The following is a 57,671-nucleotide window of genomic DNA, read 5'->3' as shown; positions in this document are numbered from 1 at the left end:
CGGCTTATGATGTCGCTAAACAGGCTGCTCTTGAAAATGTTATCTATATTGAAGTGCGTTTTGCTCCCGAATTGTCAATGGATAAGGGGTTGACTGTCGCTGAAACCATTGATGCCGTTTGTCAAGGCTTACGTCAAGCTCAAGAAGAATTTGGAATTGTAGCTAAGGCCCTAGTTTGTGGCATGCGTCAATCAAATCAAGATTTAACGGCTCATATTCTTAATGAAGCAAATAAGGTTGAAGATAGTGACTTTGTTGGTTTTGATTTTGCTGGAGATGAGCATCATTATGGACCTAAAGCGATTAAACCTCTAATTGAACAAGTCCAAAGTTACAACCGTCCCATGACTTTTCATGCTGGTGAGTGTGGTTGCCCAGCCTTTTTGGCTGAGTCGATTGCCATGGGAATTAAGCGTAATGGCCATGCAACGATCTTGGCTCAAGAGCCTGAGCTTTTGGAAGAGTTTGTCAAAAATGGTGTCACAGGAGAGTTATGTTTAACAAGTAATCTGCAGACTAAAGCAGCCGTTACAGTTGCTGATTTTCCTTATCTAAAAATGAAAGCAGCAGGTGCGAATATTACCATTAATACGGACAATCGTACCGTTTCTGATACAAACTTAACCAAGGAATACGAACTCTATCACAAGCATTTTGATAGCTCAGTGCAAGACTTTTATGCTCATAATAAGACGGCAATCGAAGCTTCATTTGCTAGTGACGAGGAGAAAGAAGAACTTCTTGAAAAATTGGCTAAAGCCTATTCATAAGAAGCTATTAGACTGGTGAAACGTTATCAGGGTGATAAGATTGAACCATTTGAAACACAAGTCAAACCTATTATAAAAATAAGGGAGTGAGGCGAACTTTTTTCAAAAATTGTTCAGTCTCCCTCCCTTTTACGCTTAGAATTATGATAAAATAAGTACAATACATATTTTAGAGGAGACTGGTTTGGCACAACTTTATTTTCGCTATGGCACTATGAATTCTGGGAAATCCATTGAAATTCTTAAGGTTGCCTATAATTACGAAGAACAAGGAAAACCAGTAGTATTGTTGACCAGTCGTTTGGATAATCGAGATGGGGTCGGCTATATCTCTAGTCGTATTGGCATGAAACGGAAGGCATATCCTATTGGTGATGATACGGATATTTTTGGTTACATTGCTAATATGGATCCACGACCTTACTGTGTTTTAGTTGATGAGGCTCAGTTTTTGACCCGTGCGAATGTCTATGATTTGGCACGAATTGTTGATGAGTTAGATATCCCAGTGATGGCTTTTGGTCTCAAAAATGATTTTCAGAACAATCTCTTTGAAGGTTCTAAATACCTTTTGCTTTTGTCTGATAAGATTGATGAGATTAAGACCATTTGTCATTATTGCTCGAGAAAGGCAACCATGGTTCTTCGTATGGAAGATGGTAAGCCAGTTTATGAGGGAGCACAAGTTCAAATTGGAGGACACGAGAGTTATATCTCTGTTTGCCGAAAGCACTGGTTTAATCCACCTCACGAAAACATAATCCCTTTGAATAAGGCCTAAAAATGACTATTAGTTATATAAGGAGTAAAGATAACAAATGAATATTTATGATCAGTTACAAGCGGTTGAAGACCGCTATGAGGAATTGGGTGAATTGCTTAGTGACCCTGAAGTCGTTTCAGACACTAAACGCTTCATGGAGTTGTCACGTGAAGAAGCAAATACTCGTGAAACTGTGACAGCTTACCGTGAGTACAAGCAAGTCATCCAAAGTATCTCAGATGCTGAAGAGATGATTAAGGAAGCAAGCGGTGATCCTGACTTGGAAGAAATGGCTAAGGAAGAACTCAAAGAATCCAAAGCCGCTAAGGAAGAGTACGAAGAACGTTTGAAAATTCTTCTTTTGCCAAAAGACCCTAATGATGACAAGAATATTATCCTTGAAATCCGTGGGGCTGCAGGTGGTGATGAAGCTGCCTTGTTTGCGGGTGACCTTCTAGCTATGTACCAAAAATACGCAGAAACACAAGGTTGGCGCTTTGAGGTTATGGAAGCCTCTTATAATGGTGTCGGTGGTATCAAAGAAGTGGTTGCCATGGTTTCAGGGCAATCCGTGTATTCTAAACTCAAATATGAATCAGGAGCACACCGTGTGCAACGTGTGCCTGTGACTGAAAGTCAAGGTCGTGTTCATACCTCTACAGCAACTGTTTTGGTTATGCCAGAAGTTGAAGAAGTAGAGTACGAAATTGACCCTAAGGACCTTCGTGTCGATATCTATCACGCTTCTGGTGCCGGTGGTCAGAACGTCAATAAGGTTGCGACTGCGGTTCGTATGGTTCACATTCCTACTGGAATCAAAGTAGAGATGCAAGAAGAACGTACACAACAGAAGAACCGTGATAAAGCTATGAAGATTATCCGTGCGCGTGTTGCGGACCACTTTGCACAAATCGCTCAAGATGAACAAGATGCTGAGCGTAAATCGACTGTTGGTACAGGGGATCGTTCAGAGCGTATCCGTACTTACAACTTCCCGCAAAACCGTGTAACTGATCACCGTATTGGTTTGACCCTTCAAAAGCTTGATACAATTCTAGCTGGTAAATTAGATGAAGTTGTGGATGCCTTGGTTCTTTATGATCAAACTCAAAAATTGGAAGAGCTTAACAAATGATTTTAGCGGATGTCCTGGATGACTATGAGAAGCAGCTTGATGCTGTTGGTGAAGAGCCAGAGGCCCTTTCCTTCGTTTATCGTGGTTTGAAGCAATGGGACTTGACTCATTTTGTTCTTCAATTGCGTCAAGAAGTTTCAGAGGAAGATGCAGAGTTGTTAGCTTATGTATTCAGCCAACTAAAGAATCACAAGCCTGCTCAGTATATTTTGGGTTATGAAGATTTTCATGGCTTGCGTTTTCAGGTTGATGAGCGTGTCTTGATTCCACGTCCTGAAACTGAGGAACTAGTGGATTTGATTTTAGCGGAAAACCCTAGCTCCGAGCTCAAGATTCTTGATATCGGAACTGGGAGTGGTGCTATTTCGGTATCTCTGAAAAAGAGTTGCCCCTCTTGGAAAGTAACAGCTAGTGACTTGTCAGCTGACGCCTTAGTACTTGCTAAAGAGAATGCTAAGCTAAATCAGGCAGACATTAACTTTGTGCAATCGGATGTTTTCGAAAATATTTCTGGTAGTTTTGATATCATTGTGTCAAATCCTCCCTATATTTCTGAAAATGATAAGAACGAAGTTGGTACCAATGTCTTGGCTAGCGAGCCAAAGATGGCCTTGTTTGCTGATGAAGATGGCCTTGCCATTTATAGAAAGATTATTGAGGACGCAGATAAGTATTTAACTCCAAAAGGAAAGCTCTACTTTGAAATTGGCTATAAGCAGGGCTGTGATTTGAAGAAACTCTTGTCTCTACATTTTCCAGATAAGCGTGTGCGTGTTCTTAAGGACCAATTTGGGCAAGATAGAATGGTCGTGGTGGATGATGAAAAGTAATAAAGTGTTAAGAGAAATCTTGGCTGACGGTGGAGCAGTTGTCCTTCCTACAGAGACTGTTTATGGTCTATTTGCTAAGGCTTTAGATGAGCAAGCTGTTGACCATGTTTATGAGCTAAAAAATCGTCCCAGAGATAAAGCCATGAATTTGAATGTCGCTTCTTATGAAGATATCCTGTCCTACTCAAAAGAGCAACCCAAGTATTTGAAACAATTGTATGATGCTTTTTTGCCTGGACCTTTGACTATCGTTCTAAAAGCTAATAGTCAAGTACCTAAGTGGATTAATTCGGGTTTGGCGACAGTTGGATTCCGTTTGCCAGACCATCCTGTTACTAGAGAGCTGATTCAAGCGGAAGGGCCTTTGATTGGTCCATCTGCTAATAAGTCTGGGAAGGCTAGTGGTCGGTATTTTGACCAAATAAGAGCCCAATTTGATTTTCAAGTGACTGGCTATCAAGATGATGATGCCTTGTTAGGTGTAGATTCGACGATTTTGGATTTGTCTGGCAACAAGGTGAAAATTTTACGGCAAGGTTCTATCACTCAAGAAGACATTCTTGCCGAGCTACCAAAAATCCCTTTCGAGGAGGTATAACATGCTACGTGATTTGATAGCGACAGATGTTAAAGCAATTTGTGAGATTAACAAAGAGGCTTTAGGTTATGCTTTTAGTTCAGAGGAAACGGCTAGTCAATTAGCTAGATTATCCAAAGACCCACATCATTTTCTACTAGGTTATGAGGATGATGCTAGTCATGAACTCCTTGGCTACGTTCATGCAGAGGTTTATGAATGTCTCTATTCCAATGCAGGATTTAATATCTTGGCCTTAGCAGTTTTACCTCAAAGACAAGGGATGGGGATCGGTAAAATTTTACTTGAAGGGTTGGAGCAAGAAACAAAAAGACGCGGTTATGAGTTTATTCGCTTAAATTCTGCAGACCATCGTCTGGGTGCGCATGCATTTTATGAAAAAGTAGGTTATACTTGTGATAAGATGCAGAAACGGTTTATTAAATTGACAAAAGGAGAAGACCTATTGGCGGCTCTACCAGAGTTGACCATAGAATAAATGACTAACAGAGACATATGGAAGTGTGAGATAATTTCCGACTGTATGTGGGTGAGTTGATTGAACCCCATTAGACCTCAAAGGAGACCTCTATGATTTTTGATAAAGAAGATTACAAAGCATTTGACCCTGAACTATGGAACGCCATCGATGCTGAGGCAGAACGTCAGCAAAACAATATTGAGTTGATTGCCTCTGAGAACGTGGTATCTAAAGCTGTAATGGCTGCTCAAGGAACACTCTTGACTAACAAGTACGCAGAAGGCTATCCAGGTAAACGTTACTATGGTGGTACAGACGTGATTGATGTGGTTGAGTCACTTGCTATTGAGCGTGCCAAAGAACTTTTTGGAGCAAAATTTGCCAACGTGCAACCTCACTCAGGTAGCCAAGCTAATGCAGCAGTTTACATGTCTTTGATTCAACCAGGTGATACGGTTATGGGAATGGATTTGTCAGCGGGTGGTCACTTGACACATGGTGCACCAGTTAGCTTCTCTGGTAAGACCTATAACTTTGTGGCTTACAACGTTGATAAGGAAACTGAACTTCTTGATTACGATGCGATTCTCGCTCAAGCTAAAGAAGTACAACCAAAACTCATCGTTGCTGGGGCTTCAGCTTACTCACGTATCATTGATTTTGCTAAATTCCGTGAAATTGCTGATGCTGTAGGTGCCTACCTCATGGTAGATATGGCTCACATTGCTGGTCTTGTAGCCTCTGGTCATCATCCAAGTCCAGTTCCTCATGCACATGTGACAACTACAACAACTCACAAGACGCTTCGTGGTCCTCGCGGTGGTTTGATTTTGACTGATGATGAAGATATCGCTAAGAAATTGAATTCTGCGGTCTTCCCTGGTTTGCAAGGTGGTCCATTGGAACACGTTATTGCTGCTAAAGCTGTTGCTCTTAAAGAAGCACTTGATCCTGCCTTTAAGGAATATGGGGAAAATGTTATCAAGAATGCTGCTGCCATGGCTGACGTTTTCAATCAACATCCAGATTTCCGTGTTATCTCAGGTGGAACTAACAATCACCTCTTCTTGGTTGATGTGACTAAAGTTGTTGAAAATGGTAAAGTTGCACAAAACGTTCTTGAAGAAGTTAATATTACTTTGAACAAGAATGGTATTCCTTACGAGCAATTGTCTCCATTCAAGACATCAGGTATCCGTGTTGGTAGTCCAGCCATCACAAGTCGTGGTATGGGTGAAGCTGAGAGCCGTAAAATTGCTGAATTAATGGTTGAAGCTTTGGAAAATCACGATAAACCTGAAGTTTTGGAACGCATTCGTGGAGAAGTTAAAGCTCTTACAGATGCCTTCCCACTCTATTAAAAACTATGTTAGATTTATATATTAAACGCATTATCATTCACCAGTTTTCGCCAAATGATACGGAGCTGGTTTTAGCAGAAGGGCCTCTTGAAATAACGCCACGCTTAGATGAGTATTTTCGAAAGAAACTCTCTAAAGTTTTCTCTGATGAGGCTAAACGTGGCTATTTCGATGCAGAGAATGTTTTCATCAGTCATTTAGGAGATGATTTGATGGAAAGCTCAGTCAAGATTGCCCAACTTTGGAAGGAAGAATTTGTCATTTCTGAAGATCAAAAGACCAATGATTTGGTCTTTATTCAGTTTGACAAAGAAGGGCAAGAGTATTTTGCTTTCTTGCGTATTGCTCTCAAGGATAGTTTGATTCATTCTTTGGGAGATAGCCAACATCCTATTCAATTGTCACAAAATAATTTGCCTTCTGCGGCCCAAACACCCGATGAAGCTTTGGTAATCAATCGTAGTAGTAAGCAGTATTATTTGATTGAAAAGCGAATCAAGCATAATGGAAGCTTTGCTAATTATTTCTCTGAAAATCTGTTGCAGGTCCAGCCTGAACAATCTGTCAAAAAATCGATTAAGATGGTTGAAGATACTGCTCAGAAGATTGCCGAGAATTTTAATCAGGATGATTTTAACTTCCAAGGAAAAATGAAATCTGCTATTTTCAATAATTTGGAAGAAGATCAAGAGTTATCACCTGAAAAATTGGCAGACCAGCTCTTTGATAATAATTTGACAGCTCGTTTGACCTTCGTTGATGAGCTCAAAGAGGCCATACCTGAGCCTATCTCGGTATCAGATATTGACCATTCGCGTCAAATTAAGAAATTGGAGAATCAAAAATTATCGTTATCGAACGGAATTGAGTTAATCGTGCCTAATAATGTGTATCAGGATGCTGATAGTGTTGAGTTTTTTCAAAATCCTGATGGTACCTACTCTATTCTCATCAAAAATATCGAGGATATCATCAATAAATAATATGTTTAAATGGATAAGACGTCTGGCGGTTTTTGTCGTAGTCCTTATCATAGTTATCCAATGCTATCGAATCCATGCCAATATTCAACATGTCTTAACCTATGAATCCATGGTTAAGGAGGTTTTGGCAGAGGACGACATTGATAATACAACCAATGTCGATTTGGTTCTGGCTATGATCTACACAGAAACCAAGGGGAAGACAGATGACGTGATGCAGTCCAGTGAAAGTTCTACAGGGGTGACCAACTCCATAACAGATCGAAAAGAAAGTATTCGTCAAGGGGTGACGGTGCTGTCGGAAAATCTGGAAGAAGCTGCCCACCATAAGGTGGATCCTTGGACAGCAGTACAAGCCTATAATTTTGGTAAGGCCTATATCGATTATGTGGCTGATAATGGTGGAGTTAACACCGTCGAACTCGCAAAGGCTTACTCTAAAAATGTCGTTGCTCCGAGTCTAGGAAACACTAGCGGGCAAACATACACCTATTACCAACCAGTTGCCATGTACTATGGTGGCGGAAAACTTTATACAAATGGCGGAAATATTTACTACGCTAAGGAAGTACAGTTTAATCTCTTTTTGATGCGTATGTTCTCGCGCCTCTAAGAGTAAGGACGTTAAACTTAGGAAAGACAAATGAAAGCATTATTAGTGTATTTTAGAGGATACATCAAAGACAGTATCCTGGGACCCGTTTTTAAATTAATCGAAGCCAGTTTCGAACTCTTGGTCCCTCTAGTGATTGCTGGAATTGTCGACACAACTATTCCAAATAAAGACCAAAATCATCTGTTTATGATGATTTTTCTCTTGTTCGGACTTGCCGTTATTGGGGTTGTAGTTGCTATTTCAGCACAGTATTTTTCATCCAGAGCAGCAGTTGGCTATGCCAGAGGTTTGACCAATGATTTGTATGCGAAAATCATGCGTTTATCAAAGGAGAAGCGGGATGAGATTGGAACGTCAAGTTTGGTGACACGTTTGACTGGTGATACCTTTCAAATCCAAACGGGTATCAATCAATTTTTGAGGCTCTTTTTGAGAGCACCAATTATCGTGACGGGAGCCATTATTATGGCATTCCGAATCAGTCCACGCTTGACTCTATGGTTTCTAGGCATGGTCTTGGTATTGACCCTTATTATTGTTCTAGCCAGTCGCATCGTCAATCCTTTATATGCCAAGATTCGAGTGATTAATGAATCGATTGTTACCAATACGCGTCAACAACTTGAAGGTATGAGGGTTATTCGGGCTTTTGATCAAAGTGAGCGTGAATTAGATAACTTTACTGCCGTCAACAAAGACTTGAAGAAGTGGCAGCTCAAAACAGGAGTGATAGCAAGTCTCATTAGTCCTTTGACTTTCTTGGTTGTTAATATGACCTTGATTGCTATCCTTTGGCAAGGAAATCTGCAAATTCAAGCTGGCCTTTTGTCTCAAGGTATGCTGATTGCTCTGGTCAATTATCTCTTGCAAATTTTGACGGAGCTCCTTAAATTGGCCATGATGTTGACTAATCTGAATCAAAGCTTTATTTCAGCGAAGCGTGTACAAGCTATTTTTGAACTTCAAGATGAGGATATTGAGGCACCTTTAGAAGTCCGAACTTCTAGTCAGGCTTCAACTGTGCTAGCTATCGAACACATGACCTTCACCTATCCTACGGCTAGTTCGCCATCACTCCAAGAGATTGAAGTAAGTCTTACTCAAGGTCAGTCACTCGGTATTATTGGTGGTACAGGTTCGGGTAAATCGACATTGGTAAACTTAATCATGAATTTATATCAGCCTCAGCTTGGTTCATTAGCTATTTTCAAAGATCAAAAATCATCAAAAAACCTTAAAGAGTGGCGTTCTTGGGTTGCCTATGTCCCACAAAAAGCCGAGTTATTTAGGGGAACCATTCGTTCAAACTTGTCATTAGGGCTTGACCACGAACCAAGTGAGCAAGAACTGTGGCATGCGCTTGACATGGCTCAGGCTACTGATTTTGTAAGGGATAAGGACCTTGGTTTAGATGAGCCAGTTGAGTCATTTGGCCGTAATTTTTCGGGGGGTCAACGTCAACGTTTGACTATTGCGCGTGCGCTGATGAGACCAGCACCATTCTTGATTTTGGATGACTCCACCTCAGCCCTAGATTACTTGACTGAAAGTCGCCTACTAGCGGCTATCAGAGACAATCTTAAATCAACGAGTTTGATTATTATTTCGCAAAGAACGAATAGTCTAAAAGCTGTTGATCAAATTTTGGTGCTTGATAAGGGACATCAAGTTGGCTTGGGTAATCATGAAGAATTGCTTGCCACAAATAAACTCTATCAAGACATTCATTATTCTCAACATCAAAAGGAGGTCGCTGATGAAGGCTAGAAATAATAAATCAACGCTTAAACGTTTAAGTAGAGATATCTTAAGTCAGCGTTACCTCTTTGCCTTAGCAACTGTTGGGACCATTATTCAAGTTGCCTTAACGGTTTACTTACCTATCTTAATTGGTGATGCAGTGGACGCTGTTCTTAAGATGAACGCCGTTCTATTGATGTCACGTTTAATTTGGCAGATGCTTGTAGTTATCTTAGCTAATAGTGCAATCCAGTGGCTTAACCCTTTGATTTATAATCGTTTGATTTATTCATATAGCGAAAGTTTACGTGAACGAGTCATGATGAAAATTCATGCTATGCCTCTTAGTTACCTTGATCGTCAAGGAACTGGAGACATGGTTAGCCGTGTGACTACAGATAGCGATCAGTTAAACAACGGACTTCTCATGGTCTTTAACCAATTTTTCGTTGGGCTTTTGACTATCTTTGTCATAATCATTACCATGGCTCGCTTAGACTGGTTCATGATGCTCTTAGTCCTAGTCATGACGCCTCTGTCAATGCTTGTGGCACGTTTTATCGCAAAGAAGAGCTATCAACTCTATCGCAATCAAACTAAATGGCGAGGCATGCAGACTCAATTGATTGAGGAAAGTCTGACTCAAGAAGCTTTAGTACAGAGTCTAAATGCTCAAGAACAGATGGTTAGGAGTTTTAAAGACGTCAATGGTAAGTATGCTGATTATTCACAGGGGGCTATCTTTTATTCGTCAGCGGTTAACCCAGCTACACGTTTTGTCAATAGTCTGATCTATGCTCTTATTGCAGGTGTTGGTGCCTATCGAATCATGTCGGGTGGTGCTTTCACAGTGGGACAATTGACTACCTTCCTAAATTATGTGACTCAGTATACGAAACCTTTTAATGACATTTCGTCCGTACTTTCAGAACTTCAAAGTGCTTTGGCCTGTGCTGATCGCCTTTATATGATTTTGGATGAAGAGGAAATAACAGAAACAGGTAAGGCGGTCTTGGAAGAAGCAGATGTGCAGGGACGTTTTCAATTTGATCATGTCCAATTTGGCTATTTGCCTAATAAACCTCTTATCAAGGATTTGAGCATTGAGATCCCTGCCGCAAGTACTGTTGCCATTGTTGGTCCTACAGGAGCGGGAAAATCTACCTTGATTAACCTGCTTATGCGTTTCTATGATTTGGACAAGGGGAACATTCTACTGGACGGTAGACCTATTACAGATTATACTCGTGAGAGTCTTCGGAAACAGATTGGGATGGTCTTGCAGGAAACTTGGCTTGAGGTTGGCACTATTCATGATAATATTGCCTATGGTAATCCCGAAGCCAGTCGAGAAGAAGTTATAGCAGCAGCCAAGGCTGCCAATGCAGATTTCTTTATTAAGCAGTTGCCTCAAGGCTATGACACCTACTTGAATGACGCGGGGCAATCCCTTTCTCAGGGACAACGTCAGCTTTTGACCATTGCTCGCATATTTGTCAATGTGCCTAAAATCTTAATCTTGGATGAAGCCACTTCTAGTATCGATACTCGTACAGAGCTTCTCATTCAAGAGGCCTTCGCTAAATTAATGAAAGGTCGAACAAGTTTCATCATTGCCCATCGATTGTCTACCATCGAAAATGCGGACCTTATTTTGGTCATGAATAATGGAGATATCGTTGAACACGGAACCCATGAACAACTGATGCAGGCTAAGGGAATGTACTATCGTATGCAGACGGCCCAAAAGACACAAAATAGTTAAATCCGACAGAGCTTTTAAGCTCTGTTTTTTTTGATTTTAGCCAATCATTTATCACGGAAACCTATTAATGGAAAAGAAATGAAATTTAGTTATTTTTTCTTTTTTATTGGAAAAAATGGCGATAAGATGGTAAACTAGAGAGGATATTATATAAAAAAGGTATCGAAAATTAGAATGTTAAAACATAAAAACGTCCTGGTATTTTTAGGACAAACCTTGCTTTATTTCGCCATTTTTATGGCCCTAATTTATCTCTACAATTACCTAGGACAAGGTCAAGGTAATTTTATCTATAACGAATTTTAGGAAGAATAATGACGAATACAAAAATTAAAGATATGATTGAAACGATTGAGCAGTTTGCCCAATCACAACCTGACTTTCCTGTTTACAATATTTTAGGGGAAGTTCACACTTACGGTGACTTAAAAGCTGACTCGGATAGCCTAGCTGCCAAGATTGATAGTCTTGATATTCCAGAAAAATCACCTGTCGTGGTTTATGGTGGTCAAGAGTATGAAATGTTGGCAACTTTTGTCGCTTTGACTAAATCTGGTCACGCTTATATTCCAATTGATAGTCACTCAGCTCTTGAGCGTGTGACGGCAATTGTTGAAGTAGCAGAGCCTAGTCTGATTATTGCTATCAATGACTTCCCACTTGAGGATGTCCAAGCTCCAATCTTAACATTGGACCAAGTGACAACAGCTTTTGAAAGCAAGACTAGCTACGAAGTGACTCATCCTGTTAAGGGGGATGATACTTATTACATCATCTTTACATCAGGAACTACAGGTAAGCCTAAAGGGGTACAAATTTCACACAATAATCTCCTCAGTTTCACTAACTGGATGATTACGGACAAGGAATTTGCAACGCCAAAACGTCCTCAAATGCTGGCTCAACCGCCTTATTCATTTGACCTATCGGTAATGTACTGGGCACCAACATTGGCACTTGGAGGAACACTCTATGCGCTTCCTTCAGCCATTACACAGGACTTCAAGAAGCTCTTTGAAACGATCTTCTCACTTCCAATTGCTATTTGGACATCAACACCATCTTTTGCAGATATGGCAATGTTGTCTGAAGACTTCAATTCAGAGAAGATGCCAGAAATTACGCATTTCTATTTTGACGGAGAAGAGTTGACTGTCAAGACTGCTCAAAAGCTTCGCCAACGTTTCCCAGAAGCACGTATTATCAATGCTTACGGACCAACTGAAGCAACTGTCGCCTTATCAGCAGTAGCAGTAACTGATGAGATGCTGGCTAACCTTAAGCGTTTGCCGATTGGTTATACCAAGGAAGATTCACCGACTTATATTATCGATGAGGATGGCAATATCCTTCCAAATGGTCAACAGGGTGAAATCATCGTATCAGGACCAGCAGTTTCAAAAGGATATATGAACAATCCTGAAAAGACTGCGGAAGCCTTCTTCGAGTTTAATGGCCTTCCTGCTTACCATACTGGTGATGTAGGAACGATGACTGATGAAGGTCTCCTTCTTTACGGTGGTCGTATGGACTTCCAGATTAAATTTAATGGTTTCCGTATTGAGCTAGAGGATGTTTCACAAAACCTTAATAAGTCTAAGTATATTGATTCAGCAGTAGCTGTGCCACGTTACAATAAAGACCATAAGGTTCAGAACCTCTTGGCTTATGTGATTCTTAAGGATGGTGTTCGTGAGCAGTTTGAACGTGAAATTGATATCACCAAGGCGATTAAGGCAGACTTAGAAGATATCATGATGTCTTACATGATGCCTACTAAGTTCCTCTATCGTGAGAGCTTGCCTTTAACACCAAATGGGAAAATCGATATCAAGGGTCTTATCAGTGAGGTTAACAACCGATGATTGACTTCTTGAAACAGCTCCCCCATTTAGAAGCCTACGGTAATCCCTTCTATTTTATCTATCTTGGATTAGCTCTATTGCCAATCTTTGTGGGTCTCTTCTTTAAAAAGCGTTTTGCAATTTATGAGTGTTTGGTCAGTCTAGCCTTTATTGTTCTTGCTCTGACAGGAACACATGCTAGCCAATTACTAGCCTTACTCTTCTATATCGTTTGGCAAATCATCTGGGTTTATTCCTACAAACATTACCGCAGTAAAAAGGACAATAAATGGGTTTTCTATTTACACTCATTTCTTGTAGTCCTTCCCTTGATTTTTGTTAAGGTAGAGCCTGCGATAAATGGTACTCAGTCCCTTTTAAACTTTCTTGGTATTTCTTACTTGACCTTCCGATCAGTTGGTATGATTATCGAGATGCGGGATGGTGTCCTTAAAGAGTTTACACTTGGAGAATTCCTCCGATTCATGCTCTTTATGCCAACCTTTACGAGTGGTCCTATTGATCGCTTCAAACGCTTTAACGAAGATTACCAAGCGATTCCTGAGAGAGATGAGTTGATGAATATGTTGGAGCAAGCTGTCAAGTATATTATGCTCGGTTTTCTCTATAAATTTGTCTTGGCTCAAATTTTTGGAAGTATGCTTTTACCTTCACTGAAAACACAAGCTTTAGCTCAAGGTGGTATCTTTAATTTACCAACACTTGGTGTTATGTATGTTTTCGGTTTTGATCTTTTCTTTGACTTTGCAGGCTACTCGATGTTTGCCCTAGCAGCATCTAACCTTATGGGGATTAAGAGCCCAATCAACTTTGACAAACCTTTCATCTCACGAGACTTGAAAGAATTTTGGAATCGTTGGCATATGAGCTTGTCTTTCTGGTTCCGTGACTTTGTCTTTATGCGTTTGGTTATGGTTTTGATGCGTAACAAGGTTTTCAAAAACCGTAACACGACATCAAATGTTGCCTATGTCATTAATATGATGGTTATGGGATTCTGGCATGGAGTTACCTGGTACTACATTGCTTATGGTATTTTCCATGGTATTGGTCTAGGAATTAATGATGCCTGGTTACGTAAGAAGAAGACCATTAATAAAGAACGTAAGAAAGCTGGTCTTGAGCCACTTCCTGAAAATAAATGGACGAAGGCTTTGGGAATCTTTATTACATTTAACACTGTTATGTTGTCATTCTTGATTTTCTCTGGATTCTTGAATGACCTTTGGTTCACTAAAAAATAAGTAAAGGAATTATAAAAATGGATGTAAAATCAGAAGTTATTGAAATTATTGATGAACTCTTCATGGAAGATGTTTCAGACATGATGGATGAAGACCTTTTCGATGCTGGTGTTCTCGACTCTATGGGAACAGTTGAGCTTATCGTTGAATTGGAATCACGTTTCGATATTCGTGTGCCAGTTTCAGAATTTGGTCGTGATGACTGGAACACAGCTAATAAGATTGTTGAAGGGGTAACGGAGCTTCGCAATGCTTAAGCGTTTATGGCAAATTTTTGGCCCTATAATCTGTGCCTTAGTCTTGGTAGTAGTAGTTATTTTTTCCTACCCTCAAGGCAGAAAACATAATTATGAGGTTGAAAAACGTAACGCAGTAACCTTGACAACTGAGAACTTTAAGAGCCGTATTAATAAGACGACAGCTCTTTCTGATAAGAATCATCGATTTGTCCCTTTCTTTGGGTCTAGTGAGTGGTTGCGTTTTGATGCCCTTCATCCAGCTGTTTTAGCTGAAAAATACGACCGTAACTATCGCCCATATTTTATTGGACAACGTGGGGCTGCCTCTCTAAACCAATATTTGGGAATGCAACAAATGCTTCCCGAATTGAAAAATGGGACAGCAGTCTATGTCTTGTCACCACAGTGGTTTACTAAAAAAGGTTACAATTCTGCGGCTTTCCAGCAGTTCTACAATAACGACCAACTTAGTAGTTTCTTAAGTCAAAATCAGACGGATGCAAATTCTCAGTATGCAGCTCAGCGCATCTTAGAGATGAAACCTGAGATTACTATGAAATCTCAACTTTCTAAAGTGGCTAATGGGCAAGATTTAAATTCTCTTGATAAGACTTATATTCAATTTATGGCAGAGCTTAATAAGCGAGAAGATGCCTTGTTCAGTCCTTTTGCAGCATCAAATAATGCAAATTACGACAAGAAGGTTCTTCCTTATCTTAAAGAGTTGCCAGACAAGTTCTCTTACGAGGCACTTGACCAGGTTGCCGTAAGAGATGCAGAAGCTCATACCAAGTCAAACGACTTTGGTATCGATGACCGTTTCTATAAGAAACGTTTGGCTAAAAAGATTGGTAAACTTAAAGGTTTCCAAAAGAATCTTTCGTATGAAGTTTCACAAGAATATGGTGACCTACAGTTGGTGTTAAATCAATTTGCTAAGTCAAATACTAATGTTATCTTTGTTATCCCACCTGTTAATAGCAAGTGGATGGCTTATACGGGACTAAGTCAGGAAATGTATGATGCTACGGTTTCTAAAATCCGTTATCAATTGGAAAGTCAAGGCTTCACCAATATTGCTGACTTCTCAAAAGATGGAGATCAACCTTACTTTATGCAAGACACCATTCATATGGGATGGAAAGGGTGGGTAGCCTTTGACAAGGCTGTTGATCCATTTGTAAGTAATCCAACACCTGCACCTAGCTATAACTTGAACGACCGCTTTTATAGTAAGGACTGGGCAGGTTATACAGGTACTCCTAGTCAGTTTAAGTAACACACAGAAAAAGGCTTTAGCAAGCCTTTTTTGTTATAGAGCAATAAGAGAATAATATTGCTCTTATAATTTTTTCATAGGTTACCTTTAGAAAATTTGAAAAAGGATTGGGAGTAAAACCCAATCCTTTTTATCATTTTGAAGATTTGCAATACCTTAAACAGATCTTATTTGTTTTTAGTTAGAGCTTTTCGTATTAAATCTGCAGGGATAATCAAAACCGCGATAAGAAGAGCAAAGATATAGTGTTGAACATCCATTGGAACAGTGCTAAATACTTTTCCACCAAATTGGATAATCAAGGTTTGAACGACAGCAATAGAAATCATTACAATTGAGAATTTCTTGTTTTCGCTGATATGTTCAAAAACATTGAATCCATTACTACGTGTGTTAAGTGAGTTGAAGATGACAGCATAGATAAATACTGTAAATGTGAATGTTGTTACCATTTCAAAGTTGCCAGTTCCATTTGTGATAAAGTCTTGGATACCACCAACGTTTTTAAGAATGGCTAAACATACAAGAGTAATGAAGACGCTGGCTACACCAATAGCAGATTTCATATATCCAGTAAGAATGTTTGCCTTCTTAGGAACTGGTTTTTCATTCATATAACGGTCTAGCGTAGGCTCTTCACCAAATGCAAGGGCAGCAAGTGTGTCCATGATAAGGTTAATCCAGAGAATTTGGATAATTGTAAATGGCTCTTTGAGGCCCAAAAGTGGTGAGAGAAGTGACATGGCAATAGTCGTCACGTTTACGGTTAACTGGAAGATAATGAATTTACTTACTGACTTACTCATAGTACGTCCATAGAGGACGGCTTTTTCAATCGAAGTCAATGAGTTATTCAAGATAACGATATCCGAAGCTTCACGTGCGACTTCAGTACCATCACCCATTGAGAATCCGACATCAGCTGATTTTAGGGCAGGTGAGTCATTGACCCCATCACCTGTCATACCAGCGACCATATCAAGGTCTTGAGCTGCCTCAATAAGACGTTTTTTATCCATTGGCAGGGCACGACTTACTACTTTTAAGTGAGGCAATTGTTGTTTAAGTTCTTGATCTGAGAGGGCAGAGAGTTCATCGTGAGTAAGGACAAGGTCATTTTCTCCAGTGACGATACCGGCTTCTTTAGCGATAGCAACAGCGGTTTCTTTACGGTCACCAGTTACCATAACTACTTGAACACCCGCACGGTTCATTGTTTCAACAGTTTGTTTAATTGAAGAACGAACGTTATCACGGATACATACGATACCAATCAAGACTTTATCATTGCCATCTGTATTGAGGATAGCAAGCAAACGCATTGAACGGTTAGCTTGTTCCAATGACAATTCTTGGAAACGAGCTTTAATATCATCTGTAAAGTTTTGTTTATGACCATCTTTATCAAGATAGTAGTAGCAGTCATTTAGGATGAATTCTGGAGCACCTTTGATGTAAGTTTTTCCGTCCTTAGTTGTTACACTTGCGAATTTTGTTGCTGAGTTGAATTGTTGCTTCTCAGTAATTGTGTTCGTATCGAAATCAAGTTGAGAACGGCCAATAAGGAAATCAAGAAGTGCACGGTCAGTGGCATTACTACCAACAGCACTGCCATCAGCTACCATGGCATCGTTGTTAAGACCGATACCATTAATCATTTCAGCTTTAAGGCTATCTGACATTGTGTCAAAATCAGGCGCATCAGTTTCACCAGTAGCCGCATAAAGTGTACCATCAGCAAGGAAAAAGTCAACTACAGATAGTTTACCTTCTGTGATGGTACCAGTCTTATCACTGAAGAGGATATTCATGTATCCCGCTGTTTCAATAGTATCAGGATGGCGAACCAAGATATTTTGTGCTAAAAGTCGACCTGAGTTCATTGAAGAAACGAGTGCCAACATCATTGGGAGACCTTCTGGAACAGCCATGATGATGATTGTAACTGCAAAGAGAATCGTTTCAATGATAAGAAGGAAGATTGAACCACCATTGAGGTTATTAGCCTTATTAAGGGCAATAAAGCCTAATACAAGGTTGATTACTGAGTATGCAGCACCTGCACTATAACCGAGGACACCGATATTACCAGCAAGCTTGTTAAGTTTCTCTTTAGATGGTGAATCTTTACTATCTTCTTGAAGAGAAGTATTGATGCTTCCAAGAACGGTGTTATCACCAATTTGTGTAGCTTCCATAACAGCTTCACCCGAAGTAACAACTGTACCACGGAAGACTTTGAGCTCTGTAAAGAGGTCTGAAGAGTCCGGCTCTGCTTCATCGCCAAGAGGAAGTTTTTTAGCATCTTCACTTTCACCATTAAGGACAGCTTGATTTACTTTTAACTCCCCTTCCAAGATGATACCATCAACTGGAATCTTGTCTCCTGATTGAAGGAGAATCTGATCACCTTTTACAATATCATCAACGAGAACCTCTTTAAGTTTACCATCACGATAAACTTTAGCATTAGTTTTCGAAGCCTCTTCTTGAAGAGTGTTGAACTTTTGCTCATTGCGGTATTGTGAGACTGCTGAGAATCCTGTAGACATCAAAATGGCGAAAATTAGTGAGATAGCCTCATACCAATTAGCTTCACCAATAGCAGGGAAAATCATTCCAACAAAGTTGAAAATGATTTTTAATCCTAAGGCAGCCAAGAGGATAAGAATCCATTGATCTTGGAAGGCTTCGATAAAGATTGAGAGGAGCGAGTTAGCCTCTTTACTAGAAAGCCTATTATCGCCATGGGTGTTTTTACTTGCTTGAACTTCAGCGGAAGTCAAGCCTTTAAATTTTTTCATTTAAGGTTTGTATCCTTTCTAAATTGTTACTCAGTTTTAAGGCTAATAAATTTAAAGCCAAATAGTTCGTCATTTCAGTCAAGATAACTGGAATAACTATCAGTAAGTATTATACTTTATTTTACTACTAAATGGTTGATTTTTTTTCCAATAGAAAATTGAAGTTTCTTTTGTCTTTAGTAGGTGTAGGAGAGTACAAAGAACTCGCTTTTTTTGTTTAGATATAATTATCTCCCTCCACCTTCAATTCATACAACCCTCTCACCGCATTACATCCGTAGATGGCCTGAGCCTGTTTCAGATCTTTTACAGTCAGGACTTTTTCTTTTAGCTTATTTTCAGCTATAAGACTTTGTCTGTAGATGCCATTTAAGAGGCCGAGGTGAACTGGTGGTGTGTAGAGTTGGTCTTCGATTTTAAGAACGATGTTACCGATAGAGGTTTCTAGGAGTTGTCCCTCGTGATTATAATAGATTTGTTCGTGAGGTTCGATACTAAGGTGAGGACGGTAACTTGTTTTAAAGAAGGTATAGGGGCTATCCAACGGATGTCTTTGCTCAACTAACCTTGCTTGGCAAAAGTCATCAGATAAGTTTGTTAATTGGCTATGTTCAAACTTCAGTTCACCATCTTTTGCAAGGGACATTTTAAGACGGTAGTCTGTGTTAAGGTCTAGTGATTGACACAGAGCTTCGACTTGATAGTGCGCTTTTTCTGCATTGAAAGGATAGTCAAAGTATCGGCTACTCTCTTGTAAACGTTTTATATGCTCCTCCAGAAAGAGAAGTTTTCCTTGATGAGTACGACCGGTAGAAATGAGATCGAATTTTGGGTTCTGACGGTATAGAACAGCAGCTTTTTGCTTGGTTTCTTCGTATTCGGATTCCCAGTTACTGTCCCAAGTAATCCCCCCTCCGACACCATAGATAGCCTTGGTTTCTTCCATTTGTAGTGTCCGAATGGCTACGTTGAAAATACTAGGTCCCTGTGGCACCAAGATTCCAATAGCCCCACAATAAACACCTCGAGGCTGTTTTTCAACCTTCTTAATAATCTCCATGGTTGCTATTTTGGGGGCACCTGTAATCGATCCGCATGGAAAAAGGGCTTGGAAGATATCGCATAAACTTCTATTTGTCAGGAGTTGCGTTTCAATTGTCGAAGTCATTTGCCAAACTGTAGAGTATTGTTCAACTTGGCAAAGGCTCTTAACATCTTCACTTCCTATTTTAGAAATACGATTCATGTCATTTCTAAGAAGATCAACAATCATCATATTTTCAGAGCGATTTTTCTGGTCCTGAGCTAACCATCTTGCTTGTCCAAGGTCAGTTTCACTTGTTAAACCTCGATTGGTAGTACCTTTCATAGGACGAGTAGTCAACTTATCGCCATCTTTTTTAAAGAAGAGTTCTGGACTTATAGAAATGATAGAAACATCATCGTGCTGAATAAAGGCATTGTAATGAGCATTTTGTTCAACAACCAATCGATTGTAGATGGCAAAGGGATCAGCTGTCAGGTTCTGTTGAAGTTGAACAGTATAATTGACCTGATAAGTATCACCTTGTCGAATATGGTGGTGTATATGCTCAATAGCAGCCTTGTATTCCTCAGCAGAAGTTAGCTCTTGCCAAGATTTTGGTAAGGTAATAGGGTCATAAGTAAGTGGAATAGGCTCTGTTTGAACAGTTTCATGAACAGTAAAGTAGAGGAGATACTCAGACATTAATGGACCATCAATAACCTGAAATTTTGTCTCGAAGGCAGGGGCTGCTTCATAGGAAACATAACCTACTGCATAATAACCTTCATTTTGATAGGCTTCGAGTTCATCTAAAAGGGGATTGACTTCCTTAATGTCCTTTGTTTTTAGTTCTTTAATGGCGTCTGTAAAGATTTGTCTGACACCAAGTTCTTTAAAATCAATAACAGTTTTCTTATGCATACTTAGAGTATAACATAAGAAGTTTCCCTCTGGTTCTTTTTCATGTTTTAATTATCTTTCTCAAAATTTTAACCAAAAATGAACTTTTCAGATAGTTTTACATATGTTATAATGATAGGGACCAAAAGAAGATTTTAGAGGGAAATATGACTGGAAAAAATAACTTTGAGAAAGGGAACAGCAACCTTTCAAACAATAAAATGAAAAAAGGCACTTCTAAGAATTCATGGAAGCACCAGATGTACGAGCTAGAAATAGCTATTGCTAAAGAGTCAAGTAACAAAAAAAGAAATGAACTCATTAAACTTCATAATGGCTATATGAGTGAGTATGATAGCTTAAAGAAACAAATCATATGGTTAGCCGTCTTGGGAATTTGTTTCTTATTAGTATTGGCGGTTTTTGGTTATTTTATTTGGAATAGTTACAATAGTGAGAATATGTCTTATACATCATCTTGGCTTCAAGAGAGGGTACTGAGCACTTATAGAGCTTAGTGTTCTGATCCTAGTAAATAATAGAGTCTCTAGACAAAAGTCTAGGGATTTTTTGATATAAAAAGGGATTTAGTAAGTTAATATATAGTTATTAGCTATAACGATATCTAAGTAAAAGGAGATAACAGAAGTCGGAAACCCTTTATTTTATAGGATATAGTCTAAAACTATATATAGAGAAAACTAATAGCAATTATACAGCTACTCATTTCTTTGGTAAGATAAGTTCAACAACAAAGAGGAGGACACAAGATGTCAACTACTATCATTGGTTTCCCACGTTTGGGTGAATTCCGCGAATTAAAATTTACAACAGAAAAATACTTTAGAAATGAAATTACTGCAGATGAACTTTTAGCAGCAGCCAAAGACTTGCGTGCAAAACACTGGAATATTGTTAAAGAGAAGGGGATCACTGAAATTCCTTCAAATGATTTTTCACATTACGATAACTTCCTTGATGCAGCTTTCCTTTTCAACGTCGTACCTGAATCTGTTCAAAACTTGGATTTGACAGATCTTGAACGTTACTTTGCTTTGGCGCGTGGTTACCAAGGTGAAAAAGGGGATGTACGTGCCCTTCCTATGAAAAAATGGTTTAATACTAACTACCATTACATCGTTCCTAAATTTGAAAAAACAACAGAAGTTAAACTTGCTGGTCACAAAATTTTTGATGAGTACCAAGAAGCAAAAGAATTGGGTCTTAATACACGTCCAGTTGTGGTTGGACCATTCACTTTCCTTCAATTGTCTGACTTTGAAGATGGTGTAAAAGCTGAAGACTTCGTAGATAGCTTTGTTTCTGCATACCAAGATGTTTTTGCAAAATTGGCAGAGCTTGGTGCTACTCGTATTCAACTCGATGAGCCAGCTCTTGTTAAAGATTTGACATCTGAAGAAAAAGCTCTCTTCTTGAACCTCTACAACAAGCTCTTGGCTGATAAGAAAGGCCTTGAAGTTTTGATTCAAACTTACTTTGGAGATGTTCGTGATGTCTACAATGACCTTGTGAACTTGCCAGTTGATGGTATTGGTCTTGACTTTGTTGAAGGTAAGAAAACACTTGAATTGGTTAAAGGTGGTTTCCCAGCTGATAAGATTCTCTATGCCGGTATCGTCAATGGTAAAAACATCTGGCGTAACAACTACGAGAAGAGCCTTGCAATTCTTGAACAAGTTCCAGCTGAAAATGTTGTTTTGACAACCTCTTGCTCACTTCTCCACGTACCATTTACAACTGCCAATGAAGATTTTGAACCAGCTATTTTGGACCACTTCGCCTTTGCGGTTGAAAAATTGGGTGAATTACGTGACTTGGATGCCATCCGCAATGGTCAAGGTGCAGAAGCCCTTGCTGCTAACAAAGAACTCTTTGCGACTGAGCGTGTTGGTGAAAATGCTGAGCTTCGTGCTCGTATTGCAGGTTTGACTGAAGCTGATTACACTCGTTTGCCAGCGTTTGCAGAACGTGAAGAGATTCAAAAGGATGCTTTCAAACTTCCATTGCTTCCAACAACAACTATCGGTTCATTCCCTCAAACTAAGGATGTTCGTGCTAAACGTTTGGCTTTCCGTAAGAATGAATTATCACAAGAAGAATACGATGCTTTCCTTGCTGAGATCACTGATGAATGGATTAAATGGCAAGAAGAAGTTGGATTTGACGTTCTTGTTCATGGTGAGTTTGAACGTAATGACATGGTGGAGTACTTCGGTCAGAACTTGTCAGGTTACCTCTTCTCTAAAAATGGTTGGGTTCAATCATACGGTATGCGTGGGGTTAAACCACCAATCATTTGGGGTGATGTCACTCGTCTTAACCCAATCACTGTTAAATGGTCTAGCTACGCACAAAGCCGTACAGACAAACCTGTTAAAGGTATGTTGACTGGACCTGTAACTATCCTTAACTGGTCATTCCCACGTGAGGACATCTCTATTAAGGATTCAACTCTTCAAATTGCTCTTGCAATCAAAGACGAAGTGCTTGACCTTGAAGCTGCAGGCGTGAAAATTATCCAAATTGACGAAGCTGCTCTTCGTGAAAAATTGCCACTCCGTCGTAGTGACTGGTATGAGGATTACCTCGACTGGGCAATTCCAGCTTTCCGTTTGGTACACTCAACTGTAGCACCAGACACACAAATCCACACTCACATGTGTTACTCAGAATTTACAGATATCATTCCAGCCATCGACAACTTGGATGCTGACGTTATCTCATTTGAAGCTAGTCGTTCAAATCTTGAAATCTTGGATGAACTTAAAGCTCAAAACTTCCAAACAGAAGTTGGACCTGGGGTTTACGATATCCACTCACCACGTGTCCCACAAGACGGTGAAATTGACCACACTATCGAAGCAATCTTGGCTAAAGTACCAAGCGGTAAAGTATGGATCAACCCTGACTGTGGTTTGAAGACTCGCGGAATCAAAGAAACTAAAGAAAGCTTGATCAAGCTTGTAGAAGCTGCAAAAGCAGCTCGCGAAAACTTGTAAGCGGAAGTTATCATATGTTGAAGACCTTCTTCCTTAAGTGTAGAAGGTTTTCAATAGCGAATAAATTTCTAAAGATTTTTGCAAGCAGGCTATGATTGACAAGTGTTTCACTATTTTTATGAAGTCAATAGGCACTTAAAACAGCTTTTGTCTTAACAAAAATCTAAAAAGAAGAAGGTATAAAATATGACAAGCCAAACACCATCACTCTCTTTTGAAGTCTTTCCACCTAACCCTGCAGTAGGTAACGAAAAAATTCTACGTGCCCTTGAGGATATGCAAGGATTGGCTCCACACTTTATCAGTGTGACAGCTAGTAATAACAAATATAATATCAAAGAGACGACGGTTCCTTTGGCAGATCATATTCAAAATGACCTAGCCATCCCAACGATTGCCCACCTTCCGGCTATCTATTTGAGTAAAGAAAAGGTTGCTGATACCTTACGTGACTTGGATGCTGTTGGTGTACACCGTATCTTAGCCCTACGTGGTGATATCATTCCTGGTGTGGAACCTCTTAAAGACTTTAGATATGCCACTGATTTGATTGAGTTTATTAAGGAAGAAGCTCCTCAATTTGATATCATCGGTGCCTGCTATCCTGAAGGGCATCCAGATTCGCCAAATCAAATCTCTGATATCCAAAACCTTAAGAAAAAGGTTGATGCAGGTTGTTCTAGCCTTGTAACTCAACTCTTCTTTGACAATGAACGTTTCTATGATTTTCAAGATAAATGTACCTTGGCTGGAATTGATGTACCGATTCATGCGGGTATTATGCCTATTTTGAATCGTAACCAAGCCCTACGTTTGCTTAAGACTTGTGAAAATATCCATTTGCCACGTAAGTTCCGTGCCATTTTGGATAAGTATGAACATGATCCTGAGTCACTTAGAGCGGCAGGTCTTGCCTATGCTATTGACCAGATTGTCGACCTTGTTACGCAAGATGTTGCAGGTGTTCACCTCTATACCATGAATAATGCAGAAACTGCTCGTCAGATTCATGAAGCTACTCATTCTTTGTTTAAGCATCATTCACAAGTTGGTGCTCTATAATTGAATCATAAAAATACCACCTATAGATCAATCTATAGGTGGTTTCGTGGTTTTAGTATGAAAAAGGTGACTTGCTTACCTAATCCTAGTATTGTCATGTATAAAAAAGACTTAGAGCTTAGCTCTAAGTCTTAAGTATTATTCGCCTACGAAAGCATTGATTTCTGCTTCGATGTTAGCAATTTTTTCTTTAGCATCTGCGTCAGATTCACCAACTGTAGCAATGTAGAATTTGATTTTTGGTTCTGTACCTGAAGGACGAACGGCAAACCATGAATCATCAGCCAAGATGTATTTAAGTACGTTACTTGGAGGAGTTGTTAATTTTTCAACGCCGTCAGCAGTAGTAGCTGTTTGTTCCAAGAAGTCTTCTGTCTTAGCAATGTCTGTGTTATTGAATTGTTTAGGAGCATTTCCACGGAATTTATCCATGATTTTCTTAATTTCAGCAGCTCCGTCAACACCTGAAAGTGTAACAGAGATTGTTTTTTCTGCGAAGTAGCCGTATTGTTTGTAGATTTCTTCGATACCATCTGCCAAAGTCATACCACGTGAACGGTAGTAAGCAGCAATTTCAGCTACGATAAGAACGGCTTGGATAGCATCTTTGTCACGTACGAATGGTTTGATTAGATAACCGAAGCTTTCTTCGAAACCAAGCATGTAAGTGTGGTTGTGTTGTGTTTCAAATTCATGAATTTTTTCACCGATAAATTTGAAACCAGTCAAGACGTTAAACATAGTCGCACCGTAGCTTTCTGCAATCTTAGTTACCAACTCAGTTGATACGATTGATTTACAGAGGGCAGCATTTTCAGGAAGCGTACCAGCTGTTTTGTGAGCTTCAAGAATATATTTAGCAATGATAGCTCCGATTTGGTTACCAGAAAGGTTGAGGTAAGCACCGTCTGGTTGGCGGATTTCAACACCAAGACGGTCGGCATCTGGGTCAGTTGCAACCAATACATCAGCGTCTACTCTGCGGCCAAGTTCTTCAGCAAGAGCAAAAGCAGCTTGGTTTTCAGGGTTTGGAGATTTAACAGTTGAGAAGTCAGCATCTGGAACAGCTTGAGCTTCAACAACTTGAACTGCTTCAAATCCAGCTTGCGCAAGAGCACGACGAGCCAACATTTCACCAGTACCATGAAGTGGAGTGTAGACAATCTTCATGTCGCGACCGTATTCATTGATCAAGTCTTGGTTGATGTTAACGCCTTTCACTTCTTTCAAATATTCAGCGTCGACGTTTTCACCGATAACTTCAATCAAGCCACTGGCTTTGCTTTCTTCAAGGTCAGCCAATTGGACAGTGAATGGATTTTCGATAGCACGGATGTAATCTGTCAATGCATCCGCATCTGCAGGTGGCATTTGTCCACCATCTTCACCGTATACTTTGTAACCATTAAATGGAGCAGGGTTATGGCTAGCTGTTACCATGATACCTGCAAATGTGTGGAGGTGACGAACAGCAAAGGACAATTCAGGTGTTGGACGTAGGCTTTCAAATACATAAGATTTGATACCATGAGCAGCCAAAACTTGAGCAGATTCAAAAGCAAACTCAGGAGAGAAGTGACGGCTATCGTAAGCGATAGCAACACCACGTTTTTTAGCTTCTTCCCCTTTTGAGTCGATCAATTGAGCCAAACCTTCAGTTGCTTGGCGAACAACGTAAATGTTAATGCGGTTAGTGCCAGCACCAATCAAACCACGCATACCTGCAGTACCAAATTCAAGGTTGGTATAGAAGGCATCTTCTTTCGTTTTTTCATCCATTGCGACCAACTCATCACGAAGGTAAGCAGGCAATTCAGCGAAGTCGAGCCATTTTTGATAATTTTCAGTGTAAGACATAGCAATCTCCTTTATATTTTTAAACGCTTACATTATACCATAATTAAAAGAAAAAAACATGGTAATTACCATGTTTTTTCTTTATTTTTTCAATCTTAATAATACAGGTGTGATACTTAGGGTTAGCAGGCCAGCGATAATCATTTCAGCAATCGAATTTGTTGTGAAAATGGTTGCCATTAGTGTTTTCCCACCTGTTGTGTAAAAGTTAGGAATTAGGAAGTAGATGCCAATAAGTACGAAAAATGTATTTGTGAAAGCACCTAAAACCCCAGATAGAGTCAAACCTAGACGGTTTTGAAGTAACTTGTAGACAAAGTAGGGGAAAATACCGATTAGGATGCGAGGGACGATGGCAATGACTACAGATGCCCAAGTTCCCCCTTCAACAAAGGGACTAAAGAGATAGCTACTAACCGTATAAATGATTGTGTTACGAACAATACTCATAATTCCCATGAAACCACCCAAATAGGCTCCAATTTTAGGACCATAGACGATACTAGCAATAATAACTGGGATGTGCGTTAGGGTTGGTTTAATTGGAAGTACAAAAGCGGCAAAGATGGTTTGACTAAGTACTTCGATAACAACCATAGTCGCTATCAAGAGCGCTAACTGCGCTGTTTGGTTTGCTTTATTTTTCTTATTCATCATAAACTCCTTTTTATTCTCTACAAGGCTATTTTGTTAAAGCATTGTCAATGGATTCAATAATGTCATCGATATCAGCTAAGGCACCGCGTCCCGTATCTCCACAAGCCAGTAATCCTGATTTTGGAAGAATTTCTTGGTAGCCAAGGTCATGCAAAGTATCTAAATTTTTCCTAGTCAGTGGATTCTCATACATTTTCGTATTCATTGCAGGGGCAATTAGTTTTGGGGTAGTGCTAGGTAAAGCTAAAGCAGTAGCAGTAAGCATATTATCGGCCATACCATGTGCTAATTTGGCAATGGTATTTGCTGAAGCTGGAACTACAATAAAGAGGTCAGCTTCTTTTCCTAAGTCAATATGATTAATACGTTCAGCTAATCTTTCTTCCATGACATCAGTGTGAACGGGGTTCTTCGAGAGAACTTGAAGTGTCAGAGGGGTGATAAAGGCTTGAGCAGCTTCAGTTATAATGACGTGAACATCATAACCTTTTTTCTTTAACCTGCTTGTTAGATCGGCTGCTTTATAGGCAGAAATTGATCCTGAAACAGCAAGGATGATACGTTTAGTCATGGCATATCCTTTCAAATAAAGCTCGAGCAATTGCAGCTTTGGTCCCAACCTTCTCCTCGCTTTTTTCGTCAACTAGATAGGCGATATGTTGATCTGGAGAAATATCACTCAAGTCGTTTGCGACAATGATATCTGCTTTGTTGCGTCTCAGACTTGCACGAGCAACCTCAAAAAGCTCATCTTTACTTACATTAACTAAAAGTTTGAAGCCAATCAATTGAATAGTAGGATTCCATTGTTTAACAAGGCTAATGACCTTCGGTGTTTTTTTAAGAAAGAGAACTTGATACTCTGAAGCTGAAGATATCTTGCTCTCAGTGTTAGACTTATGCAAGAATTGAGCGAGATCTTCAGTAGCCTCTAATTCAGCGATATCCGTCATATAAACAGGCGTATAATCAGAAACTGCCATACTATGGATGAGGACATCGTGCTCTTTGACGAGTGGCTCCATTTTTTTGAGAAGACTATCTACGTTCGTAATTTCTGTAATCTTTAGATTTTCTTTCGGTTCTGGTTTAACCGCTGTCTTGGTCGTTACTAAGGTTACTTGGTGCCCCTTAGCCAAGAAAAGTTCAGCGATTTCCTTACCTAGATAACCTGTTGAATGGTTTGTGATTCCACGCACAGCATCAATCTTTTCAGTGGTACCACCCGATGTAATCAAAATTTTCATAGTAGTATTGTACTAAAAATTGCGTTTTTAGTAAATAATAGTAGGTCTTTTTTAGTTGTACCCCTATAAATTAAAGTTATAACGATTTATAACAAAACAAAAACCGAACATTGAAAAGTAATTAACCAAAAATAATGCGTTTTTTATGAAACTCTGTTATAATAGATTCTAGAAAAATATAGAGGAGTGTCTCATGAAAACAGATATCGAAATTGCTCAAAGTGTAGAATTAAAACCAATCACAGAAGTAGTTGAAAAAGTTGGAATCGGCTTTGACGATTTGGAACTCTACGGAAAATATAAGGCAAAATTGTCATTTGATAAAATCAATGCAGTCAAAGACAATAAACCAGGAAAATTGATTTTGGTAACAGCCATCAACCCAACACCAGCTGGTGAAGGGAAATCAACTATGTCAATTGGTCTTGCAGACGCTCTGAACAAAATTGGTAAGAAAACTATGATTGCCCTTCGTGAACCATCTCTTGGTCCTGTTATGGGGATTAAAGGTGGTGCTGCAGGTGGTGGTTACGCACAAGTCCTTCCGATGGAAGATATTAACCTTCACTTTACAGGGGATATGCACGCTATCACCACAGCTAATAACGCTTTGTCTGCTCTCCTTGATAATCATATTCACCAAGGAAATGCACTAGGTATTGACCAACGTCGTATTATCTGGAAACGTGTGGTTGACCTTAATGACCGTGCGCTTCGTCATGTAAATGTTGGTCTTGGCGGTCCCCTTAACGGTATTCCACGTGAAGATGGTTTTGACATTACTGTTGCATCTGAAATCATGGCGATTCTTTGCTTAGCTACTGATATTAAAGACCTTAAAGAACGTTTGGCTAACATTGTAGTTGCTTACCGTTATGACCGTACACCTGTTTATGTGCGTGATCTTGAAATCGAAGGTGCGCTTACACTTATTCTTAAAGATGCCATCAAACCTAACTTGGTACAAACAATTTATGGGACACCAGCTTTGGTACACGGTGGACCATTTGCCAACATTGCTCATGGATGTAACTCAGTTCTAGCTACATCTACAGCGCTACGTTTGGCAGATTATACAATTACGGAAGCAGGTTTCGGTGCTGACCTTGGTGCTGAAAAATTCCTTGATATCAAGACTCCAAACCTCCCAACAACTCCTGATGCTGTTGTTATTGTCGCGACACTTCGTGCCCTTAAAATGCACGGTGGGGTAGCCAAAACGGACCTCTCTGAAGAAAATGTTCAAGCTGTTCGTGATGGCTTCGCTAACTTGAAACGTCATGTGGAAAATGTTCGTAAATTCGGTCTTCCTGCAGTCGTTGCTATTAACGAGTTTGTTGCTGATACAGAAGCTGAAATTGCAGCCCTTAAAGAACTTTGTGCAGAAATCGATGTTCCTGTTGAATTGGCTAGCGTTTGGGCTAATGGTGCTGATGGTGGTATTGACCTTGCCAACGCGGTAGTTGATGCTGTTGAAAATGGGAATGCTGACTATAAACGTCTTTATTCTGATGATGATAGCTTGGAAGCGAAAATCACTAAGATTGTTACTGAAATCTATGGTGGTAAATCAGTTGTCTTCGAGAAAAAAGCTAAGAACCAACTTAAACAATTTGCCGAATTTGGTTGGGATAAATTACCAGTATGTATGGCTAAAACACAATATAGTTTCTCAGATAACCAATTCTTGCTTGGAGCACCAGAAGGTTTTGATATCACTATTCGTGAGTTTGTTCCTAAAACAGGTGCTGGATTTATCGTGGCTCTTACAGGTGATGTTATGACCATGCCAGGTCTTCCAAAAGCTCCAGCAGCCCTTAAAATGGACGTTTCTGAAGATGGAACAGCTGTTGGTTTGTTCTAAGAAAAAATAACGATAAAAGGGCAGTACCTATTGGTGCTGTTTTTCGTTCCAGTTATGAAAAACTTAAGGAAAGTATAGTAGACTGAATCTAAATAAAAGAAGATCAAAGCACTAGATGATTATGTGTATTTTAGATATAATGATAAGACTTAGTCAAAGTGTTCTTTGTATCTTTGACACCTAACAAGGGGGATAACTATGATTAAAATACTACTAGTAGAAGATGATTTGAGTTTGTCCAACTCAGTTTTTGATTTTTTAGATGACTTTGCTGATGTTATGCAGGTCTTTGATGGTGATGAAGGCCTCTACGAAGCTGAAAGTGGCGTCTATGATTTGATTCTTTTAGACTTAATGTTACCTGAAAAAGATGGTTTCACTGTTCTTAGAGAATTACGTGATAAAGGTGTAACAACTCCTGTACTTATCATGACTGCTAAGGAAAGTCTAGACGATAAGGGACATGGTTTTGAACTTGGTGCGGATGACTATCTAACCAAACCTTTCTACTTAGAAGAGTTGAAGATGCGTATTCAAGCACTTTTGAAACGCTCTGGTAAATTTGACCAAAACACACTTTCTTTTGGTGATGTTCGTGTCAATCTTGCTACAAATTCAACCTTTGTGGGGGATAAAGAGGTAGAACTTCTTGGTAAAGAGTTTGATTTATTAGTTTATTTCTTACAAAATCAGAATGTTATCTTGCCTAAGTCACAAATTTTTGACCGTCTTTGGGGATTTGATAGTGATACTACGGTATCAGTTGTTGAAGTATACGTTTCTAAAATTCGTAAGAAACTTAAAGGAACAGACTTTGCTGCCAACCTCCAAACCTTGAGAAGTGTGGGGTACATTTTGAAGAATGCTGACTAAATTTTTCAATTATCTCTTTAGGAGAATCAAGTCAGAAGGATTTAAGTCTTTCATTCATTTCTTTGCCACTTTTTCTGGTATTTTCCTTGTCATGACTGTCATGATTTTGCAGATTCTGAGTTACGGCGTTTATTCAAATGTGGATTCTAGTCTGAAAATGGCAGCAACTAAGACCAATTCTTATTTAGAAATGGAAATGCTAAAACGGGAACTTTTTCTGACTTCTGAGGTAGATCAAAATAATACGACAACCATCTACCAAGCCTATGATACTAAAGGGTCGACAGATGAAACACCTGACTCGAGTGGCTCTAAAAAAGAATCTAAGAAGAAATCAAAGATGGAAGATGCCCCTCACGATTTATCTGTTGCGGCGAATACCAGTGTCTTAGTGCTTGATAAGAATGGAAAAGTCCTCAATGTCGTTGACAAATTTTCTAGCTTATCCAATTTACCAATAGATAAAAATAACATTGATGTTATCAGCAAGGGAAGCGCTCAGAATTATTTCGATCAAACCGAAAAGTATCGCCTGATTACTGAAAAAGTAGATAATAGTCTCTATCCTGATGCTAAGTACCTTGTTATTGCGATTAATACAACTCAATTGGAAGAAGCCACTGAACGTTATGTCAAGCTCATTGTCATCATGATGAGTTTCTTCTGGCTCCTATCTGTTGCGGCTAGTATGTATTTGGCCAAGTGGTCAAGACGTCCTATCCAGGAAAGTCTGGAGAAGCAGAAGGCATTTGTTGAAAATGCCAGTCACGAGTTACGGACACCGCTTGCTGTGATTCAAAACCGATTAGAAGTTCTTTTCCGCAAGCCTGAGAGCACCATTTTAGATAATTCAGAGAATATTGCTTCAAGTCTTGATGAAGTACGTAATATGCGTCTGTTGACGACAAATCTCTTGAACTTGGCTCGTCGTGACGATGGTATTAAGCCGGAAATCGAAACCTTAGAACCTGCTTTCTTTGATACAGTATTTACCAATTATGCCATGATTGCTGAAGAAAACGAGAAAGGATTTACGGCCCAAAACCAAGTTAGCCGTCCTATTCAGACTGATAAAACGCTACTGAAGCAGCTAATGACGATTTTATTTGATAATGCTATTAAGTATACAGAAGATGATGGACATGTTATCTTTTCGGTTCGCACTAATGACCGACATCTTTATATTTCGGTAGCTGATAATGGTCCTGGTATATCAGATAGTGATAAGAAAAAAATCTTTGATCGCTTTTATCGCGTAGATAAGGCTAGAACCAGACAAAAAGGTGGGTTTGGACTGGGCTTATCACTAGCGCAACAAATTGTTTTAGCTCTTAAAGGAACAATTGTTGTCAAGGACAATCATCCGAAGGGGACTATTTTTGAAGTTAAAATCACTGGAGTTTAATGAATAAAGAAAACCTGCTAGCTTATGTTCTAGCAGGTTTTTATGTTATAAGGTAATAAAAAAACTCCTAAATGGAGCTTTCAATTAGTTAGCCAATTTAGCTGCAAGACGTGATTTATCGCGGCTTGCTTTGTTTTTATGAATCAAACCTTTAGAAGCGGCTTTATCGATGCTAGCAGATGCAGCACGGTAAGCTTCTTCAGTTGGGTTAGCGTTGAATGCTTTGATAGCAGTACGCAAAGCTGATTTTTGAGCTGAGTTTTGTTCGTTTTGTTTAACGTTAAGTTCAGCGCGTTTGATAGCTGATTTAATATTTGCCAATGTTTTCACCTCCAAAATTTATCTAACTATGTCATTATACGTTATTTTAGACCCCTTGGCAAGCTTTTTCTATTTTTTTAAGTGGATGAAGTCGATTTTATGATTGTCTCCCTTATGAAGAATCAGTTCGGCTCGGCTTCGTGTAGGTTCGATATAATTTTCCAGGTTAACCAAATTGATATCACGCCAAGTTTTTTGTGCTAAAGATAAGGCTTCATCTTTACTGAATTTAGTGAAACGATGGTAATAGTTATTTTCATCTTTCTTGGCGAGCTCAAGAAGGGTTTGAAAACGTTCGAGATACCATGATTCGATATTATTAACTTCAGCATCAATGTAAAGAGAAAAATCGAAATAGTCACTCATGTAGAGTCGTTGGTTAATAGGATTCTGGAAAACATTAATCCCTTCGACAATCAAAAAATTGGGCTGTCTGATTTCTTGTGTAAGACCTGGTACAATATCATAAATTTCATGGGAGTAAACAGGAATATTGATATCACCACCATTTTTTATAGTATCTAAAAAATTGAGAAGAAGCGGCATATCGTAGGATTCAGGGAAACCCTTACGGTTAAGGATGTCTTTTTCTTTCAAGACTTGGTTAGGATAGAGAAAGCCATCGGTTGTTACAAGTTCAACCTTAGATTGGGGGAAGGTACGTTGTAACAAGAGTTGAAGCAAACGACTGGTAGTGGATTTGCCAACAGCAACTGAACCAGATACCCCAATAATAAATGGACGATTAGTCTGTGATTTTTGTAAAAAGATACTCTTAGAAAAGGTTAAATCATTGGCCGTTTTCTGATAGATACGAATGAGATTGATAAGGGGAAGATAAATATCACTAACTTCTTGCACATCAATCTTATCATTAAGGCTACGAATGGAATCAAGTTCTTCCGCAGTCAATGGGGCATTACCTTCTTTATGAAGGCGTTGCCACTCCTTACGTGATATCGTTTCGAAATTGATAAATTCATTTAACATAGCTAACATTATAGCAGAAAAAAAGCCGGAATGTAAGCCTTATCATATCACTAGCCTTACTTTGGTATTTATGATACGATAAAGGGAAAAGACTATCTAGAAGGAAAAAAATAATGTCAAAAATGTATTATGCTGAGACGCCAGATGCGGCTCACGATATTCATGATTTAAAGGTAAATTTGTTAGGAGAAAGTTTTCAGTTTTATACGGATGCTGGGGTTTTCTCTAAAAAAATGATTGATTATGGAAGTCAAGTGCTTTTGAGTGCATTAGATTTGGAAGCTGGAAACACACTATTAGATGTGGGATGTGGCTACGGTCCTATTGGGATTAGTTTGGCCAAGGTACAAGGAGTCAAAGTCACAATGATTGACATCAATAGTAGGGCAATTGATTTAGCGAAACAAAATGCTGAACGAAACAAGGTTGAAGCTACTATTTTCCAATCGAATATCTATGAAAATGTTACTGGAAGTTTTGACTATATTATTTCTAATCCACCTATCCGTGCTGGGAAGAAGGTGGTTCATCAAGTTATTGAGGAGGCATATGATTATCTCAATCAAGGTGGTAATCTAACTATTGTTATTCAGAAAAAACAAGGAGCTCCGTCAGCTAAGGCTAAGATGGAGGATGTGTTTGGTAATGCTGAAGTCGTTAAAAAGGATAAAGGATACTATATCCTTAGAAGTGAGAAAATATGAGAACAGTTGATTTAATTGAAAAGAAAAGAGATGGTGGCGAGTTAAGCACAGAAGAAATTTCATATCTCATTAATGGCTATGTGTCTGGGAAAATTCCAGACTATCAGATAGCTGCACTGGCGATGGCAATTTATTATCAAGGTATGTCTATTCGTGAAATCCATGATTTGACCACTGATATGGTTGCTTCAGGTGAACAATATGATTTGTCAGAAATTCCAGGTGTTAAGGTAGATAAACATTCGACCGGTGGTGTTGGCGATAAGGTAACCATCATCCTTATGCCACTTGTAGCTAGCTTTGGTGTTCCAGTAGCTAAGATGAGTGGTCGTGGTCTTGGACATACAGGTGGAACGATTGACAAATTAGAGTCTATTAAAGGCTATCAGGTTGAGCGTAGCAAGGAAGAGTTCATTCAGCAAGTTAAAGACATTGGAATTTCCCTCATTGGTCAGTCTGAGCATTTAGTTAAGGCTGATAAACTTCTTTATGCCTTGCGTGATGTCACTGCAACAGTAGATTCCATTCCTCTAATCGCAAGCTCTGTTATGTCCAAAAAAATTGCAGCAGGTGCTGATAAGATTTTACTGGATGTTACTGTTGGTCAAGGTGCTTTCATGAAAAACATGTCTGATGCTGAAAAATTGTCAGAGACCATGGTTGCATTAGGACATGAGGTTAATCGTGAAACAATTGCAGTTATAACAGATATGAGCCAGCCACTAGGTAAGGCTATTGGTAACCGCTTGGAAATCACTGAGGCTATTGAAATTATGCAAGGTAAGGGACGTGAAGATATCACTGACTTTATCTGTGAGTTGGCTGAGATTCTATTAGATTTAGCTCAGGTTGAAGCTAGTCAAGAAGAGATTCGTCAGCACTTAGTGGGTGGAAAAGCCCTTGCTAAGTTTGAAGAACTCATTCAAGCTCAAGGTGGTGATTTGACCGATCTTTATCGTCATAGCAGTGCTCCTGTCGTGACAGATATTCATGCTCATGAAACAGGTTACATTAAAGAGTTACCTGCTATGGCATTTGGAAAATTTGCTATGCAATTAGGAGCAGGTCGAGCTACGAAGTCAGATAGTCTTAATTATGAAACAGGAATTGTATTTGAAAAGAAAGTTGGCGATGCAGTAGCTCAAGGAGACCTTATTGCCAAGGTCTATAGTCAAGAAATTTTATCTGAAAAAATGCTGACTGAATTTGAAAAAAATGTTATTATTGATAGTGAATGTAAAGAAACGACAGAAATATTAAAGATAATTCGCTAAGCCTTAATTTTATACTAATCAAGGAGTTTTGTTTATGTCTGTTAATAGCTATATTGACCATACCTTACTAAAAGCTGATGCTAATAAAGAACAGATTCTTTCCCTAATTGATGAGGCTAAGAAGTATGAGTTTGCCAGTGTCTGTGTTAATTCAACTTGGGTTAAAACGGCAGCTGAATTGCTTAAAGATAGTTCTGTTAAAGTTTGTACTGTGATTGGTTTCCCTTTGGGAGCATCGACCTCTGCAGTTAAGGCTTTTGAAGCCAAGGATGCTATTGCCAATGGTGCAGATGAAGTTGATATGGTAATCAATATCGGTGCTCTTAAATCTAGAAATCTTAAATTAGTCGAAGACGACATTAAAGCTGTTGTTGAAGCTAGTGGAAGAAAACTTGTAAAGGTTATTATTGAAACTTGTCTTCTGACCGATGAAGAAAAGGTCGAAGCTTGCCAATTAGCAAAACTGGCAGGTGCAGATTTTGTGAAGACCTCTACTGGTTTTTCTACTGGTGGCGCAACAATTGAAGATATTGAACTTATGCGAGAGGCTGTTGGTCCTACTATGGGAGTCAAGGCATCTGGTGGAGCACGCACACTTGAGGCGGCTCAAGCCTTTATCAAAGCTGGTGCAACCCGTATTGGTACTTCGTCAGGAGTTGCCATTATGAAAGGTCAAGAAAGCCATGATAGCTACTAAAAAAGAGCAAGTAATAAAAGCAGCACAAGAAGCAGCTGAAAATGCCTATGTTCCCTATTCTCGTTTTAGAGTTGGAGCAGCATTGCTTACAAAGGATGGGCAAATTTTTCAAGGCTGTAACATTGAGAATGCCTCATTCGGATTGACCAATTGTGCAGAAAGAACAGCCATTTTTAAGGCGGTATCCGAAGGGTACAGAGATTTTGAATGTCTTGCAGTCTACGGAGATACCAAAGATCCCATCTCACCATGTGGTGCTTGTCGCCAAGTAATGGTTGAATTTTTAAAATCTGATTCTAAAGTGATTCTTATCGCTGAAGATAACTCGACAGTCGAGATGACAGTCGGAGAGTTGTTACCATACTCTTTTACGGACTTACAATAGTCTAGTTGTTTTATTCTTTATTAAGCAAGTTTTCTTGCAAGTTATAGGAGGAGTGTTCAAGATGAAATTGAACAAGAAAATTATCGGACTTGGCCTTGTTGCTGTAGCAGCACTTGGTCTTGCAGCATGTGCACGTGGCGGACGCGGTGGATCATCAGCTGATTCAAAAGTTAAAGCTGCTATCGTTACGGATACTGGTGGGGTTGATGATAAATCATTTAACCAATCAGCATGGGAAGGTCTTCAAGCTTGGGGTAAAGCTAACAAACTTGAAAAAGATTCTGGCTACAATTACTTCCAATCTGGTTCAGAGTCTGACTTTGCAACAAACTTGTCTTCAGCACAAAGTCAAGGCTACAACCTCATCTTTGGTGTTGGTTTTGCTCTTCATGATGCAGTAGCAGATGCAGCTAAAGAACACGAAGATGTAAACTATGTAATTATTGACGATGTTATTAAAGACCAAAAGAACGTTGAAAGCGTTTTGTTTGCCGATAATGAAGGTGCTTACCTTGCAGGTATCGCAGCAGCTATGCAATCAAAAACAAATAAAGTTGGTTTCATTGGTGGTCAAACATCAGACACAATTACACGTTTTGAAGCTGGTTTCACAGCTGGTGCTAAGTCAGTAAAACCTGACATCGATGTACAAGTTCAATATGCTGAATCATTCTCTGATGCAGCTAAAGGGACAACAATCGCTTCAACAATGTATGCTTCAGGCGTTGACGTAATCTACCAAGCTGCTGGTGGTACTGGTACAGGTGTCTTCACAGCTGCTAAAGAAGTTAACGAAAAACTTGATGCTGAAAGCGATAAGAAAGTATGGGTAGTCGGTGTTGACCGTGACCAAACAGCAGAAGGTAATTATACATCTTCAGACAAGAAAAAATCTAACTTTGTTTTGACTTCAACAATCAAACAAGTTGGTACAGTTGTTAAAGATATTGCTAACGGACAAGTCAAAGGCGATAAATTCGAAGGTGGTAAAACTAAGACTTACGGTATTAAAGACGGTGGTGTTGACATTGTAACGTCTAATCTTCCTTCAGATATCAAAGATGCAGTAGAAAAAGCTAAAGAACAAATCAAGAATGGTGAATTGAAACCAACTGATGGTCTTAGCAAATAATAGTTAAGTATAAGTCTTTATAGAACTTAGACTGAGACAAATTTTTGTCTCAGCAAAGGGAAGCAGTTAATGATCCCCTTTGCTGAAATAAAAATTATTCTTGGAAGGAGATTGTATGACGAAGCCAAATGTCATTGAGATGCACGATATTACCAAAAAATTTGGTGAATTCGTGGCAAATGACCATGTCAATCTTGATGTGAGACAAGGAGAGATCCATGCCCTCCTCGGTGAAAATGGTGCAGGTAAGTCAACTTTAATGAATATGCTTTCAGGTCTTTTGCAACCTACGAGCGGTACCATTAAGGTTAAAGAACAAGAGGTGACGATTGATTCACCATCTAAAGCAACGAAACTGGGGATTGGGATGGTTCACCAACACTTTATGTTGGTTGAAGCTTTTACAGTTGCTGAAAATATCATCCTGGGTAGTGAGGTAACTAAAGCTGGTGGTGTCCTTGATATGAAGAAGGCTATCAAGGAAATTACTGAACTCTCTGAAAGATACGGTCTTGCGGTAGATCCAACTGCCAAAGTTGCAGATATCTCTGTTGGTGCTCAACAGCGTGTTGAAATCCTTAAGACTTTGTATCGTGGGGCTGATATTTTGATTTTCGATGAGCCGACTGCGGTATTGACTCCGTCTGAAATTACTGAACTTCTAAACATTATGAAGACCTTGGTTAAGGAAGGCAAGTCGATTATTCTGATTACCCATAAGTTGGATGAAATTCGAGCAGTTTCTGACCGTGTCACTGTCATTAGACGTGGTAAATCAATTGATACGGTAACGATTGAAGGGTCAACAAATGCTGACTTAGCCGAAATGATGGTTGGCCATCAGGTTTCCTTCAAGACAGAGAAAATTCCTTCAAATCCAAAAGAAGTTGTTCTTTCTATTAAAAATTTGGTGGTTAACGAGAACCGAGGAATACCTGCTGTAAAAAATCTGTCATTAGATGTTCGTGCTGGTGAGATCATCGGTATTGCCGGTATCGATGGCAATGGTCAGACAGAACTTGTCCAAGCGATTACAGGGCTTCGTAAAGTTAAGTCAGGTGATATTACTATCAAGGGTGAATCGATTATTCATAAGACAACTCGTCAGATTACTGAAATGAGTGTTGGGCATATTCCTGAAGATCGTCACCGTGATGGTATGGTCCTTGAAATGACAGTTGCTGAAAATATCGCTCTTCAAACCTACTACAAAGAGCCAAATTCTAAGAATGGTATCTTGAACTATAATGTCATTAATGCTAAAGCGCGTGAATTGATGAAAGAATTTGATGTTCGTGGTGCAGGAGAGTTAATTGCTGGTGGTGAATTGTCAGGTGGTAACCAACAAAAAGCTGTTATCGCTCGTGAGATTGACCGTGACCCAGAACTTCTTATTGTAAGTCAACCAACTCGAGGTCTTGACGTTGGTGCTATTGAGTACATCCGTAAACGTATTATTGCAGAACGTGATAAAGGTAAGGCTGTGATTGTTGTCAGCTTTGAATTGGATGAAATTCTTGATATGTCAGACAGAATTGCGGTTATCTATGATGGTGCAATTCAGGGAATTCTAGATCCTGCTGAAACGAATAAGCAAGATCTTGGTATTCTTATGGCTGGTGGACAATTGAATAAGGAGGAAGCAAATGTCTAAAAAAGTACAAAATTGGGCAGTTCCTTTAATTGCTGTCCTCTTGGGAATGCTGATTGGAGCCGTTTTGATGTTGATTTTCGGTTACGATCCATTCTGGGCTTACTATGATCTTTTCACAACGGCCTTCGGCTCATTGAAAAATATTGGTGAAATTCTTCGTGCCATGAGTCCGCTGATTCTGATTGCACTAGGATTCTCTGTTGCATCTAAGGCAGGTTTCTTTAACGTTGGTTTGCCAGGACAAGCCTTGGCAGGATGGGTTTCTGCCGTATGGTTTGCTTTGTCATTCCCTGACTTACCAAAGGTGATTTCAGTTATCTGTACAGTCATAATCGGTCTGGTTGCAGGTGGTATCGCTGGGGCTATTCCAGGTATTCTCCGTGCTTACTTGGGAACTAGTGAGGTCATTGTTACCATCATGATGAACTACATCATTTTGTATGTAGCAAACAATATTATTCGCTTTGGATTTACAGCTGATATGTTGCGTTCTTCAGAAGCTTCTAACAAGGTTGTAGCCTCAGCTAGTTATCAAACGGAGTACTTATCTCAAATAACTGGTGGTTCGCGTTTCAATATTGGTTTCTTCCTAGCTCTTGCGGCTGCCTTCTTAGTTTGGTTCTTGCTTAAGAAAACAACAACTGGTTTTGAAATTACATCTGTAGGTCTTAATCCTCATGCTTCAGAGTATGCAGGGATGTCATCTAAACGTGTTATTATCATGTCAATGATTATCTCAGGTGCTCTATGTGGTCTTGGAGGAACAGTAGAAGGACTTGGTACATTCCAAAATGTCTTCGTTCAAAACGCTTCATTGGCTATCGGTTGGAACGGTATGGCGGTTGCGCTTTTAGCGTCTAACTCACCTATCGGTATCCCATTTGCCGCCCTTCTCTATGGTGTTTTGTCTATTGGTAAGAGTGGTATGATTGGTGTTCCACCTGAAATTATCGATGTTGTTTCAGCCTTGATTATCTTCTTTGTTGGTGCTAATTACATCATTAGATATTGGGTTCGCCCTCGTCATAAATCAGTGAAAGCTAAAGGAGGACAAAACTAATATGGACTTTATTACAATTATAGCCTTAATTGTTGCCTCTATGTTGAAATATTCAGCACCATTGATTTTTACAAGTATCGGTGGAACTTTCTCTGAACGAGGCGGTATCGTAAATGTCGGCCTTGAAGGAATTATGGTAATTGGTGCTTTCGCAGGTGTTCTCTTTAACTTGACTTTTGCAGAAAGTTTTGGAGAAGCGACACCTTGGATTGCTGCGATTGTAGCAGGTCTGGTTGGTGTTCTCTACTCATTGCTCCATGCTGTTGCGACAATTAACTTCCGAGCTGACCATGTTGTCTCTGGTACAGTGTTGAACCTTATCGCACCATCTTTGGCAGTATTCTTGACACGTGTTATCTATGGTGCTGGTCAAACACCTGCTATCAGTCATAACTTTAAGACTGTATCATTCCCAATCTTTAATCATATCCCTTTCTTGGGTAAAGTTTTCTTCACTAATGTTTCTTTGGTAGCATATGTTGCTATCTTGGTTTCAGTGGCATCATGGTGGCTCATCTTTAAGACTCGCTTTGGTTTACGACTTCGCTCAGTTGGTGAACACCCACAGGCAGCAGATACACTTGGGATTAACGTCTATCGTATGCGTTACTATGGCGTCATGATTTCGGGCTTCCTTGGTGGTGTTGGTGGTGCGGTTTATGCACAATCAATCTCAAACAACTTTGCCGTTACAACAATTGCAGGTCCTGGTTTCATCGCCTTGGCTGCTATGATTTTCGGTCGTTGGAGTCCAATTGGAGCTATGCTCTCAAGTTTGTTCTTTGGATTGTCACAATCATTGGCAATCATTGGAAAACAGCTTCCACTCATTTCACATGTACCAAATGTGTATTTGCAAATTGCACCATATATCTTGACAATTATTGTCTTGGCTGCTTTCTTCGGTAAAGCCGTTGCTCCTAAAGCAGATGGTGTTAACTATATCAAATCTAAATAGGCGCTCTACAGTGTCTCAGATAAGAAGGTCTATCGGCCTTCTTTTTTATTCGAGTAAAAAAGCTTGTCAATACTCACTAAAGTAGGTATGACAAGCTTTTGTTTTTATGAAAAATGTGGGTTAAAGACCTTCTCATGACCAATAGTGGTATCCCATCCATGTCCTGGGAAAACTCTGTAGTGGTTAGGAAGCGTAAAGAGTTGCTCTTGAATACTAGTGAGTAATTGTTCGTGGTTCCCTGTTGGAAGGTCCCAGCGTCCAATTGTTTCTTTAAAGAGGGCATCACCAGAAAATACAGTTTCTTCTCTATCAAAGATAAAAGAAACACCTCCAATAGAGTGTCCTGGAGTTGGAACAACTTTAAACTGAAAGTTCTTGATGTTATAATCTTCAGTAAAATCGAAGTAGTGTTCTGCAGGATTGACAATAACGTCTTCCATATCGTCGTGACGTGGGAGTCCAGATAAATTATCAATAGGACTCATCAACCAGTCTTTTTCAGCTTCAGCAACATAGACAGGAGGGTGATTATATGCCTGACGGACTGCCTCAACACTCATAATGTGGTCGTAGTGTGTATGTGTCAAAAGGATAACAGCAACTGTTTTGTCGATTGCTTTAAGTTCAGTTAAGATAGCAGAAGTATCACTTCCTGGATCAATGACTAGACAGGCTGTATCGTTTTCTAAAATATAGGTGTTTTCCTGAGCAACAGGATTTAAAATTCGTCTTATTTTCATAGTTCTAGTGTAGCACGAATTTCAGGCTTTTTCCAATATCAGAATGATGGCTTTGTCTTTTTTTGGTGCTTTGTATATGCTATAATAAGGTCACTATGAGTGAAAAAAACACGAATAAATATGCCATTGTTGATTTGGAAGCAACCTCCGCTTCGTCAACGGCTAGTATTATACAGGTGGGAATTGTTATCATGCAAAATGGTCAGGTGGTTGACGAATTTGCGAGTGATGTCAACCCACACCAAGAACTCGATGAGCACATTGTTCATTTAACAGGAATTACCGATCAGCAGTTGGCCCAAGCCCCAGATTTTTCAGAAATTGCCAGAACCATTTTTGAACTGATTGAGGACTGTATTTTTGTTGCCCATAATGTTAAATTTGATGCCAATTTGCTTGCAGAGGCACTTTTCATGGAGGGCTTCGAACTAAGAACTCCTCGTGTGGATACTGTCGAATTGGCTCAGGTTTTTTATCCGACGCTAGAACAATATAAGTTATCTCATTTATCCAAGGTTCTTAATCTTGACTTAGCTCAAGCCCATACCGCTATTGAAGATGCGAGAGCGACCGGACAGCTTTTGTTTCATTTGATGGATAAGATTGCCAGCCTACCTAGACAGACCATTGAGATGCTTTTGACTTTTTCAGATAATCTTCTTTTTGAGACTGAGTTGGTTATTCGTGACGCTATAAGAGGTCAAAATTTAGGTCTTTCAAAGGAATATGTCATGCTTGAAGAATCTGGAATTGTTCTCCGTAGACCTGTGGCTTATAAGATGGAACGAAAGCTGTCTCAAGATTTTGCTACCAATATTGCTCTCTTAGATTTGGAATCAAGACCTAAACAAAGAGAGTTTGCTGAGGCAGTAAGGAAGGAGCTTGATAATACTGCTATTTCCATGATTCAGGCTCAGACTGGAATTGGGAAAACCTATGGCTATTTGCTTCCCTTGTTAGCACAATCTGATGTAGATAAAGTGGTGGTGGCTGTTCCAACCAAGCTTCTTCAAAATCAGATTATGAATCAAGAAGCTAAAGCATTATCGGATGTCTTTAATATTAACTTTCATAGTCTCAAAGGACCTCAGAATTATATCAAGTTAGATGCCTTCTACCAAACCTTACTTCGTCAGGATAGTAACCGTTTGGTTAACCGTTACAAAATGCAACTTTTGGTGTGGTTGACTGAAACAGAGACAGGGGATCTTGACGAAATCAGACAAAAACAGCGCTATATGGCTTATTTTGATGAGATTAAGCACGATGGTAAGTTAAAAGCTGACAGTCTTTTTGCTGAATATGATTTTTGGCAACAGTCCTATCAAAAAGCCCAAGAAGCAAGGGTAGTTGTGACCAACCATGCTTATCTTTTGACGCGTATGGAAGATGATCATGATTTTGTCCGAGGAAAGACTCTTGTGATTGATGAGGGACAAAAGATGGTCCTGGCTTTAGAACAATTTTCACGTTATCAAGTCAATCTTACTGTCCTGTTGCAACATATTCATCGAATTCTTGATAGTGGTAGTCAAAGCTTGCTTCAACAACGCTTGCTCGAAAATCTGCAGTTTGAAGTTAGCCATCTAATCCAAGAACATCAACAATTTCCTCATAAGCAGTATAATCGCCAGCAATTAGATTGTTTGCTACAAACCATTTCTGAACTGGAGGGTGAAAGTGATTTGATGGAGATGTTGTCTCCCTTGAAGACACCCCTTTACAGCCATTTCTGGCTTGAAACAGACTATTATCAGGAACATCGTGTGACTTATTTAAAGGCATCACGCCAAGAGCTCTTAGAACTTTCAGCTTATCTACCAAGTGCCCAAAAAGTGATAATTGTTTCAGCAACTATTGATGTGGGACCTGATGTAGATGTGGCTGATTTGTTGGGCTTAGATCAAGTACGCAAGGTTAGCCTCCCAATGGATACTTTACCCAATCAAGCTATTTGGATTGATCAAAGCATGCCTATGATTGGTATTGCTTCTGAGGAAGAGTATGAAGTTGCTCTTGCAAAGCGTCTCCAGAAGCTATCTGGAATGGAATATCCAATTTTAGTACTATTTACATCTCGAAAGAGTATGATGGCTGTTTCAGATTTATTGGATCATAGGGAAGTTCGTCACCTAACTCAAGAGAAAAATGGGACTGCTTTTAATGTCAAAAAACGTTTTGATAGAGGTGAGACCAACCTCCTTCTGGGTATGGGGTCGTTCTGGGAAGGTGTGGACTTTGCTCAACAAGATAGGGTAATCGAGGTTATTGCACGTCTGCCGTTTGACAATCCTAAGGATCCATTCTATCAAAAGATTGAATCTTGGTTTTCTAAGCAAGGAAAGAGCACCTTTGATAGTTACAGTCTTCCCATGACGGTTTTACGTTTTAAACAAGCTATTGGACGTGCTCAAAGACGTCCAGAACAGCGCTCGGCTATTCTTCTTATGGATAATCGCCCGCTCGTTAAGAGTTATGGAAAACTATTTCTAAAAGAAGTGACACAAGAAGTTGCGCTTAAGTATGCTAAGTTTGAGCAAGTCAAAGAGGATATTAAGGATTTCTTAGAAAAAGAAAGTTAACTTTTTAAAAGAAACCTTTTCTAAGATTACTCAGGCTTTATGAATTTTACTGACTTATAAAAAAGATAGACTTATTGCTCAATACTAGCTATATTGCTATGTAAAGATTTATCATTTTCTGATATAATAAATTCAGAAACTTTTTTAGGAGGCATTATGCGTAAACAACGTTCACCCTGGACCAAAAAGCAACAGTTCATTTTTGGAATAATTGTAATCGTTGTGACCTTAATTGCCTCTTTGACTGCTATTCTTATTGTAGCGACTAAGCCTTACGTAGACGCTGAAAAGAAGGTTATTGCCATAGCAGAGAGCAAAGCAGATATTAAGACTGTTACTGAATTTGATATCTACCATGGTGAGGCTACCTATTACGGACTTCTTGGAAAGTCTGGTCAAGGTGAGAAACTGGCTGTTATCGTGAGTCATGATTCAGGTGAGGTTGATATCTACAAGCAATCGGATGGTATTAGTAAGTCAGTGGCTAAGAAAGCTGCTAAAGCCTATGGTGCTAAGGATATATCCTATGTCCACCTAGGAAAGTATGGCAAAACTCCTATTTGGGAAGTGAAGTCAGGAACCCAGTATTATCTGGTTGATTTTATCTCAGGTCAGGTTATTAAAGTGGAAGGACTATAATGAAATGACAAAATTATCAAATCGTGTATTACAAATGGAAGAAAGTGTTACTTTAGCTGCCAGTGCGCGTGCTAAAGCTCTTAAAGCTCAAGGACGTGATATCTTGAGTTTGACACTTGGTGAACCAGATTTTGTAACACCTAAGAACATTCAAGATGCTGCTATTACCTCTATTGAAAATGGTAAGGCAAGTTTCTATACCGTAGCTTCTGGACTTCCAGAACTTAAGGATGCGATTAGCACTTACATGGAAAACTTCTATGGCTATGCTGTAAAACCAAATGAGGTTGTTGTCGGCACTGGTGCGAAGTTTATCTTATATGCTTTCTTTGCTACGATCATCAATCCTGGTGATGAAGTCATTATTCCAACACCCTGCTGGGTTTCGTATGTAGACCAAGTTAAAATGGTTGAGGGTGTTCCAGTCACTTTCCAAACGACTGAAGCTAATCACTTTAAAGCAACAGTTGAACAACTTGAAGCTGCTCGCACTGAAAAAACTAAAGTTGTCTTGCTTAATTCTCCATCAAATCCAACAGGAATGATTTACAGCAAGGAAGAATTGCAAGCAATCGGTGACTGGGCGGTTGAGCACGATATCTTAATTTTAGCAGATGATATCTATGGCCGTTTGGTCTATAATGGCAACACCTTTACTCCAATTTCAAGTCTTTCAGATGCCATTCGTAAGCAAACAATTGTGATTAATGGTGTTTCCAAGACCTATGCTATGACAGGTTGGCGTGTTGGTTTTGCTGTCGGAGATCCAGAAATTATTTCAGGTATGGCTAAGATTATCAGTCAAACGACATCAAATCTTACAGCAGTTTCTCAATATGCTGCGATTGAAGCCTTAACTGGTGATCAGTCTTCTATCGAAGAAATGCGTCAGGCTTTTGAGGAACGTTTGAATACGATTTATCCACTCCTAGCTGAAGTGCCTGGCTTTGAAGTCATCAAACCTCAAGGTGCCTTTTACCTCTTCCCTAATGTTAAAAAAGCGATGGAAATCAAAGGCTACACAAATGTTAATGATTTTACAAACGCTATTCTTGAAGAGGCTGAAGTCGCTTTGGTAACAGGTGCAGGATTCGGCGCACCTGAAAATATTCGTCTTAGCTATGCAACAGACTTAGATACTTTGAAAGAAGCAGTCCGTCGAATCAAAGCCTTTATGGAAAAATAGAATTAATATAGATCAAAAGAAAAGAGAAGTAATTACATGTCTAAACAATTAGTTTCAATTATTGATGTGCCTAAACACGTGGGCGAAGAAATCACTATCGGTGCATGGGTAGCTAACAAATCAGGTAAAGGGAAATTGGCCTTTCTTCAATTGCGTGATGGAACTGCCTTCTTCCAAGCGGTAGCTTTCAAACCTAACTTCATCGAAAAATACGGTGAAGAAGAAGGTACTGAAAAATTTGATACTGTTAAACGCCTTAGCCAAGAAACATCAGTTTATGTGACTGGTGTGGTCAAAGAAGACGAACGTTCAAAATTTGGTTACGAGTTGGATGTGACAGCAGTAGAAGTCATCGGTGAATCACATGATTATCCAATCACACCAAAAGAACACGGAACTGACTTCTTGATGGATAATCGTCACCTTTGGTTGCGTTCACGTAAACAAATGGCTGTCCAACAAATTCGTAATGCGATTATTTACGCAACTTACGAATTCTTTGATAAAAATGGTTTCATCAAATTTGATAGTCCAATTTTGTCAGGAAATGCAGCTGAAGATTCAACAGAATTGTTTGAAACGGATTACTTTGGTACACCTGCTTACCTAAGCCAATCTGGTCAGCTTTACCTTGAAGCTGGTGCCATGGCTCTTGGTCGTGTATTTGACTTTGGTCCTGTTTTCCGTGCCGAAAAATCAAAAACACGCCGTCACTTGACTGAGTTCTGGATGATGGATGCTGAGTATTCATTCTTGTCACATGATGAGTCACTTGATTTGCAAGAAGCTTATGTTAAAGCTCTTATTCAAGGTGTTATTGATCGTGCGCCACAAGCTCTTGAAATCCTTGAACGTGATGTAGATCTTCTTAAGAAATACATTGCTGAGCCATTCAAACGCGTGTCTTATGATGAAGCTATCGACCTTCTTCAAGCACATGAAAATGATGAAGATACAGATTATGAGCACCTCGAACATGGGGATGACTTCGGTTCACCACACGAAACTTGGATTTCAAACTATTTTGGTGTTCCAACATTCGTTGTTAATTATCCAGCAAGCTTCAAGGCTTTCTACATGAAGCCAGTTCCTGGTAATCCTGAGCGCGTTCTTTGTGCAGACCTTTTGGCACCAGAAGGTTATGGTGAAATCATCGGTGGTTCAATGCGTGAAGATGACTACGATGCTCTTGTAGCTAAAATGGATGAACTCGGAATGGACCGTTCAGAATACGAATTCTACCTTGACCTACGTAAATATGGTTCAGTACCACACGGTGGCTTTGGTATCGGTATTGAACGTATGGTTACTTTCGTAGCTGGAACAAAACACATCCGTGAAGCTATTCCATTCCCACGTATGTTGCACCGTATCAAACCATAAGTAAAATTCTTTAGGAGTGCAAAAGTATGAAAAGATGGTTACTTGGTCTTTTGGCCTTACTTTGTATGGTTTCGATGGTAGCTTGCAGCAAGTCTGCTCCCTCACTAGAGGGTGAATGGCATGCACAAGATGCCTTAAAGAAGGATTATACGATTGTCTTCAAGAAAGATAAGGTCAAGATTGGTGAGCAGGATTATAACTATACAGTGGATGGTCCCAAGTCTAAAGATGACTTTACCTATTATTCGCTTAAAGTAAAAGATCAGGGAAAAGAAACGTCTTATACAGTATTTTTCCCAACTAAATCCAAAGAGGTTGCTCTCTTTCTGGAACCAAATGATGAGAAAGAACCCATTAAGGGTCAAATGCTCTTTGCACTTAATAAAAAAGACAAACCAGACTATTATAGCTATGTCAAAAAGTATCTGAAATAAAAACGCCAACTGGCGTTTTTACTTTAAATTAAGGAGGTGAGGAAAATGTAGGCAACTCTAAGTAAGTCTTTTAGAAACAATCAAATTACATATTGAAAGTGAGAAAACGATGTTTAAAAGAACTTACAAAGGCAATATTCCACTTCTAGCAGGACTGGAATTCACATCTTATTTTGGAATCACCAGTTTTTGGATTTTATTTTTCATTCAGAATGGTCTTTCCTTACTTCAAATCGGTTTACTAGAAAGTATCTTTCATGGGACAAGTCTCTTGTGTGAGATTCCATCAGGTATGTTGGCCGATCGGTTTAGCTACAAGACCAATCTCTATTTGGCTCGCTTGGCCAGTATTGGATCCTCTGTCTTGATCTTACTTGGTCAGGGAAATTTTTGGATCTATGCGATTGCCATGATGGTCAATGCTTGGTCTTACAATTTTGACTCGGGGACCAGTACGGCTTTCTTATATGATTCAGCAGTTGAAGCAGGTCAAAAGGACCGCTACCTTCAGATTTCTAGCTTTTTGTCTGGTGTGGCAGAAGTCACCCGAACTCTAGGTACAGTTGTTGCTGGTTTCTTTGTTCACGGAGCCTTGGCCTGGACCTATCATATTGCGATTGGCCTTTCATTAGTTTCCATTCTCTTGATTTTTCTGATGAAGGAGCCAGAAACTAAGAGTGATGAAAGAGATCGCTTAACCTTAAAACGGATATTGGTGGTGGTGAAACAAGAATGGCAGGAGAAGCCGGTCTTATTTTACTGGATGCTCACCTATCAACTGCTAGGAACTATCATGTGTATGTTTTATTTTTACTACCAACAGAAAATCAGTGACCTAGCCAGTTGGCAAGTATCGCTCATCATGGTTGTTGGTAGTCTCTTAAATCTTCTAGCTGTTTATCTAGCTAGTCAAATCGGGAAAAAATGGAATAGCAATCAAGTCTTTCCAATTCTGGTTGCGCTGACAGGGTTGGCCTTGCTGTTGGTATGGTTGAGAACTCCATTCGCCTATCTAAGTGTTTATCTCTTGACCAATGCACTTTATGCGGTTTATCAACCCATTTACTACAATGATTTACAAGGCTATTTACCATCCAGTGTAAGGGCAACCATGCTGAGCATCAATTCGATGATGTTTAGTCTATCCATGATTGTCATCTTCCCACTGACGGGTTGGTTCATCGATAGTTATGGATTTGTAGTAGTCTTTATCATCCTGGGCCTTGTAACGCTATTCTCTTTCCCTCTCTTACTGATTGGATTGTGGAAAATGGGCAAGATAATAAATAAAGGGACAAAGATGGATTAATATTCCAGACTTTTATTAGTCTACATAAGTTTAAATTGGATAATAGCATCTTGCTTAACAAAATCCGAACGAACTCTCTCTGCTGTGCAGGGAGAGTTTTTTTATCTGATAAATTGTGGTAAAGTAGGCACATCCTTTACAATAAGAATCGAGTCGTGTGAAATCTTTAGGCCAAATGCTCTTTGCACTTAATAAAAAAGAAAAACCAGACTACTATAGCTATGTCAAAAAGTATATGAAATAGTAGGAGAAGGATTAGCCTAGTGCTGATTCTTTTCTTTTTGGAATTATATGTTTCAATTTTCAGAATATTTTGTTATAATAGCAACATATTATTCAAAGGAGAACTATCATGGCAAAAACTATTCATACTGATAAAGCACCAGCAGCAATCGGACCTTATGTTCAAGGTAAAATTGTTGGCAATCTTTTGTTCGCTTCTGGTCAAGTACCATTGTCACCAGAAACAGGTGAAATCATTGGCGAAACAATTCAAGAACAAACAGAACAAGTTCTTAAAAATGTTGGGGCTATTTTGGCAGAAGCTGGTACAGACTTTGACCACGTTGTCAAAACAACTTGCTTCCTAAGTGACATTAACGATTTCGTTCCATTTAACGAAGTGTATGCAACTGCCTTTACATCTGATTTCCCAGCACGTTCTGCGGTAGAAGTGGCACGTTTGCCAAAAGATGTTAAAATTGAAATCGAAGTTATCGCTGAGATTGATTAATGAAGAGAGCTTTGGCTCTTTTCTTTTTTTCTCAACTATGATAGACTATTAAGGATAAATCATTTTCGATGTTTGGGAGACACCATCGCTAAAAAAAACCATTACTGGCGTTTTTTGGCTCCCCCAAGGGGCCTTTTTATGTGTCTCAGACATCACGAATAAAGAGGAATATTATGAAACGTCAATCAGCTTTGGTCGTCTTTAGTGGCGGTCAAGATTCTACTACTTGCCTATTTTGGGCGCTAAAACATTATGAAACAGTTGAATTAGTTACTTTTGCTTATGGCCAACGTCATAGCTTAGAAATTGAAGTAGCTAAAGAGATTGCGCAAGAACAAGGGCTTAAACACCATGTTTTGGACATGTCTTTGCTTGGTCAAATCACTGAAAATGCCTTAACATCTGATATTGAGATTGAGGCAGAAGAAGGTGAAGTTCCTAATACCTTTGTGGACGGGCGTAATCATCTTTTCCTTTCTTTTGCAGCTGTTCTAGCTAAGCAACGTGGTATTACTGATATTGTTACGGGTGTTTGTGAGACAGACTTTTCTGGTTATCCAGACTGTCGTGATGTTTTTGTCAAATCGCTTAATGTTACACTTAATCTAGCCATGGCCTATGATTTTGTTATCCAAACCCCTCTCATGTGGTTAGATAAGGCTGAGACTTGGGCTTTAGCTGACCAACTTGGAGCTTTTGACTATGTTCGTGAAAAAACGCTAACTTGCTATAACGGTATTATTGGAACTGGTTGTGGGGAATGCCCTGCCTGTCACTTGCGTCAAAAAGGTCTTGAAAAATATCTAGCAGAAAGAGGAGAAGCTTAATGTTCTTTGCACCGAAAGAAATCAAGAAAGAAACAGGTGAGTCCTTGGTTTACAATCCTCATCGTACAATGGTTTCTAAAGAGTTTACTTTTGATGCTGCCCACCATCTCTTTAATTATGAAGGCAAATGCAAATCACTTCACGGCCATACCTACCATCTTCAGATTGCAGTAAGTGGATACTTGGATGAGCGTGGTATGACCTACGATTTTGGTGATCTAAAGAGCATTTATAAGGACCATTTGGAACCACAGTTAGATCACCGTTATCTCAATGAGACTCTGCCTTATATGAATACAACTGCGGAAAATATGGTTTTCTGGATTTTCCAGACGACGAGTCAACATCTGCCAGAGGAGAGAGGACTTCGTTTGGAATATGTGCGTCTTTATGAAACACCAACAGCCTTCGCAGAGTTTAGACGGGAGTGGTTGGATGACTAGAGAACGTGTACTCAAACTGCCAGTGCTTGAAATTTTCGGACCGACTTTTCAAGGGGAAGGCCGAGCTATCGGTCAAAAGACCATGTTTGTAAGGACAGCAGGATGTGATTACCATTGTGATTGGTGTGATTCTGCCTTTACTTGGGATGGGTCAGAGAAGCCAACACGTATGACAGCTGATGAAGTTATTGAGGCTTTAGATGCGCTAGGAACTTATGACTATGTTACTCTGTCTGGAGGAAACCCAGCTCTTTTAGCGGCAAATATGGCTGAACTCGTTTCAAAACTCAAGGCTAGAGGAGTGACTTTGGCCGTTGAAACTCAGGGTTCTCGCTGGCAGGAGTGGCTCAAGGATATTGATCAAGTAACCTTAAGTCCTAAACCACCATCATCCAAGATGGAAGTCAATATGGAAACCCTTGACTTTATTGTTTCACAACTTGATCCTGATAAAGTTACCTTCAAAGTTCCTGTTTTTGACGATGATGATTTAGCCTTTGCTAAAATGATTCAGGAACGTTATCAGCCAGATGTCATGTTTCTTTCGGCTGGTAATCCTGAACCGAAAGCAGAAGGTAATATTGTCCAACATCAATTAGGTCGCCTCAAAGAGCTTTGGGAGACAGTAGCTGCTGATGACTCATGGGGCAATGTGCGTGTTCTCCCTCAGCTTCATACTCTACTCTATGATAATGAGCGCGGAGTCTAATCTTCACATTCTATAAACTTAGAATTGATAGTTTTTTTACTTTTTTAATGATTAACATTAGAAATTTAGATTAAAAATTGACCATATAAAGGTCTATAATAATTAACAACAAAGGAAGAAAAATGTCACAACAAGAAGAAATGAAAAACCTCACTCTCCTTGGTAATAAGGAGACACCTTATATTTTTGAATACTCTCCACAAGTCTTGGAGTCTTTTGATAATCGTCATACTGATAATGATTACTTTATCAAATTCAACTGTCCAGAATTTACGTCACTTTGTCCTATTACTGGGCAACCTGATTTTGCAAGCATCTATATTTCTTATATTCCAGACCAGCTCTGCGTTGAGTCTAAATCTCTAAAGCTTTACCTCTTTAGTTACCGTAATCACGGAGATTTTCATGAAAACTGTATTAATACCATTGGTAAAGATTTGGTGGAGCTTTTGAACCCTCGTTACTTGGAAGTTTGGGGTAAATTTACACCTCGTGGTGGTATTTCGATTGACCCTTATTATAATTACGGTCGTCCAGAAACTAAGTATGAAAAGATGGCAGAGCAACGTCTTTTTAATCACGATCTTTACCCAGAAAATATTGATAATCGTTAATGTCAAGCTAAAAGTCCTTATGCAAATAATGGGCTTTTTTTCTTGGTTAAACACCTGTCTTTAGGGCGTAAAAGAGGTCCGCCTAACCGTTTTTCACAAAGAAAGTTAGGTCTTTGTTAGTCTTCTATTGGTTTAGTCTGAGAAACTTCTATTATTAAAATAATTTGACAATAGAAGTTTTATTTCTTACAATTGAAGTGTAAATGGAAATGTAAGCGATTGCTTATAAAAGGTATATTTTTTTTTAAAAGGGGAAAAGACAATGAGAAAGAGTTTACGATTATTTTCATGTGCTGTCCTAGGGGCAGCTATTTTAGCACCAACGTAGTTGGCAACAATCATGCACAGGCCGATAGTTATTATGGCCGAGGTTACTATAATAACTATTCTTATAATCCATGGTATAACAACTATTATCCAAACTATGGTTATAACTACGGATATAATGGCTATTACCCAGGCTATAATTACAATTATGGCTATAACTACGGTTACAATAATTACTATCCAAACTATAACTATGGCTATAACTATAATTATGGCTATAACAACTATAATCCTGGTTACAACAACTACAATGAATCAGGGACTTACCGCTATAGCAATGGCTATTTGTACTACATCTTGAGTGATGGTAGCTACTATGTAAACTATAATGGACGTTGGGTTCGTGGTGGTGACTATAATAACAACAATAGTGGTTCTAACAATACACCAACGACAGGTTATGAGGTTTTGAGAAATGACCCTCACTACCGTTATGAAAATGGTACTCACTATTATTTGAAAGATAATGGCGATTATTACTATTATTCAAATGGTAAGTGGGTGCTTGTTAAGGCTTCAAGCACAGATTCTGAAACTCCAACAACTTCAACTGTAGATTCAACGTCATCAGCAAGCTCAGAAGCACCATCAACCGTAGATTCAACGTCATCTGCAACTTCAGAAGCACCATCAACTGTAGATTCAACATCATCTGCAACTTCAGAAGCACCATCAACCGTAGATTCAACGTCGTCTGCAACTTCAGAAGCACCATCAACTGTAGATTCAACATCGTCTGCAACTTCAGAAGCAGTATCAACTGTTGACTCAACTTCATCAGCAAGCTCAGAGGTAGCTTCAACTGTAGATTCAACTTCGTCTGCAAGTTCAGAAGCAGTATCAACTGTTGACTCAACTTCATCAGCAAGTTCAGAAGTAGCCTCAACTGTAGATTCAACTTCGTCTGCAAGTTCAGAAGCAGTATCAACTGTTGACTCAACGTCATCAGCAAGTTCAGAAGTAGCGTCAACTGTAGATTCAACTTCATCAGCAAGTTCAGAAGTAGCCTCAACTGTAGATTCAACTTCAGTAATCACCTCAGACTCAGTTGCTACTTCTGAGACAGGTTCAACATCAGAAACAAGTTCTGAAGCTCCTGAACTTGAAAAACCACCGTATGCGCCTGAAACAAACATTGACTATGATAAGTTGCCAAAACCAACATTGCCACCAACAGATTATCGCATGTATTCAGATCCACGATTTGTAGATGACAACGGTACCTATTACTACCGTGTGGCATTGACAGATGAAGATAATGCGCGTGGTATCGATGGTTACTACAAATGGGTTGATGGTAAATGGAAACTCTACAATGGTACTGCCAATGATGACCCTGAGCTTGATCCAGATTTCCATAAACCAGCAGGAAACGACGAATACATGTACGATGACAATGCATCAAGTGTTAAGTTGTATTCTGAAAATGTAGTTGGTACTGGTAAAGCTGGTGAAGCTCTTCCATTCCAAAATGTGGATGAATTCAAAGATTATGTTATCAAGAATCTTGCTCCAAAATTCTTAGACAATGCTGGCTGGGATTGTAATGTAACTTGGGAAATTGAAGATGTTGACAACTTCAACGCTTCTAAGGGCAGTGCTTGGGCACGTGACTATGTTATTACAGCTAATCTCAAGAGCGGTGTTGACGACAAAAAATATAGTGATGTTGAATTTGGTTATGTTAAATTTGTTTATCATGTAGAACCAACTGAAAACTCTGATTACGTTGAAGTGGACTCAGCTAAGGCTGCCTTTAATGAAATCAATGCTCAACGTACAGCTGCTGGTTTGCCAGCACTTACATGGTCTGATGATCTTTACAATAGCACAACCCTTCCACATGCCAAAGATATTTCACACACTTACAACAGTGATGGTATTGTTTACCGTCGTGAATCTGAAGGTTCAGTTGTAGCCAATAAATGGTTGAGTAGTGGTATTCGTGAACTTCTCATGAGTCCAGATGCTACTCAAGCAGCAGTAGCTTGTGTTGTCGCTGGTGACGGTACTTACTACTGGACTTTAAATTACCAATAAGAAGAGTTTAAATTAATTGTCCCAATAATGGAGGAGTCTGAGGTTAGTCTTGGACTCTTTTCCTTTATCTATTGAACGTTTAAGCTTTCAATATGGTATAATAGAGCCTAGAAAGAAGGCGAAAATATGCAGGTTAAGAGAGTTCAGGATTATATCTCTAAAGAGTGGTTCGATGAAACCGATGGCTCTTATTTCGAACGTCTAAATAGTCGTTTGCAGGTGCTTTTGAAAAAAGATTACCCTGATTTACAAGGACATGATTTTATTAGTAATATCAGTCTTTTGGATTATAGGTTGGTTTTTCTTGATGAAGTTATTGCAAATGCTAATGAGAAAAACGAACATGTTCGGGAAACCGTTCACGATGTGACCAAGAGTTTATTGTACGAGGATCAAGACATCCAGGAACAGTTGGATAGTAGGATTACTTTTGGTCAAAAAGTGGCGGATGAAGTGGCCCGATTTGGTGGATCTTGGACTTTTATCTTGTCATTCGTTGCTTTTATGGCTATTTGGATGGGGCTGAATGTTGTTCAACCCTTTGGGATTGCCTTTGATAAGTATCCATTTATTCTGTTGAATCTGGCCTTGTCTACTCTAGCGGCCGTTCAGGCACCATTGATAATGATGAGTCAGAATCGAGCATCGGATTACGACCGTTTACAAGCGCGTAACGACTATCACGTTAATACCCAGTCTAAGGAAGAAATCCGACTTTTGCATGAAAAAATAGACCACTTGGTTCAACAAGACCAATCAGATCTTCTGACAATTCAAAAATTGCAGACAGAAATGATTATGGGGGTTAGCCAACAAGTTGAGAAGATGTCAGACGTTATTCGTGTCTTGAAAGAAGAAAGACTAGAAAGGGAGTCTCATGGGAACGAAAAAAATTAATTTAGTTGTTGTAACAGGGATGAGTGGTGCAGGTAAGACTGTAGCGATTCAATCCTTTGAGGATATTGGATACTTCACTATTGATAATATGCCACCATCTTTGGTACCTAAGGTTATTGAATTGGTAAAACATAGTGAAGAGACAGACAAGATTGCTCTTGTTGTTGACATGCGTAGTCGCTTGTTCTTCGATGAGATCAATGATATTCTGGATAAATTGGAAAGTAATGAGGAACTTAATTTCAAGATTCTATTCTTGGATGCCACGGATGGTGAATTGGTTTCTCGTTATAAAGAGACACGTCGTAGCCACCCATTGGCGGCAGATGGCCGTGTTTTGGATGGCATTAAGCTTGAGCGTGAGCTTTTGTCACCGCTTAAGAGTTTGAGTCAAAACGTGGTAGATACGACAGAATTGACTCCACGCCAACTGCGTAAGGCTATTTCTGAACAGTTCTCATCTGAACAAGACCAATCTTCTTTCCGTATTGAAGTTTTGAGTTTTGGTTTTAAATATGGATTGCCATTGGATGCAGATTTGGTTTTTGATGTCCGTTTCTTGCCAAACCCTTATTATGATCCTGCACTTCGTAACCTCACAGGTTTGGATAAAGAGGTTTTTGATTATGTCATGAAACATAAGGAATCAGAAGAGTTTTACAATCATTTGATACAACTTATTAAACCAATCTTACCTGGCTACAAAAAAGAAGGTAAGTCAGTTCTTACTATTGCTGTTGGGTGTACAGGTGGTCAACACCGTAGTGTAGCTTTTGCACATCGTCTAGCCCAAGATCTAAAAAATGATTGGACAGTCAATGAAACACATCGTGATAAGGATCGACGTAAGGAGACGGTGAATCGTTCATGAAAAAACCAAGAATTACAGTAATAGGTGGGGGAACTGGTATTCCAGTCATTCTTCGTAGTTTACGTCATAAGGATGTTGATATCACTGCTGTGGTAACTGTAGCTGATGATGGCGGTTCTTCAGGAGATTTGCGTGATATCATGCAACTGACACCTCCAGGGGATTTGCGTAATGTTTTGGTAGCTATGAGTGATATGCCTAAACTTTATGAAAGAGTTTTCCAATATCGTTTTGATAAAACCGATGGTGCTTTGGCCGGTCATCCACTCGGAAATCTAATCATCGCTGGAATTTCAGAAATGCAGGGATCTACCTATAATGCCATGCAGCTTCTGACGAAGTTTTTCCACGTCACAGGTAAGATTTATCCTGCCAGTGAGACTGCTTTGACGCTTCAT

General features: G+C 39.4%; 53 protein-coding genes and 1 pseudogene (2 of these 54 cut by a window edge). 45 read left to right on the top strand and 9 right to left on the bottom strand.

Annotated features, from left to right (window positions below; all coding sequences use genetic code 11):
* From add to dltD, 16 genes are all read left to right on the top strand, one after another.
* Positions 1-770 carry the 3' portion of an adenosine deaminase gene (add, locus tag BSR19_RS06300; RefSeq protein ID WP_155212120.1) on the top strand. The gene continues 241 nt to the left of window position 1, outside the view, so only the last 770 of its 1,011 coding nucleotides appear in the window; its start codon lies off the left edge, out of view; its stop codon occupies positions 768-770.
* Positions 771-954: 184 nt separating this feature from the next.
* Complete coding sequence (locus tag BSR19_RS06295) at positions 955-1,551, top strand: thymidine kinase (RefSeq protein WP_155197910.1); 597 nt, start codon at positions 955-957, stop codon at positions 1,549-1,551.
* Between the two features lie 37 nt (positions 1,552-1,588).
* Entirely contained in the window at positions 1,589-2,668 is a 1,080-nt protein-coding gene (gene prfA / locus BSR19_RS06290) for a peptide chain release factor 1 (protein WP_002891161.1), read from the top strand.
* Positions 2,665-3,498 (top strand): peptide chain release factor N(5)-glutamine methyltransferase, encoded by an 834-nt coding sequence (gene prmC, locus BSR19_RS06285; protein WP_156246805.1) that lies wholly within the window; start codon positions 2,665-2,667, stop codon positions 3,496-3,498. Before prfA ends, prmC begins: the two co-directional genes overlap by 4 nt.
* Positions 3,485-4,096: an L-threonylcarbamoyladenylate synthase gene (locus tag BSR19_RS06280; protein WP_156246804.1), complete on the top strand. Its 612-nt coding sequence runs from the start codon at positions 3,485-3,487 to the stop codon at positions 4,094-4,096. Before prmC ends, BSR19_RS06280 begins: the two co-directional genes overlap by 14 nt.
* A 1-nt stretch (position 4,097) precedes the next feature.
* On the top strand, positions 4,098-4,574 hold the full coding sequence (locus BSR19_RS06275; protein WP_197092236.1) for a GNAT family N-acetyltransferase: 477 nt from the start codon (positions 4,098-4,100) through the stop codon (positions 4,572-4,574).
* Positions 4,575-4,666: 92 nt separating this feature from the next.
* On the top strand, positions 4,667-5,917 hold the full coding sequence (gene glyA, locus BSR19_RS06270; RefSeq protein WP_002891158.1) for a serine hydroxymethyltransferase: 1,251 nt from the start codon (positions 4,667-4,669) through the stop codon (positions 5,915-5,917).
* A gap of 5 nt (positions 5,918-5,922) precedes the next feature.
* The gene (locus BSR19_RS06265; protein ID WP_156246802.1) at positions 5,923-6,900 is read left to right on the top strand and encodes a nucleoid-associated protein; all 978 of its coding nucleotides are present in this window, start codon (positions 5,923-5,925) and stop codon (positions 6,898-6,900) included.
* 1 nt (position 6,901) lies between these two features.
* Complete coding sequence (locus BSR19_RS06260) at positions 6,902-7,513, top strand: lysozyme family protein (RefSeq protein WP_037620261.1); 612 nt, start codon at positions 6,902-6,904, stop codon at positions 7,511-7,513.
* Between the two features lie 30 nt (positions 7,514-7,543).
* Positions 7,544-9,283 (top strand): ABC transporter ATP-binding protein, encoded by a 1,740-nt coding sequence (locus BSR19_RS06255; protein WP_156246801.1) that lies wholly within the window; start codon positions 7,544-7,546, stop codon positions 9,281-9,283.
* Positions 9,273-11,021, top strand: coding sequence for an ABC transporter ATP-binding protein (locus BSR19_RS06250; RefSeq protein ID WP_156246800.1), 1,749 nt, complete (start codon positions 9,273-9,275; stop codon positions 11,019-11,021). Before BSR19_RS06255 ends, BSR19_RS06250 begins: the two co-directional genes overlap by 11 nt.
* Positions 11,022-11,195: 174 nt before the next feature.
* Entirely contained in the window at positions 11,196-11,327 is a 132-nt protein-coding gene (locus BSR19_RS06245) for a teichoic acid D-Ala incorporation-associated protein DltX (RefSeq protein WP_002885174.1), read from the top strand.
* An 8-nt stretch (positions 11,328-11,335) separates the two neighbouring features.
* Positions 11,336-12,886, top strand: a complete 1,551-nt coding sequence (dltA, locus tag BSR19_RS06240; RefSeq protein WP_156246799.1) for a D-alanine--poly(phosphoribitol) ligase subunit DltA — start codon at positions 11,336-11,338, stop codon at positions 12,884-12,886.
* Positions 12,883-14,130: a D-alanyl-lipoteichoic acid biosynthesis protein DltB gene (gene dltB, locus BSR19_RS06235; RefSeq protein ID WP_002891150.1), complete on the top strand. Its 1,248-nt coding sequence runs from the start codon at positions 12,883-12,885 to the stop codon at positions 14,128-14,130. Before dltA ends, dltB begins: the two co-directional genes overlap by 4 nt.
* Positions 14,131-14,147: 17 nt before the next feature.
* Positions 14,148-14,387 carry a D-alanine--poly(phosphoribitol) ligase subunit DltC gene (gene dltC, locus BSR19_RS06230; RefSeq protein WP_002891149.1) on the top strand — a complete coding sequence of 80 codons (240 nt, stop codon included), beginning with the start codon at positions 14,148-14,150 and terminating at the stop codon, positions 14,385-14,387.
* A complete protein-coding gene (gene dltD, locus BSR19_RS06225; protein ID WP_156246798.1) occupies positions 14,380-15,648 on the top strand; it encodes a D-alanyl-lipoteichoic acid biosynthesis protein DltD in 1,269 nt (422 codons plus the stop codon). Before dltC ends, dltD begins: the two co-directional genes overlap by 8 nt.
* Before the next feature lie 167 nt (positions 15,649-15,815).
* On the opposite strand, the gene BSR19_RS06220 is transcribed toward dltD, so the two are convergent.
* Complete coding sequence (locus BSR19_RS06220; protein ID WP_156246797.1) at positions 15,816-18,452, bottom strand: calcium-translocating P-type ATPase, PMCA-type; 2,637 nt, start codon at positions 18,450-18,452, stop codon at positions 15,816-15,818.
* Between the two features lie 217 nt (positions 18,453-18,669).
* A complete protein-coding gene (pabB, locus tag BSR19_RS06215) occupies positions 18,670-20,400 on the bottom strand; it encodes an aminodeoxychorismate synthase component I (protein WP_156246796.1) in 1,731 nt (576 codons plus the stop codon).
* A gap of 146 nt (positions 20,401-20,546) precedes the next feature.
* Between pabB and BSR19_RS06210 the strand changes: the two genes are divergently transcribed.
* The 3 genes from BSR19_RS06210 (at position 20,547) to metF (ending at position 24,461) form a co-directional block, all read left to right on the top strand.
* The gene (locus BSR19_RS06210) at positions 20,547-20,897 is read left to right on the top strand and encodes a hypothetical protein (protein WP_156246795.1); all 351 of its coding nucleotides are present in this window, start codon (positions 20,547-20,549) and stop codon (positions 20,895-20,897) included.
* 252 nt (positions 20,898-21,149) lie between these two features.
* Positions 21,150-23,399 (top strand): 5-methyltetrahydropteroyltriglutamate--homocysteine S-methyltransferase, encoded by a 2,250-nt coding sequence (metE, locus tag BSR19_RS06205; protein WP_156246794.1) that lies wholly within the window; start codon positions 21,150-21,152, stop codon positions 23,397-23,399.
* 186 nt (positions 23,400-23,585) lie between these two features.
* Complete coding sequence (gene metF, locus BSR19_RS06200) at positions 23,586-24,461, top strand: methylenetetrahydrofolate reductase [NAD(P)H] (protein ID WP_156246793.1); 876 nt, start codon at positions 23,586-23,588, stop codon at positions 24,459-24,461.
* Between the two features lie 138 nt (positions 24,462-24,599).
* Here metF and BSR19_RS06195 read toward each other — a convergent pair whose 3' ends face one another.
* The 4 genes from BSR19_RS06195 to BSR19_RS06180 form a co-directional block, all read right to left on the bottom strand.
* On the bottom strand, positions 24,600-26,318 hold the full coding sequence (locus BSR19_RS06195) for a phospho-sugar mutase (protein WP_156246792.1): 1,719 nt from the start codon (positions 26,316-26,318) through the stop codon (positions 24,600-24,602).
* 81 nt (positions 26,319-26,399) lie between these two features.
* Positions 26,400-26,972 (bottom strand): ECF transporter S component, encoded by a 573-nt coding sequence (locus tag BSR19_RS06190; protein WP_156246791.1) that lies wholly within the window; start codon positions 26,970-26,972, stop codon positions 26,400-26,402.
* Positions 26,973-27,000: 28 nt separating this feature from the next.
* Complete coding sequence (gene coaC, locus BSR19_RS06185) at positions 27,001-27,546, bottom strand: phosphopantothenoylcysteine decarboxylase (protein ID WP_156246790.1); 546 nt, start codon at positions 27,544-27,546, stop codon at positions 27,001-27,003.
* Complete coding sequence (locus tag BSR19_RS06180; RefSeq protein WP_156246789.1) at positions 27,539-28,222, bottom strand: phosphopantothenate--cysteine ligase; 684 nt, start codon at positions 28,220-28,222, stop codon at positions 27,539-27,541. The genes coaC and BSR19_RS06180 overlap by 8 nt, the downstream gene beginning before the upstream one ends.
* A gap of 193 nt (positions 28,223-28,415) precedes the next feature.
* Between BSR19_RS06180 and BSR19_RS06175 the strand changes: the two genes are divergently transcribed.
* The 3 genes from BSR19_RS06175 to BSR19_RS06165 all read left to right on the top strand — a co-directional run bounded on the left by BSR19_RS06175 (position 28,416) and on the right by BSR19_RS06165 (position 32,364).
* Positions 28,416-30,086 carry a formate--tetrahydrofolate ligase gene (locus BSR19_RS06175; protein ID WP_002891135.1) on the top strand — a complete coding sequence of 557 codons (1,671 nt, stop codon included), beginning with the start codon at positions 28,416-28,418 and terminating at the stop codon, positions 30,084-30,086.
* Positions 30,087-30,284: 198 nt separating this feature from the next.
* Complete coding sequence (locus BSR19_RS06170) at positions 30,285-30,959, top strand: response regulator transcription factor (protein WP_049546057.1); 675 nt, start codon at positions 30,285-30,287, stop codon at positions 30,957-30,959.
* On the top strand, positions 30,949-32,364 hold the full coding sequence (locus tag BSR19_RS06165) for a sensor histidine kinase (RefSeq protein WP_156246788.1): 1,416 nt from the start codon (positions 30,949-30,951) through the stop codon (positions 32,362-32,364). The genes BSR19_RS06170 and BSR19_RS06165 overlap by 11 nt, the downstream gene beginning before the upstream one ends.
* 84 nt (positions 32,365-32,448) lie before the next feature.
* Here BSR19_RS06165 and rpsT read toward each other — a convergent pair whose 3' ends face one another.
* A complete protein-coding gene (gene rpsT, locus BSR19_RS06160; RefSeq protein ID WP_037597891.1) occupies positions 32,449-32,685 on the bottom strand; it encodes a 30S ribosomal protein S20 in 237 nt (78 codons plus the stop codon).
* Positions 32,686-32,754: 69 nt separating this feature from the next.
* Positions 32,755-33,675 carry a type I pantothenate kinase gene (gene coaA / locus BSR19_RS06155; protein WP_156246787.1) on the bottom strand — a complete coding sequence of 307 codons (921 nt, stop codon included), beginning with the start codon at positions 33,673-33,675 and terminating at the stop codon, positions 32,755-32,757.
* Positions 33,676-33,788: 113 nt separating this feature from the next.
* Here coaA and BSR19_RS06150 point away from each other — a divergent pair, with 113 nt between their 5' ends.
* The 8 genes from BSR19_RS06150 (at position 33,789) to BSR19_RS06115 (ending at position 41,539) form a co-directional block, all read left to right on the top strand.
* Complete coding sequence (locus BSR19_RS06150) at positions 33,789-34,379, top strand: class I SAM-dependent methyltransferase (RefSeq protein WP_073686336.1); 591 nt, start codon at positions 33,789-33,791, stop codon at positions 34,377-34,379.
* Complete coding sequence (locus tag BSR19_RS06145) at positions 34,376-35,653, top strand: pyrimidine-nucleoside phosphorylase (RefSeq protein ID WP_156246786.1); 1,278 nt, start codon at positions 34,376-34,378, stop codon at positions 35,651-35,653. Before BSR19_RS06150 ends, BSR19_RS06145 begins: the two co-directional genes overlap by 4 nt.
* 34 nt (positions 35,654-35,687) lie before the next feature.
* On the top strand, positions 35,688-36,350 hold the full coding sequence (gene deoC / locus BSR19_RS06140) for a deoxyribose-phosphate aldolase (protein WP_156246785.1): 663 nt from the start codon (positions 35,688-35,690) through the stop codon (positions 36,348-36,350).
* Complete coding sequence (locus tag BSR19_RS06135) at positions 36,337-36,735, top strand: cytidine deaminase (RefSeq protein ID WP_002891126.1); 399 nt, start codon at positions 36,337-36,339, stop codon at positions 36,733-36,735. Before deoC ends, BSR19_RS06135 begins: the two co-directional genes overlap by 14 nt.
* A gap of 67 nt (positions 36,736-36,802) precedes the next feature.
* Entirely contained in the window at positions 36,803-37,867 is a 1,065-nt protein-coding gene (locus BSR19_RS06130) for a BMP family lipoprotein (protein WP_331462068.1), read from the top strand.
* A gap of 115 nt (positions 37,868-37,982) precedes the next feature.
* Positions 37,983-39,521, top strand: coding sequence for an ABC transporter ATP-binding protein (locus tag BSR19_RS06125; RefSeq protein WP_156246783.1), 1,539 nt, complete (start codon positions 37,983-37,985; stop codon positions 39,519-39,521).
* On the top strand, positions 39,514-40,581 hold the full coding sequence (locus tag BSR19_RS06120) for an ABC transporter permease (protein WP_004184109.1): 1,068 nt from the start codon (positions 39,514-39,516) through the stop codon (positions 40,579-40,581). Before BSR19_RS06125 ends, BSR19_RS06120 begins: the two co-directional genes overlap by 8 nt.
* Position 40,582: 1 nt before the next feature.
* Positions 40,583-41,539: an ABC transporter permease gene (locus BSR19_RS06115; RefSeq protein WP_156246782.1), complete on the top strand. Its 957-nt coding sequence runs from the start codon at positions 40,583-40,585 to the stop codon at positions 41,537-41,539.
* 104 nt (positions 41,540-41,643) lie between these two features.
* Here the strand turns inward: BSR19_RS06115 and BSR19_RS06110 are convergent, their stop codons facing one another.
* The gene (locus tag BSR19_RS06110) at positions 41,644-42,279 is read right to left on the bottom strand and encodes an MBL fold metallo-hydrolase (protein WP_156246781.1); all 636 of its coding nucleotides are present in this window, start codon (positions 42,277-42,279) and stop codon (positions 41,644-41,646) included.
* 95 nt (positions 42,280-42,374) lie between these two features.
* Here BSR19_RS06110 and BSR19_RS06105 point away from each other — a divergent pair, with 95 nt between their 5' ends.
* The 15 genes and pseudogenes from BSR19_RS06105 to BSR19_RS06035 form a co-directional block, all read left to right on the top strand.
* Complete coding sequence (locus BSR19_RS06105; protein WP_156246780.1) at positions 42,375-44,861, top strand: bifunctional DnaQ family exonuclease/ATP-dependent helicase; 2,487 nt, start codon at positions 42,375-42,377, stop codon at positions 44,859-44,861.
* Between the two features lie 156 nt (positions 44,862-45,017).
* On the top strand, positions 45,018-45,500 hold the full coding sequence (locus BSR19_RS06100; protein ID WP_004182029.1) for a cell wall elongation regulator TseB-like domain-containing protein: 483 nt from the start codon (positions 45,018-45,020) through the stop codon (positions 45,498-45,500).
* Between the two features lie 4 nt (positions 45,501-45,504).
* Positions 45,505-46,686 carry a pyridoxal phosphate-dependent aminotransferase gene (locus tag BSR19_RS06095; protein ID WP_156246779.1) on the top strand — a complete coding sequence of 394 codons (1,182 nt, stop codon included), beginning with the start codon at positions 45,505-45,507 and terminating at the stop codon, positions 46,684-46,686.
* A gap of 36 nt (positions 46,687-46,722) precedes the next feature.
* Positions 46,723-48,069 (top strand): asparagine--tRNA ligase, encoded by a 1,347-nt coding sequence (asnS, locus tag BSR19_RS06090; protein ID WP_002891115.1) that lies wholly within the window; start codon positions 46,723-46,725, stop codon positions 48,067-48,069.
* A gap of 26 nt (positions 48,070-48,095) precedes the next feature.
* On the top strand, positions 48,096-48,503 hold the full coding sequence (locus BSR19_RS06085) for a hypothetical protein (RefSeq protein ID WP_156246778.1): 408 nt from the start codon (positions 48,096-48,098) through the stop codon (positions 48,501-48,503).
* A gap of 109 nt (positions 48,504-48,612) precedes the next feature.
* Complete coding sequence (locus BSR19_RS06080) at positions 48,613-49,812, top strand: MFS transporter (protein ID WP_118058056.1); 1,200 nt, start codon at positions 48,613-48,615, stop codon at positions 49,810-49,812.
* Between the two features lie 352 nt (positions 49,813-50,164).
* Positions 50,165-50,545, top strand: a complete 381-nt coding sequence (locus tag BSR19_RS06075; RefSeq protein ID WP_002891112.1) for a RidA family protein — start codon at positions 50,165-50,167, stop codon at positions 50,543-50,545.
* A 173-nt stretch (positions 50,546-50,718) separates the two neighbouring features.
* Complete coding sequence (gene queC / locus BSR19_RS06070) at positions 50,719-51,372, top strand: 7-cyano-7-deazaguanine synthase QueC (protein WP_004182407.1); 654 nt, start codon at positions 50,719-50,721, stop codon at positions 51,370-51,372.
* Complete coding sequence (gene queD / locus BSR19_RS06065; protein ID WP_064524302.1) at positions 51,372-51,815, top strand: 6-carboxytetrahydropterin synthase QueD; 444 nt, start codon at positions 51,372-51,374, stop codon at positions 51,813-51,815. Before queC ends, queD begins: the two co-directional genes overlap by 1 nt.
* Positions 51,808-52,524, top strand: coding sequence for a 7-carboxy-7-deazaguanine synthase QueE (gene queE, locus BSR19_RS06060; RefSeq protein ID WP_073686325.1), 717 nt, complete (start codon positions 51,808-51,810; stop codon positions 52,522-52,524). Before queD ends, queE begins: the two co-directional genes overlap by 8 nt.
* A gap of 122 nt (positions 52,525-52,646) precedes the next feature.
* Entirely contained in the window at positions 52,647-53,138 is a 492-nt protein-coding gene (queF, locus tag BSR19_RS06055; RefSeq protein WP_003097375.1) for a preQ(1) synthase, read from the top strand.
* Between the two features lie 262 nt (positions 53,139-53,400).
* A pseudogene (locus BSR19_RS06050) lies at positions 53,401-55,505 on the top strand (CAP domain-containing protein).
* Between the two features lie 126 nt (positions 55,506-55,631).
* A complete protein-coding gene (locus BSR19_RS06045; RefSeq protein ID WP_022496681.1) occupies positions 55,632-56,402 on the top strand; it encodes a DUF1003 domain-containing protein in 771 nt (256 codons plus the stop codon).
* Complete coding sequence (gene rapZ, locus BSR19_RS06040; protein WP_156246777.1) at positions 56,383-57,273, top strand: RNase adapter RapZ; 891 nt, start codon at positions 56,383-56,385, stop codon at positions 57,271-57,273. Before BSR19_RS06045 ends, rapZ begins: the two co-directional genes overlap by 20 nt.
* Positions 57,270-57,671: the 5' portion of a YvcK family protein gene (locus BSR19_RS06035; RefSeq protein WP_156246776.1), read on the top strand. It continues 573 nt past the right edge of the window; 402 of the gene's 975 nt are visible here — the first part of the coding sequence; it begins with the start codon at positions 57,270-57,272; its stop codon lies beyond the right edge, outside the window. The genes rapZ and BSR19_RS06035 overlap by 4 nt, the downstream gene beginning before the upstream one ends.

Source organism: Streptococcus salivarius, from assembly GCF_009738225.1.
Classification (GTDB): Bacteria; Bacillota; Bacilli; order Lactobacillales; family Streptococcaceae; genus Streptococcus.
This window is presented reverse-complemented; position numbering and strand designations above follow the sequence as displayed.

What these genes read in the sequence shown, in the direction of transcription:
- BSR19_RS06105 (WP_156246780.1), top strand. Translation starts at nt 42,375, where the DNA reads ATGAGTGAAAAAAACACGAATAAATATGCCATTGTTGATTTGGAAGCA.
- BSR19_RS06150 (WP_073686336.1), top strand. Translation starts at nt 33,789, where the DNA reads ATGTCAAAAATGTATTATGCTGAGACGCCAGATGCGGCTCACGATATT.
- BSR19_RS06250 (WP_156246800.1), top strand. Translation starts at nt 9,273, where the DNA reads ATGAAGGCTAGAAATAATAAATCAACGCTTAAACGTTTAAGTAGAGAT.
- BSR19_RS06085 (WP_156246778.1), top strand. Translation starts at nt 48,096, where the DNA reads ATGAAAAGATGGTTACTTGGTCTTTTGGCCTTACTTTGTATGGTTTCG.
- BSR19_RS06135 (WP_002891126.1), top strand. Translation starts at nt 36,337, where the DNA reads ATGATAGCTACTAAAAAAGAGCAAGTAATAAAAGCAGCACAAGAAGCA.
- BSR19_RS06265 (WP_156246802.1), top strand. Translation starts at nt 5,923, where the DNA reads ATGTTAGATTTATATATTAAACGCATTATCATTCACCAGTTTTCGCCA.
- pabB (WP_156246796.1), bottom strand. Translation starts at nt 20,400, where the DNA reads ATGCATAAGAAAACTGTTATTGATTTTAAAGAACTTGGTGTCAGACAA.
- BSR19_RS06145 (WP_156246786.1), top strand. Translation starts at nt 34,376, where the DNA reads ATGAGAACAGTTGATTTAATTGAAAAGAAAAGAGATGGTGGCGAGTTA.
- queC (WP_004182407.1), top strand. Translation starts at nt 50,719, where the DNA reads ATGAAACGTCAATCAGCTTTGGTCGTCTTTAGTGGCGGTCAAGATTCT.
- prfA (WP_002891161.1), top strand. Translation starts at nt 1,589, where the DNA reads ATGAATATTTATGATCAGTTACAAGCGGTTGAAGACCGCTATGAGGAA.
- BSR19_RS06255 (WP_156246801.1), top strand. Translation starts at nt 7,544, where the DNA reads ATGAAAGCATTATTAGTGTATTTTAGAGGATACATCAAAGACAGTATC.
- BSR19_RS06100 (WP_004182029.1), top strand. Translation starts at nt 45,018, where the DNA reads ATGCGTAAACAACGTTCACCCTGGACCAAAAAGCAACAGTTCATTTTT.
- metF (WP_156246793.1), top strand. Translation starts at nt 23,586, where the DNA reads ATGACAAGCCAAACACCATCACTCTCTTTTGAAGTCTTTCCACCTAAC.
- dltD (WP_156246798.1), top strand. Translation starts at nt 14,380, where the DNA reads ATGCTTAAGCGTTTATGGCAAATTTTTGGCCCTATAATCTGTGCCTTA.
- coaA (WP_156246787.1), bottom strand. Translation starts at nt 33,675, where the DNA reads ATGTTAAATGAATTTATCAATTTCGAAACGATATCACGTAAGGAGTGG.
- coaC (WP_156246790.1), bottom strand. Translation starts at nt 27,546, where the DNA reads ATGACTAAACGTATCATCCTTGCTGTTTCAGGATCAATTTCTGCCTAT.
- BSR19_RS06220 (WP_156246797.1), bottom strand. Translation starts at nt 18,452, where the DNA reads ATGAAAAAATTTAAAGGCTTGACTTCCGCTGAAGTTCAAGCAAGTAAA.
- BSR19_RS06095 (WP_156246779.1), top strand. Translation starts at nt 45,505, where the DNA reads ATGACAAAATTATCAAATCGTGTATTACAAATGGAAGAAAGTGTTACT.
- BSR19_RS06120 (WP_004184109.1), top strand. Translation starts at nt 39,514, where the DNA reads ATGTCTAAAAAAGTACAAAATTGGGCAGTTCCTTTAATTGCTGTCCTC.
- queD (WP_064524302.1), top strand. Translation starts at nt 51,372, where the DNA reads ATGTTCTTTGCACCGAAAGAAATCAAGAAAGAAACAGGTGAGTCCTTG.
- BSR19_RS06190 (WP_156246791.1), bottom strand. Translation starts at nt 26,972, where the DNA reads ATGAATAAGAAAAATAAAGCAAACCAAACAGCGCAGTTAGCGCTCTTG.
- BSR19_RS06280 (WP_156246804.1), top strand. Translation starts at nt 3,485, where the DNA reads ATGATGAAAAGTAATAAAGTGTTAAGAGAAATCTTGGCTGACGGTGGA.
- BSR19_RS06170 (WP_049546057.1), top strand. Translation starts at nt 30,285, where the DNA reads ATGATTAAAATACTACTAGTAGAAGATGATTTGAGTTTGTCCAACTCA.
- queF (WP_003097375.1), top strand. Translation starts at nt 52,647, where the DNA reads ATGTCACAACAAGAAGAAATGAAAAACCTCACTCTCCTTGGTAATAAG.
- rapZ (WP_156246777.1), top strand. Translation starts at nt 56,383, where the DNA reads ATGGGAACGAAAAAAATTAATTTAGTTGTTGTAACAGGGATGAGTGGT.
- BSR19_RS06115 (WP_156246782.1), top strand. Translation starts at nt 40,583, where the DNA reads ATGGACTTTATTACAATTATAGCCTTAATTGTTGCCTCTATGTTGAAA.
- BSR19_RS06180 (WP_156246789.1), bottom strand. Translation starts at nt 28,222, where the DNA reads ATGAAAATTTTGATTACATCGGGTGGTACCACTGAAAAGATTGATGCT.
- BSR19_RS06245 (WP_002885174.1), top strand. Translation starts at nt 11,196, where the DNA reads ATGTTAAAACATAAAAACGTCCTGGTATTTTTAGGACAAACCTTGCTT.
- BSR19_RS06080 (WP_118058056.1), top strand. Translation starts at nt 48,613, where the DNA reads ATGTTTAAAAGAACTTACAAAGGCAATATTCCACTTCTAGCAGGACTG.
- prmC (WP_156246805.1), top strand. Translation starts at nt 2,665, where the DNA reads ATGATTTTAGCGGATGTCCTGGATGACTATGAGAAGCAGCTTGATGCT.
- BSR19_RS06260 (WP_037620261.1), top strand. Translation starts at nt 6,902, where the DNA reads ATGTTTAAATGGATAAGACGTCTGGCGGTTTTTGTCGTAGTCCTTATC.
- BSR19_RS06110 (WP_156246781.1), bottom strand. Translation starts at nt 42,279, where the DNA reads ATGAAAATAAGACGAATTTTAAATCCTGTTGCTCAGGAAAACACCTAT.
- glyA (WP_002891158.1), top strand. Translation starts at nt 4,667, where the DNA reads ATGATTTTTGATAAAGAAGATTACAAAGCATTTGACCCTGAACTATGG.
- asnS (WP_002891115.1), top strand. Translation starts at nt 46,723, where the DNA reads ATGTCTAAACAATTAGTTTCAATTATTGATGTGCCTAAACACGTGGGC.
- BSR19_RS06165 (WP_156246788.1), top strand. Translation starts at nt 30,949, where the DNA reads ATGCTGACTAAATTTTTCAATTATCTCTTTAGGAGAATCAAGTCAGAA.
- BSR19_RS06275 (WP_197092236.1), top strand. Translation starts at nt 4,098, where the DNA reads ATGCTACGTGATTTGATAGCGACAGATGTTAAAGCAATTTGTGAGATT.
- queE (WP_073686325.1), top strand. Translation starts at nt 51,808, where the DNA reads ATGACTAGAGAACGTGTACTCAAACTGCCAGTGCTTGAAATTTTCGGA.
- metE (WP_156246794.1), top strand. Translation starts at nt 21,150, where the DNA reads ATGTCAACTACTATCATTGGTTTCCCACGTTTGGGTGAATTCCGCGAA.
- dltB (WP_002891150.1), top strand. Translation starts at nt 12,883, where the DNA reads ATGATTGACTTCTTGAAACAGCTCCCCCATTTAGAAGCCTACGGTAAT.
- deoC (WP_156246785.1), top strand. Translation starts at nt 35,688, where the DNA reads ATGTCTGTTAATAGCTATATTGACCATACCTTACTAAAAGCTGATGCT.
- BSR19_RS06175 (WP_002891135.1), top strand. Translation starts at nt 28,416, where the DNA reads ATGAAAACAGATATCGAAATTGCTCAAAGTGTAGAATTAAAACCAATC.
- BSR19_RS06075 (WP_002891112.1), top strand. Translation starts at nt 50,165, where the DNA reads ATGGCAAAAACTATTCATACTGATAAAGCACCAGCAGCAATCGGACCT.
- BSR19_RS06195 (WP_156246792.1), bottom strand. Translation starts at nt 26,318, where the DNA reads ATGTCTTACACTGAAAATTATCAAAAATGGCTCGACTTCGCTGAATTG.
- BSR19_RS06210 (WP_156246795.1), top strand. Translation starts at nt 20,547, where the DNA reads ATGACTGGAAAAAATAACTTTGAGAAAGGGAACAGCAACCTTTCAAAC.
- BSR19_RS06125 (WP_156246783.1), top strand. Translation starts at nt 37,983, where the DNA reads ATGACGAAGCCAAATGTCATTGAGATGCACGATATTACCAAAAAATTT.
- dltA (WP_156246799.1), top strand. Translation starts at nt 11,336, where the DNA reads ATGACGAATACAAAAATTAAAGATATGATTGAAACGATTGAGCAGTTT.
- dltC (WP_002891149.1), top strand. Translation starts at nt 14,148, where the DNA reads ATGGATGTAAAATCAGAAGTTATTGAAATTATTGATGAACTCTTCATG.
- BSR19_RS06045 (WP_022496681.1), top strand. Translation starts at nt 55,632, where the DNA reads ATGCAGGTTAAGAGAGTTCAGGATTATATCTCTAAAGAGTGGTTCGAT.